Below are 57671 nucleotides of genomic sequence, written 5' to 3'. Positions count from 1 at the left end.
AATAATCATACCCGTGTAGGGAACTGCAATTCTGATAATTGCGACTATTTTTGCAAAGGTTTCATCGTCAATTCCGTTGTCAAAATCATCGGGATTTATATCGTCTGCCGCCTTGATTCGGGGAACGCTGATTGTGTGCGGACCGACACCGTGAACAGCCTCAAGATGTTCTGCGTGCATAAGAAGTCCTGCAAGTTCATAGCGGTAGAGCTCAAGCCCGAAAAGCACACCGATTCCCACATCATCAATACCGCCCTGCATGGCTCTGTCCATTGCCTCGGTGTGGTAATTGTAGTTGTGCTTGGGACCTGTTGGGTGGAGCTGTTCATAACTCTTTTTATTGTATGTTTCCTGAAAAAGAATGTATGTGCCGATTCCGGCTTCCCTGAGCTTTTTATAATTTTCAACGGTTGTTGCGGCAATGTTCACATTAACCCGTCTGATTGCACCGTTCCTGTGATTGACCGAATAAATGGTCTTTATGCAGTCGAGAATGTACTCAATCGGGTTGTTTACGGGATCTTCGCCTGCCTCAATCGCAAGACGCTTGTGTCCCATATCCTGAAGTGCGATAACTTCTTTTCTGACCTCATCCTGTGTGAGCTTTTTACGGCAGATGTGCTTGTTCTTTGCATGATACGGGCAATAGACACAGCCGTTTACGCAGTAGTTTGAAAGATAGAGAGGGGCGAACATAACAATTCTGTCACCGTAAAAATCCTTCTTAATCTGACGGGCAAGGTTGTAGATTTCTTTGATTCTCTCTTTATCTTCACAAGCTAAAAGAACGCTTGCCTCACGGTGATTGATACCCTTTTTGAGCATTGCTTTTTCGATTATTTTATCGACAAGTTCAAGGTTATTTTTATTTTCATCGGCAAATTTCAGGGAATCAAGAATCTCCCCGTCATTGATAAACTCCTCCGCTTTGAGTGAATTTTTATCGTATCTAATCATAATAATCATCATAGCCTTTCAGGCAACAAACAGTTTATTAAAAATCACCTAATTAACCTGCGTTGCCTGAACAGGCGTAAATGATGATTTCAGCCATCTCAAAATTATGCCAAAGGCAAATTTTGAGGGCAATATATTATAATAGTGTAATAGTGTGATTTTTCACACTATTACTCTGTATAATCTCCTCTGTCAGTTACGATTTCGTAGCCGATTTTTTTCATTCTGTCTGCAAGACAGCCGATACACTGCGCCGCTTCGTCTCCCGTACAGATTTTGTTATCGTAGAGCGAGTAATCCTTTCTGTGCTTAACAGGGGAAAGGTTGGGCATTACAACATTTGCACCGTGAAGAATGCCCTTTTCCCGACCAAGCGGATCGACCGTACCTAAGGCGGTTGTTGCCGGCAAAAGAATATTCGGTTTTAAAAGCCTTATTATTGAAAGCAACATAAGCACAAGGCTTACATCGCCATGATTTTCGTTTTTAAATTTTGTGTCTTTGTGCGGTACAAACGGACCTATTCCGCACATTTCGGGACTTAATTTTTCAATAAATTTTAAATCCTTGACAAGCATTTCGGGAGTTTGGAACGGTGAGCCAACCATAAATCCTGCGCCTGTCTGATAACCTATTCTCTTTAAATTATACAGGCATTGCATTCGGTTTTCAAGTGACATTTCGGGCGGATGCAACATGGAATAGTGCTTTTTGTCGGCTGTTTCGTGACGGAGAAGATATCTGTCCGCACCGCTGTCAAAAAGTCTTTGATAGCTTTCATACGACCTTTCGCCAAGCGAGAGCGTTACGGCACAATCGGGAAATCTATTTTTTATTTCCGACACAATGTCGCACATCACATCATCTGTAAAAAATCCGTCCTCACCGCCCTGCAACACAAATGTGCGGAATCCGAGTTCGTGTCCGTTTTGGCAACATGAGAGAATTTCATCCTTTGAAAGTCGGTAACGCACGGCATTGCCGTTTGAACGGCGAAGTCCGCAGTAAAAGCAATCATTTTTGCATATACTTGAAAATTCAATCAAGCCACGAATATAGATTTTGTTGCCAAAAATTCTGTCGGCAGTATCTCTTGCACATTTGCGAAGATATTCAAAATCTTTTTCGTCGTAAGTTGTAATCAGCTGTAAAAGTTCGCTTTCACAGGCTGTGTGCATGGTATTCAGTTTTTGAATAATTTCAATATTCCTCATAATTTTTCACATTAAAAGAGGACGGCATTTCTGCCGCCCCCAAACAGAGAATACAGCATTCTCCGTAAAATTCAAATAGTTTTCAGCATTAAAAGCTTCTGCTTCCGCCGCCCGATGAACCGCCGCCACCGGAGGAGCTGCTTGATGAACCACCCGAGCTGTCGGAATCACTCCGGATTCTCGTAACGGAAACATGCTTTGTCAGGAAGATATCCTTTTTGTCGGTAAGCATAGTCTTGCTGTTTTTCTTGAGGTCATAAGTTCCTGCTTTGCCGTTGTGCTTGTAACGGTTTTTCACTACAATAACAACAATAACGGCAACAATGATTGAACCGCCTGCAATGACAATGCCGTAATGCTTTACGACATAGAGGAATTTGTTATCCTCTTTTTCCTGCAAATCAATATTTTTATTTGACTTGTCATCGTCAATACCCTCGTCATAGTAGTGGTCAACATAATAGAGGAATTGTTCGGCAGCACTGTAATAGTTGCCTTGCTTCATATCACGCTGAACATCATCAAGAAGAGTATTAACACGGCCATCGCCGAAATAATACATCGCATCGCCTTTTGTTCTGAAGTCGATTGCTCTGCCTTTCATATCAATCGTGAGTATAACGCCCGCCGTAGTTTTGCCGTATTTGTCGGCATAATAACGGTTTGCAAACGGTTTGATATCATCCTCGGTTTTGCCCTCGTTGTTAGTATAGATAACCGCAACCCAGCCTGTTTTTTGAGCAAAAGCGTCAAGTTCCGCCTGAAGCTGTGTTTCTTCCTCCGAGGTAAACAGTTCGGCATCATCACGGAGTTCTGTTTGTCCCGCCGCAAAAACAAAGAGCGGAGTGCAGAAAACCATAATCATTGCCGCAAGCATTGCGGAAAGTCTTTTTGTAACATTCATCATAAGAACAACAGACCTCCCAACAAGCCGAGTGCCATAAGCGCTGCGGCAATAATTGCAGCGAAAGCAAGAAGCTTTCCTGCGGAGGTAGGAAGCTCACCGTAGGTTTTGCCCGTCTGACCGTTAACTGCAAACGGCAGAATTTTACCCCTGTATTTATAGGTTACAACCCAAACGGGCAAGAGGGTATAGTTCCAATTTTCAAGGTCGATTTTATCATTGTAGTTCTGAATCTGAACGGCACTGTATCCGCTTGCCGTGTCTTTCATAAGCTGTTGACAGTAGCCGTTGATTCTTGTTTGAACTGCCTGTGCAACCTCATTTTGCTCAATATCACGCTTTTCTGCCTGAAAACCCGAAAGATAGGACATTGCAAACGGGTGAGCCTCGCCCAAATCGTAAGGGTGTACGCATTGGAGCATATCTCTGTCCTGACCTTTTAACGCTCTTTCAAAAACATTATTTACAATCAGATTGCCTGCTCTGTGGAGCTCAAAAACCTTTGTTTCCGTGTAACGGTCATCTCCGACAGTCCACGAACGAACCTTTTCGCCCTTTGCAACCATCTGTGCGCTACGCTGTTCGTCAACATACCAATACGGAAAATACACACCCGTGAGTTTGTCAAAATGCTTTTCGCTGACAAAATTCTTCGGCAAAAACCATTTCCTTTTGCACATTTCAAGAAACTTGTCAATTGCCTTCTGCTTTGAAAGCTTGAACGGAATCACACGGTCGGGTTTAAATTCACCCGAAAGTCTGCCGCCGAGAACAACAGGATTCTGACAATAGAAGCAGGTTGTTGCCGCAGTTGATGCTGTTGTAACAACCTGAGCACCGCAGCTTGGGCAGTTGTAGATAACAGCCTCTTCCTCAGTTTTGTTTTCTGCCTGTGCGCTGTCATTGCTCTGCGCCTGCTTGGCGGCATTCTCTTTAGCCTTTTCCTGTTCCTTTTTCTCCTGCTTTTCTGCGCTGTTCTCTTTTTGCTCCTTCTTGGCAAAAAAATCCTGAACATACTTTTCCGTAAAATCGGACATACAGTATTCACAACTGAACATCTGCTTATCGGGATTGAATTTCAGCGGAGCGGCGCAGTTCGGACAGGTGTAGTTTACAGTTGCCATAACTTACCCCTTATAATTAAATTCTGAAACATCCCCCTCCGTTTGAGAAGAGGGATTGTTTGTACTTAAAATTCAGATTATTCTGTCTTTGTACCGCACTCGGGACAGAACTTTGCATTTGCAGAAAGCTCATATCCGCAGTTTGTGCAGAAACGCTTTTTGGGAGCCTCGGGCTTCTTTGAACCGCACTCCGAGCAGAACTTGCCTGTGTTTACCGCACCGCATGAGCAAGTCCATGAGCCTGCGGCTGCACCGCCTGCCTGCGGAGCGGGAGTCTGCTGCGGCTGAGCCTGTTGCTGCGGCTGAGCCTGTTGCTGCGGCTGAGCCTGTTGCTGTGGCTGAGTCGGCTGCTGCTGACGGTACTGCGGATTCTGCTGATAACCGCCCATGATATTTCCGCCGGCATTCATACCTATGCCCATGCCCATAAAGCCTGCCATTGCACCGTTTGCATTTGAGCCGGCATCTTTAAGGCCCTCTGAAATATTGGCTGCAACATAGCCTTGCTGAACTGCTGCATCCGAGAGCATTGCGCCCTTGTTGCGCATATTGATGAGCTCCTGACTGTCCTCTGTGTAGGAAACATCCATACCAACGGCAAAGACTTCCATACCACGAGCCTGTGTCCATTCCTCATCAAGCGTCTGTGCCATATACTGACCGATAAGACGCTGTTTTGACTTGATAAAGCTGATTCTCTCACCGTCGGCGGAATACTGGTTGATTGCAGAACCGAGAGCGCCGACGAACTCCTCGTTATACTGCGCTCTTACATCTGCGAAATCAACAGACTTGTTTTCCGTAACAGCCTCTCTCGGAATAACCTCCTGATAGAACTTGAACGGCTCAACAACCTTGATTGAATATGTACCGTGAGCACGGAGCATAAGCTCTGAATTGTAAAAATTGTCAAAGTAGTTTACGGGAGTTGATGTTCCGAAAGGAATACCCTTGATTTCCTGAAGATTTATATAGAAAACTCTCTGAGCCTGTGAGGGGATTCCGCCGTACTTAATACGGTTAAATGTTTCCTTGATCGAATCACCGAACTGACCGCAGAAAAGTGACGGCATTGAGCTGTTATTTACCTTAAAATAACCCGGCTCTGCAGTAAAGTCAACAATCTTACCGCCGTCAATAAGAATCATCATCTGGTTATCGTAAACATGAATTACAGAACCGTTTGATACGATGTTTTCAGAACCCTTTTTGTTCTGACTTTTGCCGTTCTGCGAAACAAGCTGACCGGGACAGATGAGGGTGTTGTCGCCCATAGGGGACGGTTCAATGACCTCGAGCCATGAATCTGCGAGTCCGCCTCCGACTGCATTTATCGCTGCTTTAATAATACCCATAATTTAACTCCTTAATTTTTGTAGCTTATAGCTGATTTTTCAGATGTTGCTGTTACACTAATAATAATATGTTTGAAGAAAAATTTCAATACTATTATTAAAAAACAGGCTGAATGGCATATGTTTTTTTATTGTTCCAAAGTTTTGCCATCATAAATAATGCAAAAAGACGGTCGGGAAGAGGGCATTTGGCTCTGACAACCCGACCGTCAAACTTTCAGAATTTTCTCTGTTGAAGTGTCTGTTCGTTTACGGAATTAAACTTCCACGAACGAATGTTAATTTCTTTTATTGCAGTTCCGCAGAACTGACAAAATTTTTCTCCCAGCGTTTTTACGGGAGCGCCGCAGTTGGGGCAATTCACTCCGAGAGCGGTTGCTCTGTTATGAAGCCGGTCAGCGTCCTGAACATACATCAACCCAACCTCATATATTGTCTGCATTCTGTTCTCTCTGCTGCCAAAGGTCACCTCATTGTTCATATCGGTAACATACGAAAAGTAACCGACGGACGCCTCAAAAAGTATCGTTACCGTTGCACCGTTTTTTATATAGCGGGCAATCTGAACATCGTAAATATTGACATCCTCATAGTGCTGTGTATTTGCAACAGATGAAAGCTGGTCGATAATTCCCTGAACATAGTTTGTAAAATTCGGAGTGACCTCCTCCGCGATAACGCCGAGCCTTTTTGACTCAACCGCCGAAAAGTAGTTTCGCAAAAGTGAACGGGTTTTGTTCATATACTGCTCAACATCAAGCTCGGGAAAATCCTTTTTTATCATTGGCATATAAACCGAGGTCATTCCGTGAAGCGAACGGGGAGTTTCACGCATTTGCTCCTGATCCTCTTTAACGCCCTGAATGCCCTCTATAAGGGAGCTTGTACCGAACAATGTTCTTGAAAGATGTCTTATCTTACTGACAATTACCGTAACTATAATTGCTATTGCAAGTACGACTATCGACACAGAGATGATTGTTGCAATTGTATCCGGACTCATATGATTGTACCCTTAATCAGTCTTCTTTGTTGACAACCTTGATTCCGAGAACTTCAAGGCTTTCGTCGTCAACCTCTGCCGGACACGCAGACATAAGCTCGCTTGCATTCTGAACCTTCGGGAATGCCGTTACATCACGGAGGCTGTCAGCCTTGCACATCAGCATTGTAACACGGTCAAGACCGATACCCATACCACCGTGCGGCGGTGCGCCGTATTTGTAGGCTTCAACAAGGAATCCGAACTTTGCTTCGATTTCTTCATCGGTGAGCTTCAAAGCCTTGAACATCTTCTGCTGGAGTTCATAGTCTGTGATACGCATTGAACCGCTTGAAAGCTCAACACCGTTGAGTGTGAGGTCATAAGCCTTTGCAATAACCTTTGACGGATCTGTGTCAAGGTACTGCAGGCACTCTTCCTTAGGCATTGTGAACGGATGGTGCATTGCAAGCCATTCACCGCTTTCCTCATCATATTCAAAGAACGGGAAGTCAACAATCCAAAGGAACTTGAATACATCGGGGATAATGTCAAGACGCTTTGCAACAACAAGACGGAGTGCGCCGAGTGTTGAAAGAACCGTGCTGTTCTTGTCGGCAACGATGAGGATAACATCGCCCTTTTCCGCACCGAGTCTTTCGTAGATTGCCGAAAGCTCTTCTTCACTCATAAACTTCTTGAATGATGCGTTAGGCTCATCAACCCATCTTACATAAGCAAGTCCCTTTGCACCGATGCCCTTTGCATATTCTGTGAGCTTGTCAATTTCTTTTCTTGTGTAAACCGACGACGCATTCTTGGCAACAATTGCTCTTACAGAACCGCCGTTCTCAACTGCACTTGTAAATACGCTGAAACCGCAGTCCTTAACAAGATCCGAAATGTCCTGAATCTTCATGTCAAAACGGATATCTGGCTTGTCCGAACCGTAGCTTTCCATAGCCTCTTTGTAGGTCATTCTCTGGAAATGCTCCTCAAGGTCAATGTTTAAAACCTCTTTAAAAAGCTTTTTGAAAAAGCCTTCGTTGATTTCGAGGATTTCATCAACATCAACAAATGAAAGCTCCATATCAATCTGTGTAAATTCAGGCTGACGGTCTGCACGAAGATCCTCGTCACGGAAACATCTTGCAAGCTGAATGTAACGGTCAAAGCCCGAAAGCATAAGGAGCTGTTTGTAAATCTGCGGTGACTGAGGGAGAGCATAAAACTTGCCGTTGTGGATTCTTGACGGAACAAGGTAATCTCTTGCGCCCTCGGGAGTTGACTTGATCATCATAGGAGTTTCAATTTCAACAAAGCCGTTGTCGTGGAAATAATCTCTTGCAACCTTTGCAATCTTACTTCTCATCATAAGATTGTTGAGAAGAGGACGGCGGCGAAGGTCAAGATAACGATATTTAAGTCTTAACTCCTCGTTTGTGTTTGTATCGTCAACAATTTCAAAAGGCGGCGTCTGTGCCTTTGAAAGCACACGCATATTGCTTACAACAACCTCGATATCGCCTGTGGGGATTTCGCTGTTTTTTGAACTTCTTTCGCAAACAACACCCTTTGCGGCAAGAACAAATTCACTTCTGCATGAAAATGCCTTATCAAAAATTTCTTTGTCTGTTTTGTCATTGAATGCAAGCTGAACAATACCTGTGCGGTCACGCAGGTCGATAAAAATAAGCTGACCAAGGTCACGGCAACGCTGTACCCAACCGCAGACAGTTACCTCTCTGCCAACATCACCGATACGCAAATCTCCGCAATAATCGGTACGCTTCATTCCTGTCATAAATTCTGCCATTGTATATGCTCCTTTATATGAATCGGTCGGCATTTTTAATGTGCCTGACCAACCGAAAATTTTCTTTTATTACTTGTTTTTCTGTTCGTCTGAAAGCTGGATTTCAACAAATCTCTCCATAAAATGCCCGTCAAGAGTAACCTCGGCTGTTTCGCCTGTTTCCATATTCTTGACCTTGGCTGTGTTCTGCTCGATTTCGTTGTCGCCCAAAACGATTGAATATCTTGCGTCAATCTTGTCGGCATACTTCATCTGAGCACGAAGTCCTCTGCCGATAACATCGGTTTCGGCAATCATTCCGCAGCTGCGAACCTGTTTGATAAGCTCAAAAGCCTTAACCTTTGCGGCATCACCCATTGTTGCAATGTAGAGCATACACTCGTCATTGTCGGGAATCTCAATGCCCTGCTTATCCATTACCATAAGAAGTCTTTCCATACCCATTGCGAAACCGAGGGAGGGGAGGTGCTTACCGCCGAGCTCCTCGATAAGACCGTCATAACGACCGCCGCCGCAAACAGTACCCTGAGCGCCGATACAATCGGTTACAAACTCAAATACTGTCTTTGTATAGTAATCAAGACCTCTTACAATTGTGGGATCAACCGTGTATTCAATGCCTGCGGCATCAAGATATTTCTGAACTGCGTCAAAGTGGTTTCTGCACTCGTCACAAAGATAGTCTGTAATCTTAGGTGCGTCCTTTGCAATCTCGGAACAGATAGGACTTTTGCAGTCGAGAATTCTCATCGGGTTTTTGTCAAGACGGGAAAGACAGGTGTCGCACAGCTTGTCCTTGTAACCCTCAAAGTACGACTTCAAAGCCTTGTGATATTCCGCACGGCAGGTCGGACAGCCGATAGAATTAATCTGAAGATGAACGCTGTCAAGCTGAAGTCTGTTGATTACGGAGCTTGCAAGGCTGATAAGCTCTACATCGGCGGCAGGGTCCTGTGTGCCGTACTCCTCAACACCGAACTGGTGGAACTCACGAAGTCTGCCTGCCTGTGGCTTTTCATATCGGTAGCATGAAACAAAGTAGCTTGCCTTAATCGGAAGTCCTTCGTTTTCAAGAGCGTGTTCAAGAACGGCTCTTGCCGCACCGGCTGTACCCTCGGGGCGAAGTGTTACGCTTTCGCCGCCCTTTGTGTCAAATGTGTACATTTCTTTCTGAACAACATCGGTTGTCTGACCGACACCACGGGCAAAAAGCTCTGTGTGTTCAAACACGGGAGTTCTGATTTCTCTGAACCCGTAGGAGCGAGCCTCCTCACGCATAATCTTTTCAACAAACTGCCATTTGTAGCTTTCCTTCGGAAGAACATCTTCCGTGCCCTTGATTTTCTTGGTTATAAGTGCCATTTTTTCCTCCGAAAATTACAATCTTTTATAGAAAAGGGAAACGAAAAAATTTCCCTAAAAAACACAACAATCGGGCAGTATTACACCACCCGATATGTAAAGCGAAAATAATTAAATTATTTGAGAATATTTCTCCAGTCAAGGTCGCCTCTTTCAAGACCGTGGATAAGCACCTCGGCAGTTGCAATGTTTGTTGCAACCGGAATGTTGTGCATATCGCAAAGACGGAGCATATTCATATCGTTAGGCTCGTTCGGCTTTGGATTGAGCGGATCTCTGAAAAAGAGAAGCATATCAATCTCATTGCACGCAATTCTTGCCGCAATCTGCTGACTTCCGCCCTGAGAGCCTGCAAGGAATTTCTGAATTGTAAGACCTGTTGCCTCTGACACCATTTTGCCTGTTGTGCCGGTGGCGCAAAGGTTGTTGCGGCTGAGAACACCGCAGTAAGCAATGCAGAACTGCACCATCAGTTCCTTTTTTTCATCATGAGCTATAAGGGCTATATTCATATACATTTCCTCCAGACATTTATTTCATATCAAATTAGTTTCAAAACTTTAACTCAAAATACCCCGCACAAACTACCCCTTGAAGGCAAGCGGAACATGCTTTCCCTCAAGTCTTTGTGCAAGACAGTCAAAAACAGACGCCGCCGCGCTCCAGTTAAGTCCGGCAACACCTCGCTGAACAATTACTGAAATACGGATATCAAACGGCACAAGAGCAATAAGCTGTGTCTGTGTTGCGTCAATAACGCTGTCGAGGTCTTCATAAAAACCGAGCTGTGTAAAAAGCTTTCGGTCAAAGCGGTTGATGACAAGTCGTATGTTTTTCTTTCCCATTGATTCAAGCTTTCTTCTCACCTTAACCGCACCGCGCACACCCGTCGGCTCCGCATTGGTAACAATCAAGGCTCTGTCGGCAGGCGCTGCCGCAGTTTCAAAGCCTGAGCCGATTCCCGCAGGGGAATCAATAAGAACAAAATCAAAGCTGTCTTTAACAGAATCGACAAGCTGAGTAAACACCGAGGGACTGAGTTCGTTTTCGGTGTCAAAGGGAGCCGCCATAAGGTACAGGTTCTCGTTATTTTTACTTTTGTAAATTGCCTCACCGAATGTACAGTTACCGCAAACGGCATCCGACGCATCAAAAATTATGTCCTGCTCCATATCGAGCATAATGTCAAGACCGCGCATGCCGCAGTCACAATCAATAAGCAAGACTCTTTTGCCCTGCTTTACAAGAGCAACGGAAAGACAGATACACACAGTTGACTTGCCTGTGCCGCCTTTTCCCGACGCTACAACTATAACATTATCCATAATAAATTCTACCTCTGCTATATTCTATCACAAAATCCGTCAAAGAGCAATAAACGAACAGTAATTTTATCAGCCAAAATTTTTGTTGATATTTTAGTGATAGTTAATAAAATTATTCTTCATTTTTAACGGTTTGCACAATAATTTCATTGATTTTTAATGCTAAAAGCAAAAATAAGTTTTTTATTGTTTAGGCACTCAGCCATATTATGCGGTCAAAAATTCTTGGTTTTGTTTTAACACAGTGTATTTACAACCGTAATTTCAACTTTTATTTAAAATATGCGTCCAGTAAATCCTTTGCAACCTGCATTGAATATCTGCCCTTTGCACCGTGTTCGATTACAACGGCAATTGCGACCTCGGGCTTTTCATACGGAGCATAGCAAATGAAGGTTGTATGGTCGGAACCCGAGTTTTCAGCCGTACCTGTTTTGGCGGCAACCTTAACTTTATAATCACCGAACATATAGTTTGCCGTGCCGTTTTCGTCCTGAGTAACGCCGAGCATCGCCTTGCGAACAATATCAAGATTCTTCTTTGAAATTCCGCATTCACCGTAACTTTCAACCTCTGTCGATTTTACGGTTTTCGTCCGCTCATAATTTGTAACCTTATCAACAAGGTGTGTTTTGAGCCTCTCGCCGTTGTTGGCGATTGTCGCAACATAGGTTGCAAGCTGAACGGGAGTAAATGCGTTGTCGGACTGACCGATTGCGGCTGAAACTGTGTTGCCGACCTGCCAATCTGTGCTGTCTCTGCCTGCAAGAGTTCCCTTTGATTCCTCAATTTCAACGCCTGTGTATTCGCCGAGTCCGAACTTCTGCGCATACAGATACATCGGTTCAATTCCGAGCCTTCTGCCCGTGTCGGCAAAAAAGTAGTTGCACGATTGTTCAATTGCGCCCGTAACATCAAGACTGCCGTGATAGTGCATACATCTTACCACATTGGTGGGGTAAAAATCATAGTCCTGTTTGCAGTAGATTTTCGTTTTATCGGTTATGATTTTCTCCTCAAGAGCCGCACCCGCAACACACGGCTTAAACACCGAACCGCAGGCGAATGTTCCGACTGTTGCACGGTTATACATCGGAGAATTTTTGTTTTCGGAAAGCTTGACATAGTACGAACCGTATTCGCTGTACCTGTTCAAATCGTATGTAGGATAGCTTGCCGCCGCAAGTACCGAAAAATCCTTGACCGACAACATTACAACTGCACCTGTTTCACAGTCCTCACCGTTATTTTTCTGCCCTGATTCCTTGCCTGCCTGTTTTGCCGCTTTGACATTTTCTTCAAGCGACTTTGCGGCGGTTTTCTGCAATTTTGAATCAATTGTAAGGTAGACCGTGTTACCCGGTTTTGCACTCTCGGTTTCAATGCTTTCAACAAGAGTTCCGTCGGCATTTCGTTGAATAACCCTTGTTCCGCCCTTGCCCTTGAGGTCATCTTCACAGGCAAGTTCAATTCCGAATTTGCCTATCTTATCATTATAGGAGTAGTCCTTACCATCTTTTTTCAGCTCATTGTATTCATCTTCCGACAACGAACCGAGTGCACCGAGGATGTGCGGTGCAAGGTCGGGAACAGATGCACCTCGTGTGAGGTAGGTCTGAATTTCAACACCGCTCACACCCTGAGTATTTTCGCTGACGGCATTCACGGCACTTCGGCTGATATTTTCGGCAAAAACATACGGGTTTGAATTTGAATAATTTTCAAGTTCCATATTGTAATGAATTGAAACGAGCGTTGTTTTTTGACTTAGACTTAACCTGTCGGAAATTTTGTAGCGTTTTAAAAGTGCGTCAAAGCAATCATCGGCACTTGTGTTCCTGTCCATATCAAGAAAATCCGATGACAGAAGTTTTTCCGCATCTTCTTCACGGCTTGTTTTATAAACGCAACTGCCGTCCGAGCCGACCGAAATCGGCAATGAATCTGTTCTTGCATCTCCCGTTTTTGTGAGAATATCAGCGAGTTCAAGTAAAATTCCGTCAAGCCTGTCCTCCTCAATATAAAGCTTATTGAGAACTATTTTATACTTTGTGGTGTTTACAACAAGACCTACACCGTTGCGGTCAACGATTTCGCCCCTTGTTGCGTCGGTTTTTTCGGTATATCCCGTTGATTTTGCGGCAAGGCTCTTGTAGCTTTTTCCCTGTACAAGCTGCCAATCGGCAAGCCTGACTGCAAAGCCTGCAAAAATTGCGGCTGTTATTATTATGCAGACGGTTGTTCTGCTCTTTTTACTTTTTTTGCCGTTTTTTCTGCTTTTGCCGAATCTCATACCGAACCTCCCTTTCACAAAGATTAAAGATTTTTGTTTAAAAATGCCGTAAGAAAATACAGCGGAATTGTCACGGCGAATGTGTAAAGTATTCTTGAAATGTAGTGCCGTACAAACAACACGCAACCGCTGTCAAGCCCTGCAATCAAGACGAACAGCAGATAATAAATCAGCATTACCGTCATCACCGCCGCAAACGAAAACACGATAACGGTAACAAATGACGGTACAAAATATTTGCTGAATACAAAGTTTTCCGCATAGCAGACAATCGTAAGTGCAAAGGCAAAATAGCCGATACTGCCGTCAAATGAAATATCCGTCAGCACACCGCACAACGCACCGAAAATTACCGACGGCAAAGTGTTTTCAAAAGAGGCAATGCAGAGTGCAAGTGAAATCAACATAAGCGGTCTGCCGCCGAAAATTTCGGGAATTATAAAACCCGAACCCTGAAAAACATACAAAATTATTAACAGCAGGGAATAGCCGAAAAATCGAAAAAAAGTTCTTGAAGCTCTCATCATTTTTTAACCTCGCCCTTGCCGTCAAAATCGGTAATAATTGCGGCAGAAGTCACGGTGCGGATGTCCTCATACGGCTCAACAACAGCATAGCGTGTTGTGTCATAGGAATTGAACTTCAGTTCTTTAACCTTGCCGATTATGAGATTTTTCGGATAAACTCCGCCTGTTCCCGAAGTTACAACAATGTCGCCTACTTTGATTTTGTTGTTCTCTGCAATCTTCGTCAGACAGGTGAGATTATCGTCACAATATTCAGCGTTTCCGCTTATGATTCCGTTGTCGGAAGTCTTTTTATCAATTGCAGACGCTTTGGTGTCGGGCGAAAGAATTGTTCTTACCCGACAGGTTGTGAGTTCAACATCACTCACCCAGCCGATAAGACCGTTTTCCGTGATTACGGGATCATTTTTTTCCACATTGTCTGTTGACCCCTTGTCAAGAGTGAACGAGTAGAAATCATCGTTTGCATCCCTTCTCAGCACACCGGCAGGAAGAATATCGTAGGACGGATTTTCCTTTTTCAGCTCATAATATTTCCACAGCTTTGCATTTTCTTCCTTGGCGTCAAGGTAGTCAACAAGCTGTTCACGGAGTTCGGCATTTTCCTTTTTAAGCTGTTCGTTTTCTTTTTCAAGTTCTTCCTTTGATTTGTCGGAAGACGCCGCACCTGCGGTCAGGGTTGAAAGCCCTTTTGTAACCGTGTTTACCGCACCCGAAAAAAGGTTGCTGCCGTTATGAGAGAAAACACTCATCACAGTTAGTATGACGAGTGTAATTATCAGAATTTTTGAGTTTTTATTATGTAAAAAATTTCTCATATCTCATATTTATATTACAAATACGGTCGGGCGGTAATTTTAAAAATCTGCCCGACCTTGCTTTGTCAATCTTTATTATCTGTCGTGCTTGTACTGCACGCCGAGCGGCTTGCCGAGTCTTTTGCCTGCACCGTCAACAACACAGTCAAGCGGTCTTTCGGCAATGTGAACGGGCATACCCGTCTGCTGCATAACAAGCATATCAAGTCCCTTGAGCAACGCACCGCCACCCGTGAGCATAATACCGTGGTCGATTATGTCGGCAGAAAGCTCAGGCGGAGTTTTTTCAAGAGTTGTCCTTATTGCTTCAATAATTGTTGCAAGCGGATCGGCAAGAGCCTCTCTGACCTCGGCTGAGGAAATTGTAATATCCTTCGGAAGTCCGTCAACAAGGTTTCTGCCCTTGACAACAAGGTTTTTTTCTTCCTCACCCGGATATGCGGAGCCGATTTTAATTTTGATGTCTTCGGCAGTTCTTTCACCGATGAGAAGATTATATTTTCTTTTGACATAGGTTGAAATCGCCTCGTCAAACTTATCTCCGGCAACCCTTACGGAACAGGCTGTAACAATGTCACCGAGAGAAATTACGGCAACCTCGCTTGTGCCTCCGCCGATGTCAACAACCATACTTCCGCACGGCTCGTCAACAGGCATACCTGCACCTATTGCGGCAGCCATCGGTTCTTCGATAAGAACAACCGGAGGCTTTGCACCTGCCTGATATGCGGCGTCCTCAACAGCCTTTCTTTCAACCTCGGTAACACCCGAAGGCATACAGATTATAACCCTCGGCTTGCTGAAAATTCCGGGCTTTACCGCCTTTTTGATAAAGTGCTGAAGCATTTTTGCGGTTATTTTAAAATCGGCAATAACTCCGTCCTTGAGCGGACGAACCGCAACTATGGAACCGGGAGTTCTGCCAATCATTTCTTTTGCCTGTGAGCCGACTGCAAGAACCTCGTCGGTACGCATATCAACTGCGACAACGCTCGGTTCACGCAAAATTATTCCCTTTCCTTTAAGACAAACAAGAGTGTTTGCAGTTCCGAGGTCAATTCCTATATCCTTTGAAAATGAAAACATCCCACAGCCTCCTTCTATGCTGTAATACCCAAATGTATTTTACTTAGACAGTATATACTTATCATATATCTTTTCGCAATTAAGGGCAATGATAAATTGTCGAAATTTTTTTATTTTTTACCCGTTGAGCCAAAACCGCCCTCACCGCGCTCTGTGTCGCCAAGTTCCGTAACTTCTTCAACATCACACGGAACAACGGGAGCAATGACCATCTGACAGATTCTTTCAAACGGCTCAATCTCATAGGGCTTGTCCGAAACATTGCAAAGACCTGCGCAGATTTCTCCGCGGTAGTCGCTGTCAACAACACCCACACCGTTTGAAAGGCAGATGCCGTGCTTGATTCCCAGACCGCTTCTTGCATAGAGAAATGCGGCAACGCTGTTGTCGGGAAGTTCAATTGCTATGCCTGTCGGCACAAGCACAAGCTGACCCGGATTGATTGTAATTTTTTCGTCAATGCAGGCATATAAATCCATACCCGCAGAGCCGTTTGTGGCTCTTTTTGGAATTTTTGCATTGTCTTTTACTTTTTTTATTTTGATTGTCATAGTTATCATCCTTCATTTCCTGCATTTTTTTGCAGGAATTATTCATTTGTAATTTTATTTTTCTATTATAAAATTATTTCACGGAAAATAAGATTTTTTTATTTTCGGGAAAGGAAAATTCAGCTTTTCAACAAAACAATAATGATTATTTTAACATTTTCAACATCTTAATTAACACCCCTGCGATATAATCCGTATGTTAATTTCTCTTTCAACATTGAAATAAGGCTTGATTCGTTAAGACTTTCAACGGTTTCAACATAGTTTTCAACAGTAAATCTAAAAATGTTAAAAGATGTTGAAAATGTTAGCAATTGTTTATCCGAAACAAAAAGCAAGTCGCAATTCAAAACTTCGGTACAGTTTCCGTCACATTTCAGTAAAAATTGTTTGCCTATTCTGTCCTTCATTTTTGACTGATTTTTGCAGGATTTACATTCTATGCCTGCGCCCCTGACAGGGCAGCTTCTGCAAAGCATAAGAGGGAGATAGCCGTAGCTGATAATTCCCCTCGGGATGTTGCCTCCGAGTGCGTTAATACGCTTAAAATTGAGTTCAAAACTGAGTTCTGCATCCTTGATTCCGTATTCCTCCGCCCACAAAAGGTCGAGAGTATTTACAAAATTCATTCCGAAACCCGAATGAAGTGTGAAACCGAGATTTTTGGCAATGTATAATGCTCCGAGATTGTTGCAAAGCACATCGGATATGCCGATTTCTTTCATCTCGGAAAGCTTTTTTGCAATCGTATCTTCCCGTCCGAACATTCCTCTCGGAATTTCAACACCGATGCTAAAGCCCTCGTTTTTGAGCCTAACAAGCTCCCTTTTGTCGGCAAAAAGCGGAACAAAAACAAGCTCGCATTTCTTAAAAGCATCGGAAAGCTTTGTCTGAGGCACTCTTGCACGGGTGGATTTTTCCACAGGCGGTGTGAATTTAGGAAAAGTTATTTCGTAATCACGGTTGATTTTGTAGTTGTGAACAACACTTCTCGCTGTGTCGAGTTCATTAAGAACATCTCTTCGCAAGGAATTGAGAACCGACAGCGGAATTGAAATGTTATCATCAATATTTATGTTCACATCGGTGGGATTATATGCCGTTGAGCCTGTTTTTTTAAGCTGTTTTTCGCATTTTTCTTTGTCAAGAGGTCTGTTGATTGCTTTTTCGGTTACGGTATCTGAAATCTTTTTAACGGTGTGAACTCCGTCAGAAGCGACTAAGACGGGATTTTCGCCGAGTTTTGCCGTAAAATCAAAGGTTATTTCAACATTTCCGATTTCGTCCTTGTAGGAAGAACGGATTGCCGAAAACAGCTTTTCATCGGCAGAAACAACATCCGATTTTGTTCTTGTGCCGAACATATGACTTCCCGTTTTGCCGATGTAATAAGCGTCTGTAAAGCCTGTTCGTGAAAAAACTCCTCTGAGCATTTCCTGAGTTTTGTCGCTGATAAAGCCGAAATCACGCTGTTCAACACACGCCCTTACTGCGGCTGAAACATACTCGGGGCGTTTCATTCTGCCCTCAATTTTAGCCGAGGCAACTCCCATATTTTGAAGCTCGCCGAGGTAATTTACAATGCTGTTGTCTTTAAGACTTAAAGCGTGACCGCCCTCTTGATTGTTTACGGAAAACGGAAGTCGGCACGGCTGTGCGCAGGCGCCGCGGTTTCCGCTTCTTGAGCCTATCATTGCGCTGAGGTAGCATTGTCCCGAAACGCACATACACAATGCACCGTGAACAAAAACTTCGAGTTCAACCGGAATTTCACAGCATTTTTCAATTTCTTTTTTGCTCATTTCACGGGCAAGGACAACACGCTTGAAGCCCATTTCATAAAGTGCCTTTACACCCGATGCAGTGTGAATACTCATCTGGGTTGACGCGTGAAGCGCAAGCTCGGGAACAAGCTCGTGTGCAAGCCTTGCTACGCCAATATTCTGAACAATGAGTGCGTCAACATCAGCCTCTGCGGCTGAAATTATGGCTTTTTTCAGCTTTTCAAGCTCGTCGTCAAACACAATCGTGTTGATTGTGACATACACCTTTACACCGTGAATGTGACAGTATGCCGTCGCTTTCTTTAGTTCTTCATCATCAAAATTTTTCGCTGATGAGCGGGCGGAAAATGACTTTTCACCGAGATAAACCGCATCCGCTCCGCTCCTTACGGCGGCAATAACGCTGTCAAAGCTGCCTGCCGGAGCAAGTATTTCTATCTTTTTCATTTCTTATCTTCATCAAACAGAGAGAACTGCGTCATAGGAACATAACCGAGAAGCTCCTCGTTACGCAATTCCTGTTCTGTTTTTTTAGCCTCGTTTGACAGAACATTTACAGGTATATTATCTGACTGCTCTGTTATGTTATTTTTAGCGCTTGAAATCTTTTTTCCCTTTGGAACTGAATTTGTTTCAGGCTCAGATTTTTTCGACTCGGCTTTTTCTTCGCTTTTCTCAACACTTCCGAGCTTTTCTTTAAGCTGAGAAACCTCATGTCTGAGAACCGCAATTCTCTTTTCAAGTTCTCTGTTATTCATAGTAAGTCTTGTATTATCATTCATCGACTCGGTAAGCTTATCCCTGTATTCCTTGCAAAGTCTGTTGAGTTCATTTGTCTGCTGAATAATTTTGTCAGCCTTTTCAACATAGTCCTTGTTCTTCTTAACAGCCTTGTTGCGGTCGTCACAAAAGTTAAGTGCCGCAAGAATTGCACAGTCGCGGGTATCAAGCTGTTTTGTGCTTTGCGCAACCTTTCTGATGTGGGATACAACCTCATTTGCAACCTTATGAACATACTTTTCATCATCTGTTGTTATAAGCGAATAGTTTCTGCCCTCAATCTGAACGCTTATCTTCTTTTTTTCCATAGGAATACATCTCCCTTAAATAGCTTTTTCGTACTCAATCGACTTTTTTACACAAGTAATCATCATATATTATAATATAAAACAAAAGATAATAAAAGAGCAAAGAGAAGATTGTTTGAATATTTTTTTAATTGCACGGCTTTTAGCGATTTTATTCCAATTTCGACCTATTTTGGTTGAATTATTTATTCTTTTGTGATAAAATGAAAATCGCGTCATTTTGGCGGATTTGTCTTAATTTCCGAATAACAGGGCATAACCGCCAAAACAAAATCTATATTTCGGAATATATTATTATGGGAAGTGATTATATGCCCGTACCGTTTGATTCACGAAAAATTTACTACCGTTCGCCGTTTGGTGCGGTTGAACAGGGTACCGAGATTCATTTCAGAATTCTTTTGCCAAAGACAGAGCATACACAAAAAGCACAGCTGTGCGTAAAATACGATTACGATTACAACTGGGAATTTACCGAGCTTATCTGGTGCGGTAAATTTGACGAGGATACCGAAATTTGGGAGTGTGACTTTACTCCCGAGAAAATCGGTCTTTACTGGTACAATTTCAAGCTCACCGGCATTGATAAAACAAGATATGTTATTCCGTCCGAACCGTACAAGGTCAGCACAATTGAAGACTATATGGGCAGAAGCTGGCAGATTACATGCTACAAAAAAGGCTTTAAAACTCCCGACTGGCTTGTCGGCGGAATTATGTATCAGATTTTTCCCGACCGTTTTTATTTCAGCGGTGAAGAAAAGAATATAAAGCGCACTGACTTCAAACGCAACAAGGATTGGTATGCTCTTCCTGAATGGAAACCCGATGAAAACGGAATAATTAAGAACAATGATTTCTTTATGGGCGACCTCAAGGGAATTACAATGAAGCTTGATTACCTTGAAAGCCTCGGTGTAAGCTGTATTTACCTTAATCCTATCAGTGAGGCATACTCAAACCACCGTTATGATACGGGCGACTATTCAAAGGTTGATTCGATTCTCGGAACAGAGGAAGATTTTAAGCACCTTTGCGCAGAGGCTAAAAAGAGGGGAATACACATTATAAATGACGGTGTATTTTCTCATACCGGAAGCGACAGCGTTTACTTCAACCGTTCGGGCAGATACGGCAAGGGCGGTGCGTATAACGACAAAAATTCGCCGTATTTCAGCTGGTACAAATTCAACGAATGGCCGAACAATTACCAAAGCTGGTGGGGCTTTGACACTTTACCCGAGGTTATTGAGGAAACTCCGTCATTCAACGAATATATCAACGGCAAAGACGGCATAGTCAGAAAATGGATGAAATGCGGCAACTCGGGTTGGCGGCTTGATGTTGCAGATGAACTTCCCGATGTATTCATTGAAAATCTTCGCAAATCCGTTAAGGACGAAAATCCGGACGCATTTCTCGTCGGTGAAGTGTGGGAGGACGCAAGCAACAAGGAAAGCTACGGCGCAAGAAGAAAGTTCTTGCTCGGCGAACAGTTTGACTCCGTTATGAACTATGTGTTCAGAGATGCAATTCTTAACTTCTGCAAAGGTCAGCACGGCAAATACACAATGGATCAGATTATGAGCGTAATCGAAAACTATCCCCGTCCTGTTCTCAGAGTGCTGATGAATTCACTTTCGACTCACGATACCGAAAGAGCAATCACAGTTATGGCAGGCGAACCGCTTGACGGCAAGGACAGAGAATGGCAGGCTAACACTAAGCTTGATGACGAGCATAAAAAACTCGGTGTAAAGCTGCTCAAGGTTGCAAGTGCAATGCAGTTTACTCTCCCGGGATTTCCGTGTATTTATTACGGTGACGAGGCAGGAATGGAAGGATACCGTGACCCGTTCAACCGCTGCTGTTATCCGTGGGGCAAGGAAAATAAGGAACTCATTGAGTGGCACAAAAAGCTTGCAAATGTAAGAAAAAGCTGTTCGGCATTGTGGGACGGTGATTTTATAAATGTTCTTTCGGAGGAAAGAAGAATTTCATATATCCGCCACGACAAAGATTCCGCTGTTTTCTGCACATTCAATCTCTATGATTATGAAGTCGAGGCAAAAATGCCGCCCGGATATGCAGACGGCAAACCTGTTTTCGGTTCAAAGCTTGAGAACGGTATACTCACAATTCCGCCTATGTCCGCAGAATTTGTAGTTATTGAACTCGATACATGATATATGTAATGTAAAACAGAATAAAGTATAATTACAAGCGACAGAAATTAAACTGTCGCTTGTTTTGTTGCGGTATTTATATGCTTGTTATTATTTAATTTACCGACTTACTCATCTTCCGTTATCGGCGGAATAAAGCATTCTATCGCACTGCGAAGCTTGGGATGACGAATGACAAAATGGATTGCAGGCGTTTTTCCTTTGGACACCATCACCCATTGTCCCTCGTGAATTATAATTTTCAGATTATTAAATGCGTGCGCCGTACTGCACTTTAATGTGTAATTCGGGTTCTGCTCTGCAAAGGCCATTGATTCTTTCAAATGGGCAGTATATTCCTCTTCGTTATACGGAATATCCTCTTCACAAAATATACCTGAAAGTTCCAGCATGGGAGGACTTTTCGTAAAATTTTCCTGTACAAAATCAGGTATCTCATCTTCAATTCTTTCGGTTTCAAGAATTTTTTTCATTCGCTTTCTTTGTGTTTTTGCGTACTCTTTTATCTTTTCTTTTAGCTCTGCATTAATATTGTTCCGTGTAAGAATACGGTTGAGAAGTTCATCGCTTATTGTGTATAACGGCAGAGAGGACAGAATACTGCGGCGTTTGCCTGCTGTTTTTATATCGGCAAGAAGAAAGGCATTCAGCTCATTTTTTCGTTCACTGCGGTAAATTTCCATTAAAGGATAGGCATTTTTCAGCATTTCCTCGGCTCTTTTTCGGTAATATTCCACCTCACGCTTTACCTTTGTCAGATAGTATTTACCGTCGGAATGGTATCCGGCAACAGCTTCGCCCGAAAGTGCGGCGATTCCCGACACCTTCAAAAAATGCAGAAAGACATCATTCGGAGCATTCTTGAAATAGTAGGGAGAAATCTGCCCTGTCATATACATCGGTATCCAGCTTTCAAGGCCAAGCATCATCTCATCAAAAGAGCGGTCAAGATTATGTATTTGATGAAGATGCAGTCCTTTTTTTAGCATCATCGCCATACCGAACATCCATTTTTTGGGGAACTCCGGATCCTTTGCCATTTCTTTCATCGGCATATCGCTGTACATTATCACAGGGGCTGATGATTTTGAAAGCACGGTTGATTTCAAAAAATCAAGCTCGCTCTCCATCATTTCTTTAATACCGAAATATGTCTTGGAGGACGGAATCTGAAACGGTACGGACGGAACTTTCAGCTCATCAAACTTGATAACCTTGATATATTCGTTCAAATCAAAGTCATCCAGCTTGCTTAAAAATTTTGAAACGCTGTTGCTTTCGGCTTTTTGCACGGGCTGTTTCAAAAGCCAGCTTTTTATTTTTGCGTATCGAACCGACAAATCATAAATTTCATCAATATCACAGCCAATCAATTCTGCAACGGCGGCAATTTCGGACGGCATCTGCATTGTTCTTGTTACAAACGAAGCAACCGCAGATGCAAAACGCTCGGCATCTCCGGGCTTTCTTGAGCCGTTACGAATGCGAAAAATAGCAGACGCGTCATAGTTAGTGTACTGACACAACTGCGTCAGATTGACATTGAGTGCAGAGAGAAGTGTGTTGAAATTTTTCCGCAGTAACTCCTTGTCTGTAGATACAAAATCATCGCAGCTTACAAACGCTTTTTTCACAGCGTCAGCGGTGATTTGTAACTTTCCTTTTTGTGCGGAAATCTGTGCCAGCGCACAACATAAATCCTCAAAAGACTTTGTTCCAAGCTCCGGTACTCGTTCGCCGTTTCTGTATCGGCTGAAAGATGCCGCAGAAATGCCGGATAAATTACAGATATCTTTTCCCGTACAGGACAACTGCTCGATATAATCGTTTAATTTTTCAGAAAATTTCATAGATATCACTCCAATCGAGTTTGTTTATCAATAATGTTATAAGAGTATATTACAGAATAATTCCAAAATAGTCAATTGACTTTTTTGGAATTATGGTAAAATTGTGCGTAAAATATGCTAAAATAATGGTGAAATCTTTGACAGGTATACGGGGTTGTTTTTCACAGCCAACCTGCCAATATGGCGGTAACGGACGGTAATAATACCAAACGGATACAGCCAAAAAACATTTTATGCGGCATTAGCCGTTGAAAGGAGAAGATGAATATGAAAAAAACAAAACCAAAAAAGCTGTTGACTGTTCTGCTGACCTTGTACCTGGCACTATCCATTGTGCCGATTACGGCATATGCCGGTGTAACAGATGTGATCGGAGACAATACCACTAAACCCTATAGCCATTTCTATCACACAAAGGTTGAAACAACTGCGCAGGTCACCATTAAAGATGCAGACGGCAATGTGGCAGAAACAACAGAAGTGACCAAATCAGGGGATTTCGTTGAAGGCAATTTTAACAGTGATGCGGTGCAGGCAGAAATCAAAAGAATTGATGATGAAATCATTGCACAATTTTCTTCGCGAGGAAATATTACCACTGAAAACCGTAATAGCACATTTATTCTTGATCATTTTGAGAGTAGTAATATTATTACACCAGATGGCGATATACTCGTCGGCGATCAGGATGCTCTCGAAAACGCAGCTTCCGGAAGTGTGAATAAGAATATTGTTGTTCATCAATATCAAGTGTATCAAACAACCTATGACCTGATTGTGCAGGAAAACAATCAGCCGGCAAGCACCATCACCTCTGCCGTTGTCAAGAATGTGAAATTCAACTATCAGCCGGGTGATGCCCCACAGGCAACCGCCGAGGTATATAATGCCGATGCCGATAAATATGAAATCGCTTATGAATGCTGGCAGGAATTCGAAAACAACGAACCCGTTGCCGCCTGGTATTCCGACAACGGCTCACACGGCTCTCTGCCGACCATCACAGAATTTGAAAGCGGCAAGCGTTATGTGTATTCCCTTATGCTGAAGCCGAAGGATGGATATTCCTTCAGCAACGAAACCGCCGTTACAGTGAATGGGGAAAGCGTAAAATCGAGTCTGAGTGGGGAATACCTGTATGTCCCTGCTGTTAAAACGATTACACCGACAAAACAGAATACTGTCATTACCTCCGCCGCCGTGGAAAATGTGAAGTTGGACTATAAGGACGGCGAAACCCCACGCACCACAGCCACGGCAGCAACCGCAGACCGAGATAAATACGATATTCTCTATGAATGTTGGGGTAAGCTGGAAAAAACCGATGAGTACACAACCAAATCCGTGGCATACTGGTATTCAGACGAGGACTATTGTCCCTCAGGTTATGCAGATCTTACCTCCTTTGATAAGGATGGCAAGTATGAATATTCCGTACGATTGGAAGCCAAAGACGGCTACATCTTTAGTGACAGCATTTCAGCCGATGATATTACCCTCAACGGCAAAAGTCTGCCCGAAGGCTCATTTGCTATGACGCTGGATGACAACAGAACCTGTGTTGTGACCTACGGTATGAATATGCGCCCCGGTCAGGCTGTAGAGAAAATTGACTTTATTGCTCGTACCAACTTTAATGCCGGCGACAAACCGAGCTTTATGACCAGCGCCGTGGATCCGTTTATTGATCTCGACCATGAGCGGTGGGACGCCAATGATGGCAGTGGCTATGGCATTACCTCCAGCGACTACTGGAACGAGCGTTACAACGGCAAGCTCATTACGGAATTTGAAGCCGGAAAGAGTTACACCTATGGCGTATATTTCAAGATTTCCGACTTGGGCATGGAAGAGGGCTACCGCTTTGATAAGAACACAAAACTCTATATCAACGGTGAAGAAATCACCCTGACACCCGATCAGATCAGTATAGACGATAGCGGCGAAACCATTTGGTTCATGAATGTATTGACCATGACGCCGACCACCGTGAAAGTTATTGATGTGGTGGAGATCAATGACGCCACTGTCAGCTTTAAAGATGGTGATAAGCCTGTATTCACAGGAACGGTGCCTAACGACGCTCCGTATGCATTCCGTTGTGAGTGGTGGAGCTTAGACGAGAATACCGGCATAGTTTCTACAGAGCCGGAGTGGGGCAGCGACATTTATACTAACAAGATCACCGCTTTTGAAGCCGGAAAGACCTATCATTACGGTGTATATGTGGTGGCTGTGGGCTATGTTGAAAGCGAAAATACCACTTATGTATTCGGACCCAACACCAAGCTGAAGATCAACGGCGAATTTGTGAATTATAAGCGCTATGAAGGCGATACCAGCGATGGTTCTGACGGTACTATGTGGGTTCTCACTGATCTGACAATGACTCCTGCCGCAGACGGACATACACACAAGTACGGTACGGAATGGAAGTATGATGAAACAAATCATTGGCACGAATGTGAGTGCGGCAACAAGGCTGATATAACAGCTCACAACTTTAAATGGATTGTTGACAGGAAAGCCACTACTACCGAAAAAGGCTCAAAGCATGAGGAATGCACCGTCTGCGGTTACAAAAAGACTGCCGTTGACATTCCGAAAATTGATTCTCACAATCACAACTACGGCACGGAGTGGAAATATGACAGCACAAATCATTGGCACGAATGTGAAGACGGCGAAAAGGCTGACATAACCGCTCACAACTTTAAATGGATTATTGACACGGAAGCCACTACTACCGAAAAAGGCTCAAAGCATGAGGAATGCACCGTCTGCGGTTACAAAAAAGCTGCCGTTGATATTCCGAAAATTGATTCTCACAACCACGACTACGGCACGGAGTGGAAATATGACAGCACAAATCATTGGCACGAATGTGAAGACGGCGAAAAGGCTGACATAACCGCTCACAACTTTAAATGGATTATTGACAAGGAAGCCACTACTGCAGAAAAAGGCTCAAAGCATGAGGAATGCACCATCTGCGGTTACAAAAAGACTACCGTTGATATTCCTGCAATCGGTTTTGGTAGCAGTTCGGATGACAAAGCAAATAAGCCGACAAACACCGTTTCTTCCGAAAGCAGTTCTGCTGACCAACTAAACAACACGGCGAATACTGCCTCACCGAAAACCGGCAATAGCGGTAATATAATTTTATGGATTGCTTTGCTGTTTGTCAGCGGTGGCGTGTTTATTACTGCAACGGCTGTTGACAGAAAGAAAACGAAAAACAAATAACAGAACAGATTAAACTATAAGGCGGCTATCGTTTTCGATAGTCGCCTTGTCTTTTTGCAAAATTCACTTTTAATTTGCGTTTGTTGTTATCTGGGTTGCATTTGCCACATAGCTTTCATACTCGTCAATGCCCCAGTTTTCCTTTACATCTTCCGAAATTGGAAAAGTGCGGAACAGCATTGTACTGCGTTCGCTGTCCCCTTTATCCTCATTCATACTCAAAGCGTACACATTGCCGTTGTACCATAGTTCATTTGTATTTTCAAAGGTTGTGCGATAAAAAATATCCTGAATTGTATCGACCTCGTCAATGCCCATTCCGCTCACGGCAACAGCCATAACAGCACTCTTCATTAAGATTGTGTCGCTGTTATTTTTCTCGTTTTCAATCGAAACAAAGTTGCTCATTGTTGTGCCAAGACCGATATTCATAATATAATTTGTCTTTGTTTCAACCGAGGCTGTAAGATTGATTTTGTCGGCATCATAGTAATAGTACTGATATTCCGTACCGTTAGCGTCATCCTGCGGACTGCCAAGCATTTTCCATCCCTTTGGATTTATCATATCCAGACTGCCCGTTTCTTTGAGCATCTCATTATAGTTATGAGTAAACTCCTCAAGTGTGATTGCATAACACATTCCGTTTACATTTTCGCTCTTTTGGCGAATGTTCGGGTTCTTGCTTATTTTTGCCTCATCAAGAGTAGAAATTTTATCGGGTGCATCTACAACACCCGAAACATCAGCCTTTGACTTGTCAGAACAGCCAAAAAGTGACAGCAAAAGCATAACGGCAACAATCAAAGCTAAAGATTTTTTCATCAAATCACCAGATTTTCATATGTGTCAAAAACTCCACTTAAAAAAGTGGAGTTTTCTTATTTTTGCTAATTATTCTTTCGTATTTTCTTCGGTTGATTCAGAAGTTTCACCCTCGTTATTTTCGGAAGCTTCTTCTGCAACCGTTTCTGACGATTCACCATTTTCTGCGTTATCTTCGCTCTCGGCTGATTCATCGTCTTCACCGTCAATATGGGGAACACGGGCGATTGTTACAACCTTGTCGTTACCGTTCACCTTCATCACGGTTACACCCTTTGACGGGCGGGCGCAAACACGGATTGATTCGGCTGCAATTCTGATAATAATGCCTTCTTCCGAGATGATAATAATATCATCGTCAAGGTTTACCACCTTGATAGCGGCAACATCGCCGTATTTTTCAGTGTGGTAGTTGGTAAGACCCTTACCGCCACGGCTCTGAACACGGTAATCATCTGGACTTGAAAGTCTGCCGTAGCCTGTTTCGGAAACTGTGAGAACAAGACCGCCGTCACGGACAACGCTCATTCCGACTACGCAGTCGCCCTCTTTGAGAGCCATTGCCTTAACTCCTCGAGCCTGTCTGCCCATTGCACGGATGTCGGTTTCGTTAAAGCGGATAGCCATACCCTTCTTAGTGGCGATAATAACCTGACTGTTGCCGTCAGTCATTCTTACCCACGCAAGCTTGTCACCCTCGTTGAGTTCAAGAGCAATAAGGCCGCCCTTTCTTGAGGTGTTGTATGCATTGAGTTCAATACGCTTGATAATGCCCTGACGGGTGACCATAACAAGGTATTTTTCCTCGTCAAATTCAGGCACTCTTATCATCGAAGTTACCTTTTCATCGGGCGAAATCGGCAACAGGTTTGCAATGTTCACACCCTTTGACTGACGGCTTCCCTCGGGAACTTCATAGCATTTAAGGCGATAAACTCTGCCCCTGTCGGTAAAGAACAGAACATAGTCGTGTGAATTGATTACGAACATTTCAGCCGCAACATCCTCCTCACGGCGTGACATACCCGATACGCCACGGCCTCCTCTGCGCTGAATTTTGTAGGTATCGGCAGAAAGACGCTTTACATATCCAAACTGTGTAAGTGTAAGAACGCACTCCTCCTGCGGAATAAGATCCTCAATATCAACCTCACCGCTTACAGCACAAATTTCTGTTCTTCTCGGATCGGCATATTTATTACGAATCTGCATAATTTCTTCTTTTACGATTTCAAGCTGTCTTGACTCACTTGCAAGAATTTCGAGATATTCTTCAATCTTTGCGTGGAGGGCTGCAATCTCGTCCTCAATCTTAGTCTGCTCCATATTTGTGAGCTGTCCGAGACGCATCTGAACAATAGCCTGAGCCTGAACATCATCAAGACCGAAACGCTCCATAAGACCTGCTTTTGCACTTGCAGTATCCTTGCTGTTTCTGATGATTTTGATTACCTCGTCAATAAAATCAAGCGCAATCTTCAAGCCCTCAAGAATATGAGCTCTGTCACGGGCTTTTTTGAGGTCAAAATCAGTACGGCGGCGAATAACCTCAGCCTGAAATTCAATGTAGCATTGGAGCATTTCCTTGAGTGAAAGAATTTTAGGCTCGCCGTCAACGATAGAGAGCATAATTGCACCGAAGGTTGTCTGCAACTGTGTGTATGAGAACAGCTGGTTAAGGACAATCTGCGGTGACGCATCTCTCTTGATGTCAATTTCTATGTGCATACCCTTACGGTCGGAGTGGTCTTCAATATTTGAAATACCCTCAATTCTCTTGTCCTTTACGAGGTCGGCAATGTTTTCAATAAGTCTTGCCTTGTTGACCTTGTACGGAAGCTCCGTAACGACAATTTTATATCTGCCGTTTTTAGCTTCGATAATTTCAGTCCTGGCTCTTACGGTGATTTTTCCGCGGCCTGTTGCATAGGCGGCACGAATACCGCTTCTGCCCATAATTATACCGCCTGTCGGAAAGTCGGGACCGGGCATACACTCCATAATCTCGGCAAGTTCAGCGTCGGGATTATCAATGAGAGTGCAGACTGCGTCAATTGTTTCACCGAGGTTATGCGGCGGAATTTCGGTTGCCATACCAACGGCAATACCGCTTGAACCGTTTACAAGAAGATTTGGAAAACGGCTTGGAAGAACAGTCGGCTCTTTAAGACGGTCGTCGTAGTTTGACATAAAGTCAACCGTGTTTTTCTCGATATCCGTGAGCATTTCAAGAGAAATTTTGCTCATTCTCGCCTCTGTATAACGGTATGCGGCAGGCGGATCACCGTCAACCGAACCGAAGTTACCGTGACCGTCAACAAGCATATATCTCATGGAAAAATCCTGTGCAAGACGAACCATTGCATCATAAACCGAGGCATCACCGTGCGGATGATACGAACCAAGCACCTGACCTACAGTATCGGCACACTTGTGGTACGGCTTTGACGGGTCAAGACCGATTTGATTCATTGTGTAGAGTATTCTTCTGTGAACAGGCTTAAGACCGTCCCTGACATCGGGCAATGCACGGGAAACGATAACGCTCATGGAGTAGTCCAAAAAGCTTTTTCTCATTTCATTTTGCAGATCGACATCAATAATTCTTGCATCCTTGTTCTGATTCTGTTCGTTATCCATATTCTTTCCTCGCTTTTTAAGCTCTTGTTACTGTCTGTTCAATAATTTATAATAATGTTATTTTGCGTTTTTTGATTAGTTTAGCGTGTAATTTTGTTTCAGTAGGGGCGTTCATTGGACGCCCGCCTTGATGAAACGATTTGTTTTACACATATTTTTTGATGTGATGAAAAGTGTGTATGAATTTGGTCGGGAAAATTTATTTTTTAATTTCACAAACTATATTCTCGAATTGGGTGCAGCGACACGCTGTTAGAAGTGTTTTACTGCAGCTGAAATGCCTTCATAGAGTTTTGGAAAGCGTTTTTTTATACTTGTGGGGCGAAATGTTTTGGAGTCTACAAAACCGTGTTCGGTTGTACCGTAGCCTAGCTCGGTTTCCGAGCCGTCCTTTTCAATACGCTTTACCGTGTATGTAAAAATAATTCTTGCGGCTGTGATAGTCTGCACCCAAGTGCGGATAATCAGCTCGTCCTCATAAAGGGCAGGGATTCCGTAATGACAGCTCAGGTTCAAGAGCGGAGTCATTACACCTGCGTTTTCCATATCCGTATAGCTGATTCCGAACATTTTGATATAGTCGTTTCTTGCTATTTCGTACCAAATCGGATAATTTGAGTGGTGTACAATTCCCATTTTATCCGTTTCTGCGTAACGAACCGTAATTTTTGTTCTTGCGTGCATAAAATCACCCCGTTTTTTTATATTTTGATTAACCGTAATGTATCAGACATCGAGATTCTGTACATACTTTGCATTTTTCTCAATGAAATCTCTTCTCGGCTCAACCTTGTCACCCATAAGGATTGTGAAGGTTTCGTCTGCCTGTTCTGCATCGCTGAGATCAACACGGAGCATAAGTCTTGTTTCGGGATTCATTGTTGTTTCCCAAAGCTGCTCGGAGTCCATCTCACCAAGACCTTTGTATCGCTGAACCTCGGTTTTGCCCTCAATCTGTGCCAAAATTTGGTCACGCTCAAGGTCCGAATACGCATATTTATGCTCTTTGCCCTTTGTAACTCTAAAGAGCGGTGGCTGTGCAATATATACATGACCTTCTTCAATGAGCGGACGCATATATCTGAAAAAGAAAGTTAGAAGAAGAGTTCTGATATGCGAACCGTCAACATCGGCATCCGCCATAATAATAACCTTGTCATATCTGAGCTTTGAAATATCGAACTCATCGCCTATGCCTGTTCCGAGTGCCGTAATAACCGGCATCAGCTTGTCGTTTCCGTAAACCTTGTCGATTCTTGCCTTTTCTACATTGAGCATTTTACCCCAAAGAGGGAGGATAGCCTGGATTCTTCTGTCACGGCCGCCCTTTGCGGAACCGCCTGCAGAGTCACCCTCGACTATGAAGATTTCTGTTTCGCTGCTGTCTTTTGACTGACAGTCGGCAAGCTTACCCGGAAGCTGTGCGGAGTCAAGAGGAGATTTTCTTCTTGCATTTTCTCTTGCTTTTCTTGCAGCCTCTCTTGCTCTTGACGATGCAAGCGCCTTTTCAAAAATTACCTTTGCAACGGCAGGATTCTCTTCGAGATAAACCGAAAGCTTATCCCTCATAAGGCGGTCAACCATTGCTCTTACCTCGGTATTACCGAGTTTTGCCTTGGTCTGTCCCTCAAACTGAGCCTCTTTGAGCTTTACGCTGACAATTGCGGTAAGTCCTTCACGAACATCTTCACCGCTGAGATTCTTATCATTATCCTTCAGTTTTCCGAACTTTCTTGCATAGTCATTCATAACATAGGTGAGTGCTCTTTTGAAGCCTTCTTCATGAGTACCGCCGTCGGTTGTATGAATGTTATTTGCAAAAGTGAGCAGATTTTCGTTATAGCTTTCATTGTACTGCATTGCAATTTCAACTGCAATTGTATCATCTGCATTCCTTGACGCAAAGTAAATTACATCGGGATGAATAACTTCAAGAGAACGCTTTTTGTGAATGTACTCAACAAAGCTCCTGATACCGCCCTCATAGACAAAGTTATTCTGAATAATATTTTCAAGATCACGCTCGTCACGAAGTTCAATGTGAACGCCTGCATTAAGAAATGCCTGCTCACGAAGTCTTCTTTCCAAAACGCTGTAATCGTAAACCGTGGTTTCTCTAAAAATTTCGGGGTCGGCTTTAAAGCGTACTTCCGTACCCTTAACATCAGACTTGCCGATTTTTTGAAGGTCGGTTACAATTTTTCCTCTTTCATAACGCTGAAAGTAAACATCCTCGCCGTCACAAACCTTGACTTCGAGCCACTCGGAAAGTGCGTTTACAACAGATGCACCTACGCCGTGCAAACCGCCCGAAACCTTGTAACCGCCGCCGCCGAATTTACCGCCGGCGTGGAGAACGGTGAATACAACCGTTACGGCAGGGAGTCCGGTTTTGCTGTTCACGCCGACAGGAATACCACGACCGTTATCGGTTACCCTGATTATGTCGCCGTCTTCGATGACAACATCAATTTTTGTACAATAACCTGCAAGTGCTTCGTCGATTGAGTTATCTACAATTTCGTAAACAAGGTGATGAAGTCCTCTCGGACCTGTTGAACCGATGTACATACCGGGGCGCTTTCTGACTGCTTCAAGTCCCTCAAGAACCTGAATTTCATCAGCTCCGTATTCCTGTTCAACCTTTGACAGCTCCATACCCTCGGATTCGCCGTCAAATTCAACCAATTCTTCAGCCTCAAGCTCTTTTTCATAGTCTTCGTCAACGGCTTCATTATTTACATTTTCGCTGATTTCTTCAATATTCTCATTCATATTTTCGTTATTTTCAAGATTATCCAAAACACTTACCTCCGTTTATTCGATTTACGAACAGTGCTTGTGTTCGTTTGTTTTTTCTGCTGTTTTTTTGATGCTGTTATATTTTTATCTTTTTGCATATCTTCTCCGAATTTTCTGAATTTTGTAAAAAACGGCACAAAAAGCAGAAAAAACAGTACAAGTATAATGTTTGTAACCAAAAGTGCTGTCACATTTGTTCTTGCAAAAACTGATATTTCAATCAGATTTACAATAATTCCGATTGCAATAATAATCAAAAGCAAAATCCATAAGCCCGAAAATGAGGTTTTGAATTGCTTTTTGCAGTGATAGCAGGTGTGAATTTTGGTATTGAGATTTTTTCTTACATCGCCGTAACGGTAAATTGTTCGGCAATGCGGACATATGGGAAGCTTGAACACTTTATCACCGATTAAAATTTTCTGTTGACCGAATAACGGTTGCCGTCATCGGATTTTTTGTTTTCTGCGGTTTCATCGGAATTTATGTAATGCCTGTTTCTGCTGACTGTGTGACGGGCAGGAGCTTCGGAGTGTATTTTTTTGAGTGACGCTCCGCTTGAGGCATGATTTTCACTTGTATTGTTGATTATGGGAACATATTCCTGCTTTGCAAAGGATGAAGAATCCGAAGAAATTTCGTTTGAATCCAGTCTTTGTCTTGCGGCATTTCTTTCAGCCCTGATTTTATTGAACACATCCGTGTTAATTTCAAAATTATCGTCGCCTTCATTCTGCTGAGTATTTATACTCGGGAAGGTGTAGTTATCGTCTTTGTCAAGCTCCGAGGTGAGAAGATTGTCGGAATAGGCAATGCCTGCCTTTTTTGCCTCCATTGATTTTTTATATTTTTTGAACGGCTCATAGTGAACAAAGCTCGGTGTTAAAGCCGCAAAAATAATCAGAGGAATTGCAACAAGCAAAATTCCGAGCGGATTGCTTGAAAGTCCTGCCATTATCCAGCCTGACATAATTGCAAGTGAAATTACGACAGCAAGAATAAAAATCAAAATCACCTTTTTATTGACTGCAACCTTGCTCTCCTTACCGCACTTTTGGCAGACAAATTCGGCTTTTCTTCTGCTTGCAAAGGCAGAAGTGTATGAAATTCTTCTTCCGCAGTAGGGGCATTTTCTCATTTTCATATGCAGAACTCCTTTTTATTATACGACTTCAACGGCACATAAGCTCTTTATACGGTGCCTGACTTCTTTTAATGAGCGTTTTTGATGAAAGCTGACTGATGTAAACCGTTATTTTACCTTTTTTTTCGCAGACAACAAAGGATTTTGGCAATTCATAAGAAACATTGACAACATTGCCGTTTTTTTCGGCGGCAGTAAGATAGTCCCTTGTTTTTTTTGAAACTGTACATTCGTCTATATCGAAAATTCCGATTACCGTTTCAACGGTGACAACGGTATCCTGTCCGAGATGAAGATACATCAGCTAACCACTCCGTTATTCAGCAGAAAAATTTTTCCGTTTCTGAGCTGTTCTTTATTCGATTTTTCACAGCAGGTGATGAATACCTGACAGCCGTGAAGTTCGTTGAGTAAAAAATCCTGTCTTTTGGCGTCAAGCTCAGAAAGTACATCATCAAGTAAAATTACCGGTTCTTCACCCATTCTTTCACGCAAAACAGACGCCTCGGCAAGCTTCAGCGACAGAACAGCGCTTCGCTGCTGTCCCTGAGATGCAAAAGCTTTGGCATTTTTGCCGTTTATTATAATTTCTATATCGTCACGATGAGGACCGTAATTTGTAAAACCTGTCCGTATATCGTCACTTTTATGTGTTTCAAGCTTTGTTTTCAGCTTTTCGTATATCTCATCGGTACTGTCATCCTCTGTAATATCACAGCCCGACACATATCGGATTTTCAATTTTTCCTTACCCTTTGAAATTCCGTCATGGTACTTAACAGCACGGTCGGAGAGCATTTTTACATAGTCGATTCTTTTTTTTACAAGCACAGCACCGTTTTTTAAAAGAGGTTCATCCCACACCGAAAGAGTATCTTCAAGTGAAGGCCTCCTGTAAATATCTTTTAAAAGTGAATTTCTCTGGTTAAGAATTCTGTTGTACTTTGAAAGAACAACGGCATTTTTCAGTTTTTCGCGACAAATTGCACTGTCAATAAACTTTCTGCGTTCACCCGGTCCTCTTTTTATAAGACTGAGATGTTCGGGAGAAAATACAACGGCACAAAAGCGTTCTATAAGCGCTGCTGCGGAATTTTTTTGTACGCCGTTGATTTCAACGGTCTTTTTTCCGCCCTTGAATAGGATTTTTGCAGTCTGCTCACGGTCCTGACCGAAAAAACGCATTTCAATTTTTGCAAAATTCCTGTCCCAGTTAATTACCTCGCTGTCCTTTGAGCCTCTAAAGCTGTGACCTCCGCAAAAAAACCAGAGTGATTCGAGTAAATTTGTCTTGCCCTGAGCATTGTCGCCGTAAATTATATTTACTCCGTCACACGGAGAAATTATATTGTCCTTTAAATTTCTGTAATTTTCAAATTTAAGAGCAATTACCTTCACTTACTTCATCAATCCCAAAGTTATTCAACGATTATTTCAAGGCCGTCAAACACAGCCGTGTCGCCGACACGCATTTTTTTGCCTCTCATTGTGCAGATCTCACCGTTTACGGTAACATCTCCGTTCTGAATTACAACTTTTGCCTGTCCGCCGGTTTCAACCGCACCGCCGAGTTTAAGTAAATCCTGCAATTTTATATATTCGCTGTCTATCTTAATTTTCTCAGTTTTCATTTGCCAACCTCATAGGAACAACAACGCTTAGATAACTGTCGCTTTTGACGGGCTTTACAATCATGCCCATAAGGGGACCGTTGAGAATAAGTTTTATTTCGTCCGTATCTGCATTTTTCAATGCGTCAAGCAGATATTTGTTGTTAAAACCGATTTCAACCGATTCACCGACAATCGGAACAGAGATTACATCGTCCGCTCTGCCGATAGACGAAATACACGAAAGCTTGATTTCGTCATCGGAGAAAGTACATCTTACGGGACTCTGCATTCTGTCGTTGTTAATCGGCGACATTCTTTCAACTGCGTTGATTATTGTTCTTGTGTTAATAACTACCTCCGTTTTTGTGTCTTTCGGGATTGCGGACTTGTAGTCTATAAATGTACCCTCTATAAGACGGGAGATAACTTTATAATTTTTAATTTTAAATGCAATATGTCTTTGACCGATAATGATTTCTGTTGTTTCTTCATCATCAATAAGGAGCTTAAGTACCTCGTGCTGAGTTTTTCCGGGAACAACAAAAGCATTTTTGCTGTCGCTGTCGATATTTTCACTGCGAATAGCCATTCTGTAGCCGTCAATTGCAATAATTTTGAATATACCGTTTTCAATTTCAAAGAGAGAACCTGTATAAATCGGCATTGCGGTGTTTTCACTTACGGCATAAACAGTCTGTCTGATCATTTCACGCAAGACCTTTGCATTGAGGAAGATTCCGTCAGTCTGCTCAAACGACGGAAGATCCGGATATTCAACCGATGACATTCCGACAATCTGATAATTTGCATTACCGCAGGCTATGTATGTTACCATACGCTCATCTGTTTCGATAAACACAACCTCTTCCGGAAGCTGGCGTACAATATCAAGAAAAAGCTTCGCACTTACTACGATTTCACCTTCCTCTTTGATTGTTGCCTCAATGTCGGTTGTTATACCGATTTCAAGATTATATCCCGAAATATTAAGAGTACTTCCGTATGCTTTTATTAAAACGCCTTCAAGTGCGGGAATTGATGCCTTTGTTGACACGGCTCTTGACACATTTGAAATGGCTAATCCCAAATCTGTTCGTGAACATGAAATTTTCATCGTGTGTATTTTCTCCTGTCTATTTATTATATTTTTATTGTAGTTATAGTAGGGGATGTCAAAATGTCAAAAAACGGTGAGAATCCGCATTGGCACTGAATAAAAGCATAAACAAAAGAAGTTTTTTGATTTGTTAGCTTTTGTTGACAAATTTTTTCTCAGGTAAAACATTCAACACAATGTGGAAAAATGTGTGTGGAATGTTGAATAAACAGTTAAATAAAATCGGGCTTTCAGCCTCGGATATTTTTGATTGTATCGTCGATGAGTTCCTTAACTTTTCTGTCCTTAGCCATCATCTCGTCAACCTTGCGAAGTGTATATATAATGGTGGAATAATGGCGGTTGCCGAACTTTTCACCTATTGCAACCATTGAGAGAGTTGTAAGCTCTCTTGTAAGGTAGATTGCAATATGTCTTGCATTGCTTATATTTGCACTGCGGTTTTTCTGAGAACGGATTTCATCGGCAGTAACGCCGTAGGTTCTTGCAACCTCGTCAATAATCCTGTCAACGGTAACCTCGGGCGGGGCTTCATTGTTGAGAATATCGGAAATAATGCCCTGAACTGAGCTGACAGTCGGTTTTTCGCTGTTAAGGTAGTATTTTGCTTTGATTTTCTTTACAGTACCCTCAAGCTGACGGATATTTGATTTGATTTTTGAAGCAATGTAGTTGCAAAGCTCATCCGAAAGCTCAATACCGTCAAGCTCCGCTTTTCTTTTTATAATAGCGATTCTTGTTTCAAGATCCGGAGGCTGAATATCCGCAATGAGATCCTGCTCAAATCTTGAACGCAGACGATCCTCAAGCGTTTTTATTTCCTTTGGAGGACGGTCCGATGTTAGTACAATCTGTTTTCTTGCTTCATAAAGTGTGTTAAAGGTATGGAAGAACTCCTCCTGAGTACGTTCCTTACCACCGATGAACTGAACATCATCTACAAGAAGAATATCAGCCTGTCTGAATTTCTGTCTGAACTCGTTCATTTTTGCAAGCTGAATTGATTCGATAAGTTCAACGGTGAAGTCATCGCCTTTTATGTAGCAAATCACTTTTGACGGATCATTCTTTTTAATTTCATTGCCGATAGCATACAGAAGGTGAGTTTTTCCGAGTCCTGAATTTCCGTAAAGAAAAAGAGGATTGTATGCGTATGACGGATTTGACGCAACAGCAAGACACGCTGCGTGAGCAAACTTGTTTGACGCGCCGACAATAAATGTGTCAAAGGTGTATTCATATGAAATGTTTTCAGGACTCTGCAAAAGAGGGGCAGTTGATGCCGATGTTGTAATTGTTGCCGCGGCAGGCGGCTTTGGATTGTTTGTTACATTTGCAGGGGTTCTAAATTCAATATTAAATTCTGTTCCGAAAATTTCACGGAATCCCTCGTTGAGAAGCTTCATATAACATCTTCTCAGTGTTTGAGCATGAAAATCGTTCGGAACAAGCAGGTATGCGGTTCCGTTCTCAAAGTCAAGGTCAATAGGCTGGATTCTGCTGATCCATGTATTATAGGCAATGTCCGTAATTTTTGACTTGCAGTAACCGTCTATGACTTTCCATGCGTCTTCAAAAGAGTCCATTATTTAATCTTTCCCTTCCGGTGGTGCCTAACCTTGCACCTGTTTTCCATAATTATCCCATTTTGATAAAATACCATTCTGCTTTATTATAACGCAACAAAATTAAAATTGCAATTATAAAAAGCTATTTGTAATTTATTGTAATAGATACCTTATATTATTAAAGAGCCTGAATTTTGCAGAAAATCGGATATATAGTGTGTGAAGATTTTTATGTTGCAATATATTGTATTTACCAATAAAGAAAAATAAATTTGTGAAAGAGCGTCTGTTCTCTTATTTATTTTAAATTCATTTTTGAAAATAAAAAATAAAAATTTTTGTTGACTACGGGCTGAAATTAAGATATAATGCTATATTGCAAGGTTATATTTTGAAGGGAGGGTTTTCATTATGTTGAGAACTTATCAGCCTAAGAAGCTCCACAGAAAAAAGGAGCACGGCTTCAGAAAGAGAATGTCTACATCTAACGGCAAGAAAGTTTTAGCCAGAAGGAGAGCTAAAGGTAGAAAAAGGTTGTCTTATTAAAGAGAAGACCACTTTTAACCGGTGGTCTTTCTTTTTTAATGCACCTGTTTGCAAGGTGGTAAATTATGGGTGAATATATCACTTTGAAGGATAACAGGGATTTTTCCAGACTTTACAGACGGGGAAAATCCTTTGTTGGTCCTGTTTTGGTAACCTATGTGTTAAAAAACAAATCCGATAACCTGCGTTTTGGAATAACCACCGGCAAGAAAATTGGAAAAGCCGTAAGGCGTACAAGGTCGAGAAGGGTAATAAGAGAGGCTTATTACGAGCTTTATCCTGACATTAAAAAGGGATACGACTTTGTTTTTGTTGCCAGAGGTAAAACACCGTATGTGAAAAGCACTGTTGTTTGTAAAGAAATGAAAAGGCAGCTTTTGCTTGCAGGTGTTTTAAAAGAGGGATAGTTTTATGAAACGCATTCTTCTGGCAATCATCAGGTTTTACCGAACCTCAATTTCTCCGCTGACAGCGAGTCATTGCAAATATATTCCGACTTGTTCGCAGTATGGTATCGAGGCAATTGAAAGGTTTGGAGCACTCAAAGGCACAGCGCTTACCGTTTGGCGTATTCTGCGCTGTAATCCGTTTTCAAAGGGCGGTTACGACCCGGTACCGGAAAAAAAGCCAAGGAGTAAGAATTTAAAGTGAGGTAACTGTATGCAAATCTTTGGTTTTCTCGGAAGTTTGCTCGGCTATGTGCTGTGGGGAGCTTTCTATATACTTAAAGATTTCGGACTGTCAATTATTGTCTTTACAATTATTGTAAGACTTTGTATGTTTCCTTTTACAATCAAACAGCAAAAATCAATGGCAGGTACCGCAAGACTTTCAAAAAAGCAAAAGGAAATTCAGGAAAAATATAAAAACAACAGACAAAAGGCTCAGGAAGAGATATCTAAGCTCTACGAAAAAGAGGGAGTTAAGCCGACAGGCGGCTGCCTTACGATGATTGTTCCGTTTTTGGTTCTCTTCGGCGTATTCTATGCTGTCGCATATCCTCTTACAAACACACTTCACATAGACAGTGCAAAGGTAACGGAAGCTCTTAACTATGTAAACACAATTCCGGGTTATACAGCAGCGTCGGGTGCAACCAATGCTACATATCAGGAAATTTATTTTTTGAAGGATTTCAGCTGTTTTCAAAATATTGACGCTATTCAGCAGATTTTTAATGCAGATCAAATCAATACAATCAATATGTTTGAAAAAGGCTTTAACACCTTTGGCATGAATCTTTTTGCAATTCCTCAGGACTACGGTATTTGGAGTCCGATGATTCTTTTCCCTGTAATCTGTTTTGCGTCAAATGTGCTTACACAGTTTATTACAATGAGAATCAACGTAAAAAACAATCCTATGCAGCAACAGCAGGGCTGTATGAAGGTTATGATGTACGCAATGCCGCTTTTCTCGGCATATATCGCATATATCGTTCCGTCAGCCGTTGCATTCTACTGGATTGTATCTTCACTCGTAAGCCTTGTTCAGTCGGTTGTTGTCGGCAAGCTTTTCAGTCCGCAGAGAATGACAGCAACATCCGAGGCAAGACACGCTGCTCTTATGCTTGAGCAGGAGGCTCTTGTTAAGTATAACTATGTTCCGCACGGTCTTTCTGAAGGTGCGGAAGAAAATACAAAATCAAAAAAGAAAAAGAAGTAGAAGTTTGAAATCAGGTGATATTGTGATTAAAGAAGCTATCGGCGTTGGTGATAACGAAGTTGACGCATTGAACGATGCCAAAAAACAGCTTGGCCTTGATGAAACCGCTGAGGTTGAATTTGAGGTTATTCAGAGAGCCGAAAAGAAAAAATTCGGTCTTTTTGGCGGTCAGCCTGCAAAGGTTAAAATCACTCTCAAAGAAACTCCCGCTGAAAAGGCAGAGAAGTTTTTAAGAGATGTCCTCGATAATATGAAGCTTGAAAGCGTTCAGATAGAGAAAAATGAGATTGAGGGCGGTATTGAATTTAATCTTACAGGTGATGATGTCGGTTTTGTAATCGGCAGAAGAGGTGAAACTCTTGATTCTCTTCAGTACCTTACAAGCCTTGTTGCAAACCACACAGACAACAGCTATTTTAAGGTAACTATCGACACAGGCAACTACAGAGAAAAGAGAGAAAAAACTCTTGAAATTCTCGGCAGAAAGCTTGCTTTCAAGGCTGTTAAAACAGGCAGAAAGACAAATCTTGAACCTATGAATCCTTATGAAAGAAGAATTATCCATACTTCTGTTCAAAAGATAAACGGTGCTATTTCATGGAGCGAAGGCGAGAATGCAAACCGCCATGTTGTTATCGGTCCGGATCCAAAGGTGGCAAAGCCCGTTCGCAGAAACGGCGGCTATAACAACAGAGGCAGAGGCGGCAGACGCCCATACAGCGCAAACCGTTCAGAGCATAATACTCCCGCAAATCCTGACAGAAAGCCACTCAATGAGGGCGGAACAACAGGTCTTTACGGAAGAATAGACAAATAATAATCGGGCGGTTTTTAACCGCCCTTTTTTTCTTGGTGATTTTATGAATTACGATACAGTTGCCGCTATAAGCACCGCTCAGGGCGAGGGCGGCATAGGCGTTATTAGAATTTCGGGTGACAATGCACTTCAAATTGCGGATAAAATTTTTAATTCAATTTCAGGTAAAAAGGTTACTGAGATGAAAGGCTATACAGCGTCGTTCGGAAAAATTTTCGATAACGGTGAAGATATTGACGAGGCGGTCGCTCTTGTTTTTAAAGCACCGCACAGTTATACCGGTGAAGATGTTGTAGAGTTTTCGTGTCACGGAGGACTTTACATTACAAAAAGAGTTCTGCGTGCCGTTCTTAACGCAGGTGCAGCACCTGCACAGGCAGGCGAGTTTACAAAGCGTGCGTTTCTTAACGGTAAAATTGACCTAACTGAAGCTGAGGCTGTTATTGATATTATCAGTGCAAAAAGCAGAGGTGCGGCAAGGGCTGCTCTTTGTGTAAAAGAGGGTGCCTTGCGCAAAAAAATTGACGGCGTAAAAAATGATCTTCTCTCACAGGCTGCCCATCTTTCTGCATGGGCTGATTATCCTGAGGAGGATATTGCCGAGGTAACGGTTGATTCCGTAATTGAAACCTGTGACAGTGCAATCAAGTGTTTGCAGTCATTGCTCGACAGCTACGATTGCGGTCAGACGGTGAAAAAAGGAATTGACACCGTAATTGCCGGCAGACCGAATGTTGGTAAAAGTACAATTATGAACCTGCTTTCGGGTTATGAAAAAAGTATTGTTACAGACATTCCCGGAACTACAAGAGATATTGTAGAGGATACAGTAACGGTCGGTGATGTGGTTTTGAATCTAAGCGATACGGCGGGGCTTCGTGATACTGATGACGCTGTTGAAAAAATCGGTGTTGACAGGGCGAGAAAAAGACTTGAGCAATGCGGTCTTCTGCTTGCTGTTTTTGACAACAGCAGAGAGCTTGACGAGGATGATTATAATCTTATTGAGTCCGCTAAGTCTGTACCGTCAATTGCTGTAATTAATAAGACTGATCTTGATAATAAGCTTGATATTAAATATATCAGTAAAAATATAAAACATATAGTATATATATCTGCAATTAACGGTGACGGCAGAGATGATCTCACAAAAGCTGTTGAAAAAATTGCGGGTACACAGAATTTTAATCCGAGCGAAGGTGTTCTTTCAAATGAAAGACAGAGAATAGCCGTTAAAAATGCCCTTGATTCTGTTATTGAGGCAAAAAATGCGCTTGAATTTGGAATGACATTTGACGCGGTAACTGTTTCAATCGAGGATGCAATTTCGCAATTACTCGAATTGACAGGCGAAAGAACAAGCGATGAAGTTGTAGACAGGGTGTTCCACAATTTTTGCGTAGGAAAATAGGTGATGTTATGAATTATTTAGCCGGTGAATATGATGTTGCGGTAGTGGGCGCAGGTCACGCAGGAATCGAGGCGGCTCTTGCGGCGGCAAGGCTCGGCTGTAAAACTGCAATATTTACCATAAATATGGACGCAGTCGGAAACTGTCCATGCAACCCGTCAATCGGCGGAACTGCAAAAGGACATCTCGTCCGTGAAATTGACGCACTCGGCGGCGAAATGGGTAAGACTGCCGACGAATGCTTTTTGCAATCCAGAATGCTTAACAGGGGAAAAGGTCCTGCTGTTCATTCTTTGAGAGCACAGATTGACAGAAGAAAATATTCTACCGTTATGAAGCATAAGCTTGAACTGCAAAATAACCTTGATCTCCGTCAGGCTGAAATTACTGACATTGAAAAGGTTGACGGCGGTTATAATCTTACCACAAGAATGCTTGCCGTGTTTAAATGTAAGACTGTTATTATTGCAACCGGTACATATCTCGGCGGCAGAATTTTTGTAGGCGAGGTTTCATATGAGAGCGGTCCCGACGGAATTTTTCCTGCCGCATTTCTCGGTGCAAGCCTTAAAAAACTCGGTCTGCCGTTGAGAAGATTTAAGACAGGTACTCCTGCAAGAGTTCTCAGAAGTTCAATTGATTTTTCTGAGCTTGAAGTTCAAAAAGGCGATGAACCGCCTCAGCCGTTTTCTTATGAAACGGAAAATCTCGGTGAGAATAAGGTTGAATGTCATATAAGCTGGACAAATGACGAAACAAAGCAGATTATTCTTGAAAATATTCACCGTTCACCGCTATATGCAGGCAAAATTGAGGGGGTGGGTCCCCGTTATTGTCCGAGCTTTGAAGATAAGATTATGCGTTTTAAGGATAAGCCAAGACATCAGCTTTTTATTGAGCCGTGCGGACTTGATACCGAGGAAATGTATCTTCAGGGAATGAGTTCGTCACTTCCCGAAGAGGTTCAGCTGAAATTTTATCACACAATCAAAGGTCTTGAACATTGTCTTGTTATGCGGCCTGCTTATGCGATTGAATACGATTGCGTTGATCCGCTTGCCATGAATCCCACACTCGAATTTAAAGATTTTGGCGGACTGTTTGGCGCAGGTCAGTTCAACGGTTCATCGGGTTATGAGGAAGCGGCGGCTCAGGGACTTGTTGCCGGAATCAATGCCGCAATGAAGGTTCTCGGCAGAGAACCTGTTATATTTGACCGTTCGGAAAGCTATATCGGCACTCTTGTTGACGATCTCGTTACGAAGGGTGCGAATGAGCCGTACAGAATGATGACTTCAAGAAGTGAGTACAGACTTGTGCTTCGTCAGGATAATGCCGATGAAAGACTTACCCCTCTCGGTCATAAAATTGGACTTATAAGCGATGAAAGATACGCAAAGTATCTTAAAAAGCAGGAGCTTAAAAAAGAAGAGCTTAAAAGACTTAAAAATACGGTCATTTCGCCTGATGATGAGGTAAACAAGATACTTGTTTCACGTGAAACATCTGAAATTACTACAGGCGTAAGACTTATTGAACTTATGAAAAGACCTCAGCTCGGTTATGACGCACTCAAGAGTATAGACAAAACAAGACCCGAACTTGACCCGAATATCTTTGAACAGGTTGAAATTGAAATTAAGTACGAGGGATATATTCAAAAACAGCTTAAACAGGTTGAGCAGATGAAAAAGCTTGAGGTTAAGCAGCTGCCAAATGACTTTGATTACAATGAAATTGAAGGTCTTCGACTTGAGGCAAGGGAAAAGCTTAATAAGATTAAACCGCTTAATATCGGACAGGCATCAAGAATTTCGGGTGTTTCTCCTGCGGATATCAGTGTACTTCTTATCTGGCTTGCTCAGAACAACAGGAGGCAGTAATGGCAATTAAAGATACTCTTACTACCGTTACCGATGGTTTTAAAACTCAGCTTGACTGTGAAATGCTGCAAAGGTTTGATACATATTTCAAATTGCTTGTTGAGTGGAACGAAAAGATGAATCTTACTGCAATAACCGATGAACAGGGTGTTGCGGTCAAGCATTTTGCCGACAGCCTTACACTTTTCAACTTTGTTGATGTTAAGAAGAATGCAAGCATTATTGATGTGGGAACAGGTGCAGGTTTTCCGGGTGTTGTGCTGAAAATTGCAAGACCTGACATAAAGCTGACACTTTTAGACAGCCTTAACAAAAGACTCACATTTCTTGACACGGTTCTTAATAATACAGGACTTGATGCGGAACTTGTCCACAGCAGGGCAGAGGAGGGCGGCAAAAACAGTCACTACCGTGATAAATTTGATTTTGCCGTTTCAAGAGCTGTTGCAAGGCTGAATGTTCTCTGCGAATACTGCTTGCCGTATGTTAAAGTTGGCGGTTTGTTTGTAGCAATGAAAGGGCCGAATGCCGATGAAGAACTTGACGGAGCAGAAAATGCTTTGAAATTACTCGGTGGTAAAGTTGAAAAGGTTCACAAGTTTAATCTTCCGTGTGACGAGGGCGAGCGTACAATTATTGTGATTAAAAAGATTAAACCAACTCCAAAACAATACCCGAGAATTTCGGGCAAAATAAAGTCACAACCGTTGTGATAAATTTCGACAGCTTTTTTGATAAATTACCATTTTATGGTAAAATATTTTAAAAAAGTTGCTCACAAAGCGACAACAACCGCACCGTGCTTATGTTATTATAATAGCACAGGGACAACCCCTGATGCTAACGGACATTGAGGCGATGCGGTTGAATTTTATGCTCAAAAACGATAATAAAGTTTTAGAGATTCCGATTGTTAAAATCAGACCGAACAAAGCACAACCTCGCAAAACCTTTGATGAAACCGAACTTGCCGCTCTTTCCGCATCAATCAGCGAAAACGGTATCTTGCAGCCGCTTTCGGTGAGAAAAATCTCGGCTGCGGAGTATGAGCTTGTGGCAGGTGAACGCCGCCTTAGGGCTTCGGTTTTGGCAGGACTGCGAAAGGTGCCATGCATCGTTTTAAAGTGTTCAGAAAAAGAGTCAGCCATTTATGCTCTCCTTGAAAATCTCCAGCGCAGCGACCTCGGTATATTCGAGGAAGCTCGCGGGATTTCAAAGCTGATCAGGCGTTACGGTCTTACCCAAGAGGAAGCAGCGAACCGACTGGGGAAGAGTCAATCTACTATTGCAAATAAATTAAGACTTCTTCGTCTTACATATGAGGAACAGGAGTGGATTGTAAACGCCGGATTAACCGAAAGGCACGCAAGGGCTCTTTTGCGAATTGAAGATGACGCTTTAAGACATGAGGCTTTGTCAAAAATAATTTCGGAAAATCTCAACACAAGTCAGACTGATGAGCTCGTCGGCATTTTAATCAATTCTGTACCGAAAACAATAAAATCCAAAGGTACAAGCAAAGCGGTGATAAAAGACCTACGAATTTTTCTTAACACAATTAACAAGGCTATTGATACTATGCGTCTTGCAGGAATCGACGCACAATCAAACAAAAAAGACACAGACAATTTTATTGAATACACAATACGGATTCCCAAAAGACATCAAAAGCCAGACGCAGAAAAAACTGCTTAATTCACTTTCCGGAGGATGCGAAAGCATCCGTTCCACTCATACCCATTTCCTTATCTAAACCCCTTGCAAAGAGTCGCACAGAAATGTGCGGCTTTTTGCGTTATATAGTTTTTATTTTTTCGGTTACACAGGAAATGTTTCACGTGAAACATTTGTGTTTTGATTAGGAAAAAAAGTTGCCGCAAATCCCAAAAAATCTTTAAAATAGCTTTAAAAATGGTGTGCAGTATGATATAATTTTAGAGTAAAAGATATAAAAGTCATAAAAACAAAAGACAAGGTGATTTTTTGGCAAAAATAATTGCAGTATCAAACCAAAAGGGAGGTGTGGGGAAGACCACAACCTCCGTTAATCTTGCGGCTTGTCTGGGAAAAATGGGCAAGAAAACACTCCTTGTTGACGCTGATCCGCAGGGAAATGCCACAAGCGGTGTCGCCATTGATAAGAGCAAAGTAAAGTATTCAACCTATTCGATTCTTGTTGACGGTGCAAAGGCTGAGCAATGTGTTCTTACAACTCCGTATGACAATCTGCATATTCTTCCGTCAAGTCTTGATCTGGCTGCCGCAGAGCTTGAAATTGCGGAAAAACCGCACAGAGAGGCACTTCTAAAGAATGCCTTGCTCCCGATAAAGCAGTACTACGATTACATAATCATAGACTGTCCTCCGTCACTCGGACTTATTACGGCAAATGCATTGACGGTTGCCGACACATTCCTTGTGCCGATTCAATGCGAATATTATGCACTTGAGGGATTGTCACAGCTTATCAATACGGTACGAAGAATAAAAAGGCAGTACAACGAATCAATAGAGATTGAAGGCGTTTTGCTTACAATGTATGACGGACGACTTAATCTTACACAGCAGGTAGTAGATGAAGTGAAAAAATTCTTCCCACGAAAGGTTTTTAAAACCGTAATTCCGAGGGGAGTCAGGCTCTCCGAAGCACCAAGCTTTGGCATGCCCGTTATTTACTATGACAAATCCTGCAAGGGCAGTCAGGCATATATGACCCTTGCCGAAGAAATAGTCGGAAAGGAGAGAGGCTGATTTGGCAAAAAAACTCGGTGGCCTTGGAAAAGGTCTTAACGCAATATTTATAGAAAACGATTCCGAAACAGACGGCGGAACAGTAACACTCAAAATTTCGGAGATTGAACCGAACCGTACTCAGCCGAGAAAAGAATTTGACGAACAGGCTTTGTCGGAGCTTGCAGAGAGTATTTCACAGCACGGACTGTTACAGCCATTGCTTGTTCGTCCGCTCACACTCGGCGGTTATCAGATTGTGGCAGGCGAGAGAAGATACAGAGCAAGCCGTATGGCAGGTCTTACCGAAGTCCCTGTTATAATCAAGGAGCTTACCGATACCGAAACAATGGAGATTGCTCTTATTGAAAATCTTCAGCGTGAGGATTTAAGCCCCATTGAAGAAGCTCTCGGATACAAGGCACTTATTGATGAACACGGTTTTTCGCAGGAAGAGGTTGCAAAGTCGGTCGGAAAATCCCGTCCCGCAGTTGCAAACGCATTAAGACTCCTTAAACTTCCCGATAACATAATGGAATATCTGAAAGACGGCAAAATCTCGGCAGGTCATGCAAGAGCATTGCTTACGCTTGAGAACGAAGAGCTTATGACGGAGCTTGCAGATGAAATTGTGGCAAAAGACCTTTCGGTAAGACAGGTTGAAAAAATCTGCAAAAAAAAGCCGACAGTTCAGAAGGAAGAAAAGCCTGAGAAAAAGCCTTCGTTCTACAGTATGGTTGAGCTTGCACTGTCCGAAAGCCTTGGACGAAAAATCAGCGTTTCAAAGAGCAAGGGTAAACAGGGCGGCGTACTTCAAATTGAATTTTACTCTGATGAAGAACTCACAGAGCTTTCAAACAAACTTAAATAACATTACATAAAGAGGTATTTTAAAATGATAGATATTAAATTTTTAAGAGAAAATCCCGACGCAGTAAAAGAAAATATCAAAAAGAAGTTTCAAGACCACAAACTTCCGCTTGTTGATCAGGTAATTGAGCTTGATGAGCAGAGCAGAGCCGTTAAAAAACAGGCGGACGAGCTTCGTTCAAACAGAAACAAAATCTCAAAGCAGATTGGCGCTCTTATGGCTCAGGGCAAAAAAGAAGAGGGAATGGCTCTTAAAGAAGAGGTTACAAAGCAGGCAGAGCAGCTTGCAGAGCTTGAAAAGCAGGAGGCAGACCTTTCTGCAAAGGTAACAGAAATTATGATGCAGATTCCAAACATTATTGATCCGTCTGTTCCGATTGGTAAGGATGACAGTCAGAATGTTGAAATTGAGAAATTCGGCGATCCGTTTGTACCTGATTTTGAAATTCCTTATCACACAGAGATTATGGAAAAATTCAACGGCATCGACCTTGACTCTGCAAGAAAGGTTGCAGGTAACGGTTTCTATTATCTTATGGGCGACATTGCAAGACTTCACAGTGCAGTAATCGCATATGCCCGTGATTTTATGATTAACAGAGGCTTCACATACTGTGTACCTCCTTTTATGATCAGAAGTAATGTTGTAACAGGTGTTATGAGCTTTGCCGAGATGGATTCAATGATGTACAAGATTGAGGGCGAGGACCTTTATCTTATCGGCACAAGCGAACATTCAATGATTGGTAAGTTCATTGACACAATCAACAAGGAAGAAAATCTTCCTTACACTCTCACAAGTTATTCGCCTTGTTTCAGAAAAGAAAAGGGTGCTCACGGCATTGAGGAGAGAGGCGTTTACAGAATTCATCAGTTTGAAAAGCAGGAAATGATTGTTGTTTGTAAGCCTGAGGACAGCAAAATGTGGTTTGACAAGCTTTGGCAGAACACAGTTGACCTTTTCCGTTCAATGGATATTCCTGTTCGTACACTCGAATGTTGTTCGGGCGACCTTGCAGACCTCAAGGTTCGTTCACTTGATGTTGAAGCATGGTCACCCCGTCAGAAAAAATATTTTGAGGTTGGTTCATGTTCAAACCTCGGTGACGCACAGGCTCGCCGCCTTAAAATCAGGGTTGCAGGCGAGGATGGCAGGAAATACTTTGCACATACTCTTAACAACACGGTTGTTGCTCCTCCGAGAATGCTCATCGCATTCCTTGAGAACAACCTTAACGAGGACGGCACAATCAGGATTCCTGAGGTTCTTCGTCCTTATATGGGCGGTATGGAGGTTATTAAATAATCTTATGCAGCATCTGCCCAAAGTTCAGCAAACCATAGCAAATATTAAAACAAAATTATATTGACATTGTACCGTACAAATGGTATAATTTACCTTGCTAAAATCCCTTGAAAAAGGTAAACGGAGGTACTTATTATGAAACAGAGAAGTGTAGGTATTGCAATCCTTCTTTCAATCATCACTTGCGGTATTTACGGAATTTACTGGCTCATTATGCTCAATGACGAAACAAACTATGTTTCAGGTCATCAGCAGGACGGCACATCAGGCGGAGTCGTATTTCTGCTTACACTTGTAACTTGCGGTATTTACGGTTATTACTGGTGCTACAAGCAGGGCGAAAAGCTCAATGAAGCAAAGATGCAGAGAGGTATTATGGTTGATTCAAGTGCTTCGGTACTTTATCTTATACTTTCAATCGTTGGTCTTAGCATTGTTTCTTATGCTCTTATGCAGAGTGAGCTTAACAAGATGCTTCCTCCACAGTAATCAATGAAAAAAAGACTATTAAAATTTTCAACGGCTGCGATTATTTTGGTCGCAGCCGGTGTTTTATATTATTTAATTGTTTCGTTTACAGGCTTTGCAATTCCTTGTGTTTTTCGCAAAATAACGGGATTTTATTGCCCCGGCTGCGGTGTAACCGGTATGCTTACACATATTCTGCGGCTTGATTTTAAAGGTGCTTTTGAGTGCAATCAGGTTTTGTTTGTAATCTCACCGTTCATTCTCTATCTGCTCGGAAAAATGCTTTACGGCTACATAAGATACGGCAGGCTTACTCTGAAAAAATTTGACACGGTTCTCACATTTGTACTGATAGGAATACTGCTCGTTTTCGGAGTTGTGAGAAATCTCCCTCCCTTTGATTTTTTAAGACCGTACGGATAAGATGTTAATAACTTTCTGAAAATAAGAAATCCCCGAACATTTTTTGTGTTCGGGGATTGTTGTTATGATGTTACGAAAATACGAAAAATTTTCAACATTGAATCAACGGTGATTTATCACTTTAAATCACTGAAAGAAATTCTTGAGTATGTATCATTGTTGAGTGTAAGAGTGTCGCCGTCAACAGAGTATGTGTATTTATCTGTTGTTTTTTTGTCGGAGGTTGTGTATGTTGAAACAATTTTACCGTCTTTTGCCGTGTAGTTTGAAAACGCAAACATATAGTCAAAAAGGTTCTGATACATAATTCCGCTTTTGTCAAAGCAGAGATATTCGCCGCTGTCTGACATCCAGCAGCCGACAAGGTTTTCGTCAATTGATGCGTCTTTGTCGGGGGTGGGAATAAAGTCGGGATCGTCTGTTTTCTTGAGCGTTGAAACCGCCTTTGTATCCGTATTTGTCAGCTCGGCAGTTTTTTTGTCATCTGAAAGCTTATAGGTGTAAGTTCCGTTAAGACCGAAAACAAGCTTTGTGGTGAATGTCGGATTGTTGTCATCGTCGGTATCGTAGCTGTATTTGCCGAAATATCCCGAAGTTCCGCTTATAAGAACAGACTTGCCTTCTCCGTTGAACATATAGTAAAAATCCTTATACTGCGAACCCTCGCCTGCCGTAATCTGCCATATGCCAACAAGGTCGTCATCGGTATTTTCTTTGCATACATGAAGTGACCTTAAATCAAATGATTCATTTGAAGCGTTAGCTTTTGTCGGTTGTTTCGTTGTCTGTTCGGCTGTTGTCTGTACACTTGCAGTATCGGCAGTTGCGGAAGAACCTGCCGCGTCTGAACACGCTGTTGTAAATACGGCAATCGTGAGAGCCAAAAGACCCGATGAAATAATCTTTTTGAAATTCTGTTTTGTTATGTTCATTTTATACCTCTGTCATCACATAATAAGCCTGTTGTATAGAGCAAAATCAAATATGCATCAAAACAAGCGATACAATACTATTGTATAATTTACAGACAATATTGTCAATACAGAAAAATATACTAAAATCTGTCTGCAAAATTATACACCGGAATAAATTGACATATTAAAAGTGATGTTAGCAAATAGACAGTAAAACGGTTTTGGTTGTTTCAGGTATAGGAGAATTTTATTAAAAAAACAGGAAGGCACATAACCGTCATCGCTTTCGGTTGTGTGCCTTCTTCTTTTTTGTTAGGCTGTTTTTTCGCAGCCTATTATTCTTATACCTTGTGATTTTCTCTTAAATCCGTTCTCTTAATTTTTCCGCTTATTGTTTTTGGAAATTCATCTACAATTTCAAGGTGCTGAATCCACTTGTAGCTTGCCATACGCTTGTTGCAGAAGGTTTTGATTTCGTTTTCAAGCTCCTTGTTATGCGTCGTTCCGTCTGCCATCTTGACAATCGCCTTAATTGCCTGACCTCTGTCCTTATCAGGAACTCCTATAACAGCACATTCAAGCACATTCGGGTACTGCATAATAACATTTTCAACTTCAAACGGACCTACTCTGAAGCCTCTTGTTTTGATGAGATCATCGGCTCTGCCGACATACCAGAAATATCCGTTCTCATCCTTATATGCGGTGTCACCCGTGTGATAAACACCGTGCCGCCACACCTTTTCGTACAATTCTTCATTGTTATAGTATGTGATGAAAATTCCGTGCTGTTTTCTGTCCTTTGGAGGAAATACAACAACCTCGCCGACCTTTCCTTGCTTAACCTCGTTGCACTCATCGTCAACAATGCGGACATCATACAGCGGAGTAGGCTTGCCCATTGAGCCTGCAACAGCCTTATCGCCCTTGAGGTTTGCAAGCATAAGAACAGATTCTGTCTGACCGAAGCCCTCACAAAGTTCAATTCCTGTTTGCTCATGCACCTTTTCAAAAACTTCATTGTTAAGTGCCTCGCCTGCTGTCGTAAGGTGAGAAAGTGCAGAAAGGTCGTACTTGTCCATACCTCTTTTGATGAAGTATCTGTAAACTGTCGGCGGTGCGCAGAAGGTTGTAACCTTGTATTTTTCCATTATACGCAAAAGCTTGCCCGGAGAGAATTTGTCAAAGTCATAGACCATAACGGCAGAACCGCAGAGCCATTGACCGTAGATTTTGCCCCATGACGCTTTTGCCCAGCCTGTTTCGGCAACGGTGAGGTGAAGTCCGCCGTCTTTTACACATTGCCAGTATTTTGCCGTGATGATGTGTCCGAGTGTGTAGATATGATTGTGTTCAACAGCCTTAGGATAGCCTGTTGTGCCTGAGGTAAAGTAAATTACCATAGGCTCTTCTGCTTTTGTTTCAACTCTTTCAAGGGTATCGGGAGCGTTTTCAACCTCTTCGGTAAAATCAATCGCACCGAAAATCTGCTTTCTCGGAACAAAAACGGTTTCAAGCGTGTTCGGCTGAGATGCAACCGCAAGAATATCTTCGGCGGTAGTTTCATCGGGAGTGCAGACAGCTGCCTTTATCCCTGCCGTGTTTACGCGATATGAAATGTCGCTTTGAGTCAGAAGATTTGTTGCGGGAATAATAACCGCACCCAGCTTGTGGAGTGCAGGGGCAACATACCAGTATTCGTAGTTTCGTTTCAGAATAACAAGAACCTTGTCGCCTTTTTTAATGCCGTGATTTCTGAAAACATTTGCAGCCTTGTTGCTCAGTCTGCTGATGTCGGAGTATGTGAAAATCTTTTCCTCTTTTTCGGGATTTGTCCACACAACTGCCGTGTCATTCGGCACAAGTTCTGCCATTTTGTCAACAACATCATAGCCAAAATTATAGTTTTCGGGAAACACAAGTTCAAAACTTGTCAGTTTTCCGTTTTCGTCGGTAGTTTCTTTACAGAAATTTTTGTATAACTGCATTTTTTACATCCTTATTTAAGTCGTTTTTTTGGTTTGCTTTTTCAATTAATATTGTATAACACAAACCCTTTTCTATACAATACCGCCCATTATGAAAAAACACGGACTAAAATTTATAATTATTCATCCACGGAATGTAGCTATCCAAATTTGCATAACACTATCCGCATATCAGTATATTGTGGATAACAGGAGCAAATTATTAACATTTTCAACACATTTATTCACATATCGTTTCACGGAGTTGAAAGCCGTAAATCTGAATATTATACAGTTTTTGAACGGCAGAACGGTGTGATGATACCCTGTTCTACAAATTTGCTTTTTTGCTTGCAATCGGATAAATAAAATATTATAATATAGGTTACAGTCTTGTTTCAAAAAGGTAACAGACTGACAGAGTTAAAGAGAATAAAGAAATAAAAATATAAAACAAAACATTTCAGAGGGAGAAATATATATGAGAATAGTTGTTCTTGCAGGCGGACTGAGCACAGAGCGTGAAGTTTCAATTTCATCAGGCACACTTGTTGCCGAGGCTCTCAGAAGCAAGGGACACGAGGTTGTTTTGCTTGATGTATTTATGGGCTATGAGGAAAACATCTGTGACATTGACGCACTTTTCAAGCAGAACTACAGCTTTACCGACGGAAATTCAATCGGTGACGATGTTGAAAATACAATCACAAATATCAAAGAGGCAAAGGAAAATCGCCTTGACAAAACATCACGCTATATCGGCAGAAATGTAATTGAAATCTGCGCCGAGGCAGACATCACCTTTCTTGCACTTCACGGCGGTGAGGGTGAAAACGGTCAGTTACAGGCAACGCTTGATTTGTTCGGAATCAAGTACACAGGTTCGGGATATCTCGGTTCTGCGCTTGCAATGAACAAAGGTCTTACAAAGAGCGTGTTTATGCAGAAGAATATCAACACTCCGTCAGGTGAACTTTACAAGAACGAAAAGGACGCTCTTGCATGGAATATGTTCCCGTGCATCGTTAAGCCCTGCTCGGGCGGTTCAAGCGTAGGCGTTTCAAAGGTTGAGAATGCAGATCAGTATAAAAAGGCTGTTAAAGAGGCTCTCAAATATGAGGACGAAATTGTTGTTGAGCAGTTCGTAACAGGCAGAGAATTTTCCGTCGGTCTTATCGGCGGCAAGGCACTTCCGCCGATTGAGATTGCTCCTAAGTCGGGAATGTACGATTATGCCGCAAAATATCAGGCAGGCGCAACAGTTGAAACCTGTCCGGCAGACATTGATGAAGAAACCGACAAAAAGCTCCGTGATGCCGCAACAGAGGCATACGAGGCACTTCACCTTGAAAGCTATGCACGAATCGACTTCCTTCTTGACAAGGGCGGTTTTACATACTGCCTCGAGGCAAACACTCTTCCGGGTATGACTCCCACAAGTCTTCTTCCTCAGGAGGCGGCTGTTGAGGGTATAAGCTATCCCGATTTGTGCGAAAAGATTATTGAAATTTCACTTGCAAAATATCCCGAAGAAAAATCTGATTTTTAATAAGAGGTTAGTATGAAAGACTTTACTCTTGCCAAAATTGCAAAGGCTTGCAACGGCGAATATGTCGGCGACGAATCGCTTAAAAACACAAAAATAACCTCTGTTGAGCGTGACAGCCGACAGGTGAAGAACGGAAGTCTGTTTCTTGCCATAAAGGGCGAGCGTGTTGACGGTCACGATTTTATCGAAAAATGCTTTGCACAGGGTGCTGTGTGTGCATTGTGCGAGAAAGCTCCCGAAAATGCGACAAAGCCTTGCATTGTCGTTTCATCAACACTTGATGCCGTTAAGAAAATCGGCAGGGTATACAGAGAAAAATTCGACATTCCCGTTATCGGAATTTCGGGCAGCGTCGGAAAAACATCTACAAAAGAAATGCTCTATGCAGTTCTTTCACAGAGGTTCAAGACCCACAAAACACAAGGCAATCTCAATAACGAGCTTGGTGTTCCGCTGACACTTCTTTCAATGCCCGAGGATACCGAGGCGGCTGTTATCGAAATGGGTATTTCCGATTTCGGTGAAATGACAAGACTTTCCGAAATGGTTCAGCCCACAATCTGCGTGCTTACAATTATCGGCGAATGTCATCTTGAAAATCTCGGCGACCGTGACGGTGTTCTCAAGGCTAAAACAGAAATGTTCAAAAATGCCCGTGAAAATGCAGATTTCATTCTTAACGGCGATGATGATAAGCTTTCAACCGTTAAGACGGTAAACGGCAAAAAGCCTGTTTTCTTCGGACTTGACGCAAAGAACGATTTTTACGCAAAGAATATAAAAAACAGCGGTGACGGCAAGGTTCTTGCAACACTCTGTTTTGACAATAATAATATTGATGTTGAAATTCCTGCAATCGGCACATATATGGTGACGAATGCTCTTGCGGCTGCTGCCGCAGGCAAGCTTCTCGGACTTACCGATGAAGAAATTGCAAACGGTGTTGCCTCGTACAAAACAGTAGGCAGTCGTGCCAATGTTATCAATACAGGCAAAATCAAAATCATTGACGATTGCTACAACGCAAATCCGACATCTGTCAGGGCATCTCTTGACACACTTTCAAACCTTGACGGCAGAAAGGTTGCAATCCTCGGCGATATGAAGGAGCTCGGAAGTGAGGAGTTGAAACTCCACTTTGACACGGGTGTTTATGCAAAATCAAAGGATATCGGTAAGGTCATAACCATAGGCGAGCTTGCAAAGGAGCTTGCAAAGGGTGCAGACGGCAAAGCGTTTGACACAATCGAAGATGCAAAACCCGAAATTCTTAAAACAATTAAAAGCGGAGATGTTGTGCTTGTTAAGGCATCACATTCAATGCAGTTTGAAAACATTGTTGAGTTTCTCAAACAGAATTTTTGATTTACCGCAAAAAAATGTTGACAAATCAAAAATACAGTCATATAATTGTCTTATAAAGAAAAAACCTGTGAGCAAGAATAGTAGGTTTTTCCAAAGCTTTCAGAGAGTCAGCGGTTGGTGTAAGCTGACAGCAGAGGATTTGCCGAATGGACTTGTGAGGGCGGGCCGAAAGCCTTTTGGCAAGTAGTTTCCGACGGAGCTCAACCGTTAAAGTGAGAGGCATATGTTAGTATGCTGTTAAAGCGGGCGTTTATCGTCAATTTGGGTGGTACCGCAGAAGTTGATTTTTCAAGACTTTTGTCCCTTGAGGGGACAGAAGTCTTTTTTGTTTATGTTTAAAACTTTTACCAAAGAAAGGTTGGTGTACGATGATTAAACCGTCTTATGATGAGGTGTTGAACCTCAAGGACAATTACAGCGTTATTCCGATTTATAAGGAAATCTACGCTGACGCATTTACCCCGATTAACCTGCTCAGAAAAATTGCAGGAAAATCCGACAAATTCTTTCTTCTTGAAAGTATCGAGGGCGGTGAAAAGTGGGCAAGGTATTCATTCATCGGATTCAACCCCAAGGCAAGGCTTTCGTACAAAAACGGAACTCTCACGGTTACGGGCGAGGGTGCAAGAGTTGTTAAAACAGCAAAGCCGTATGACGCTCTCCGTAAGTATCTTGCCGATTACAAAACTCCGCATTTCAAAGACATTCCGCCGTTCACAGGCGGTCTTGTCGGCTATTTCGGTTACGCAATGATTTCTGTTGCAGAGCCTGTTTTAAAGCTCAAAAGAGGAGATACAAACGATTTTGATATGATGCTTTTCGACAAGATTATAGCCTACGATCATCTTAAAGAAAAAATCATTATCATTGTTAATATGAAAACAAACGACACCAAGGCGCAGTATGAACTTGCCAAAAAGGATATTGCAGAGATAATTTCGACAATCACATCTTCCGAACCCCTTCCAAAGCTTGAGAGTGACGGGAATGTTGAATTTACAAGCACATATTCAAAAGAAGAATTCTGCAAAATGGTTGAGAAAACCAAGGAGTACATCTTTGACGGCGACATCTTCCAATGTGTTGTTTCAAGAAGATTTGAGGCGGATTACAAAAATTCCCTCATCAATGCATACAGAGTGCTGAGAAGTACGAACCCGTCACCTTATATGGTTTATATGTCAATTGACGGTGACGAGATTATAAGCACCTCTCCCGAAACACTTGTAAAGCTTCAGAACGGAGTACTTAACACATTCCCGATTGCAGGTTCTCGTCCGAGAGGTAAAACAGATACAGAGGACAATGCCCTTGCAGACGAGCTTATCCACGATGAAAAGGAGCTTGCAGAGCATAATATGCTCGTTGACCTCGGACGAAACGACATCGGAAAAATCTCCGAATTCAATTCGGTTAAGGTTACAAAATATCAGGAGGTTCTCCGCTATTCAAAGATAATGCACATTTGCAGTGAGGTTGAGGGCAAGCTCAAGGACGGTCTTGACGCTTTTGATGCAATCGAATCCCTCCTCCCTGCCGGCACACTTTCGGGCGCTCCGAAAATCAGAGCCTGTGAA

General features: G+C 42.4%; 50 protein-coding genes and 1 other annotated feature (2 of these 51 only partly in view). Of the genes, 19 read left to right on the top strand and 31 right to left on the bottom strand.

The annotated features are described in order from the left end of the window. The 17 genes from hydG to QDI94_RS07960 form a co-directional block, all read right to left on the bottom strand. Positions 1-957, bottom strand: the 5' portion of a protein-coding gene (hydG, locus tag QDI94_RS08040; protein ID WP_278868223.1) for a [FeFe] hydrogenase H-cluster radical SAM maturase HydG. The gene continues 471 nt to the left of window position 1, outside the view; 957 of the gene's 1428 nt are visible here — the first part of the coding sequence; the start codon lies at positions 955-957; its stop codon lies off the left edge, out of view. A gap of 170 nt (positions 958-1127) precedes the next feature. Continuing rightward, positions 1128-2171 carry a [FeFe] hydrogenase H-cluster radical SAM maturase HydE gene (gene hydE / locus QDI94_RS08035; protein WP_278868221.1) on the bottom strand — a complete coding sequence of 348 codons (1044 nt, stop codon included), beginning with the start codon at positions 2169-2171 and terminating at the stop codon, positions 1128-1130. An 88-nt stretch (positions 2172-2259) separates the two neighbouring features. After that, positions 2260-3078, bottom strand: coding sequence for a TPM domain-containing protein (locus QDI94_RS08030; protein WP_278868220.1), 819 nt, complete (start codon positions 3076-3078; stop codon positions 2260-2262). Next, the gene (locus QDI94_RS08025) at positions 3075-4199 is read right to left on the bottom strand and encodes a hypothetical protein (protein ID WP_046431065.1); all 1125 of its coding nucleotides are present in this window, start codon (positions 4197-4199) and stop codon (positions 3075-3077) included. The genes QDI94_RS08030 and QDI94_RS08025 overlap by 4 nt, the downstream gene beginning before the upstream one ends. A 77-nt stretch (positions 4200-4276) precedes the next feature. Then, positions 4277-5554, bottom strand: coding sequence for an SPFH domain-containing protein (locus tag QDI94_RS08020; RefSeq protein ID WP_278868218.1), 1278 nt, complete (start codon positions 5552-5554; stop codon positions 4277-4279). A gap of 217 nt (positions 5555-5771) precedes the next feature. After that, entirely contained in the window at positions 5772-6557 is a 786-nt protein-coding gene (locus QDI94_RS08015; protein WP_101070672.1) for a zinc ribbon domain-containing protein, read from the bottom strand. A gap of 16 nt (positions 6558-6573) precedes the next feature. Beyond that, complete coding sequence (gene aspS, locus QDI94_RS08010; RefSeq protein WP_278868216.1) at positions 6574-8352, bottom strand: aspartate--tRNA ligase; 1779 nt, start codon at positions 8350-8352, stop codon at positions 6574-6576. Between the two features lie 69 nt (positions 8353-8421). Beyond that, positions 8422-9714, bottom strand: coding sequence for a histidine--tRNA ligase (gene hisS / locus QDI94_RS08005; RefSeq protein WP_278868214.1), 1293 nt, complete (start codon positions 9712-9714; stop codon positions 8422-8424). A 116-nt stretch (positions 9715-9830) separates the two neighbouring features. Continuing rightward, on the bottom strand, positions 9831-10226 hold the full coding sequence (gene mgsA, locus QDI94_RS08000; RefSeq protein ID WP_015523032.1) for a methylglyoxal synthase: 396 nt from the start codon (positions 10224-10226) through the stop codon (positions 9831-9833). Between the two features lie 72 nt (positions 10227-10298). After that, positions 10299-11039, bottom strand: a complete 741-nt coding sequence (locus QDI94_RS07995) for a septum site-determining protein MinD (RefSeq protein ID WP_101028327.1) — start codon at positions 11037-11039, stop codon at positions 10299-10301. Positions 11040-11310: 271 nt separating this feature from the next. Further along, positions 11311-13332 (bottom strand): peptidoglycan D,D-transpeptidase FtsI family protein, encoded by a 2022-nt coding sequence (locus QDI94_RS07990; RefSeq protein ID WP_278868213.1) that lies wholly within the window; start codon positions 13330-13332, stop codon positions 11311-11313. A gap of 23 nt (positions 13333-13355) precedes the next feature. Beyond that, positions 13356-13859 carry a hypothetical protein gene (locus QDI94_RS07985; protein ID WP_021883872.1) on the bottom strand — a complete coding sequence of 168 codons (504 nt, stop codon included), beginning with the start codon at positions 13857-13859 and terminating at the stop codon, positions 13356-13358. Further along, a complete protein-coding gene (gene mreC, locus QDI94_RS07980; protein WP_278868211.1) occupies positions 13856-14677 on the bottom strand; it encodes a rod shape-determining protein MreC in 822 nt (273 codons plus the stop codon). Before mreC ends, QDI94_RS07985 begins: the two co-directional genes overlap by 4 nt. Before the next feature lie 75 nt (positions 14678-14752). Beyond that, on the bottom strand, positions 14753-15763 hold the full coding sequence (locus tag QDI94_RS07975; protein WP_176789927.1) for a rod shape-determining protein: 1011 nt from the start codon (positions 15761-15763) through the stop codon (positions 14753-14755). A 110-nt stretch (positions 15764-15873) separates the two neighbouring features. Then, positions 15874-16314, bottom strand: coding sequence for a dUTP diphosphatase (dut, locus tag QDI94_RS07970; protein ID WP_101028322.1), 441 nt, complete (start codon positions 16312-16314; stop codon positions 15874-15876). A 167-nt stretch (positions 16315-16481) separates the two neighbouring features. Next, positions 16482-18545, bottom strand: a complete 2064-nt coding sequence (locus QDI94_RS07965) for a U32 family peptidase (RefSeq protein WP_278868208.1) — start codon at positions 18543-18545, stop codon at positions 16482-16484. Continuing rightward, the gene (locus tag QDI94_RS07960; protein ID WP_101028320.1) at positions 18542-19186 is read right to left on the bottom strand and encodes a cell division protein ZapA; all 645 of its coding nucleotides are present in this window, start codon (positions 19184-19186) and stop codon (positions 18542-18544) included. Before QDI94_RS07960 ends, QDI94_RS07965 begins: the two co-directional genes overlap by 4 nt. 296 nt (positions 19187-19482) lie before the next feature. Between QDI94_RS07960 and QDI94_RS07955 the strand changes: the two genes are divergently transcribed. Then, positions 19483-21372 (top strand): glycoside hydrolase family 13 protein, encoded by a 1890-nt coding sequence (locus tag QDI94_RS07955; protein WP_278868205.1) that lies wholly within the window; start codon positions 19483-19485, stop codon positions 21370-21372. Between the two features lie 107 nt (positions 21373-21479). On the opposite strand, the gene QDI94_RS07950 is transcribed toward QDI94_RS07955, so the two are convergent. After that, positions 21480-23222, bottom strand: coding sequence for a hypothetical protein (locus QDI94_RS07950; RefSeq protein WP_278868203.1), 1743 nt, complete (start codon positions 23220-23222; stop codon positions 21480-21482). A gap of 267 nt (positions 23223-23489) precedes the next feature. Here QDI94_RS07950 and QDI94_RS07945 point away from each other — a divergent pair, with 267 nt between their 5' ends. Continuing rightward, on the top strand, positions 23490-26471 hold the full coding sequence (locus QDI94_RS07945) for a hypothetical protein (RefSeq protein ID WP_278868201.1): 2982 nt from the start codon (positions 23490-23492) through the stop codon (positions 26469-26471). Between the two features lie 69 nt (positions 26472-26540). Here the strand turns inward: QDI94_RS07945 and QDI94_RS07940 are convergent, their stop codons facing one another. From QDI94_RS07940 to dnaA, 11 genes are all read right to left on the bottom strand, one after another. Beyond that, positions 26541-27296, bottom strand: a complete 756-nt coding sequence (locus QDI94_RS07940) for a hypothetical protein (RefSeq protein WP_278868200.1) — start codon at positions 27294-27296, stop codon at positions 26541-26543. A gap of 69 nt (positions 27297-27365) precedes the next feature. Next, positions 27366-29936 (bottom strand): DNA gyrase subunit A, encoded by a 2571-nt coding sequence (gene gyrA / locus QDI94_RS07935; protein WP_278868199.1) that lies wholly within the window; start codon positions 29934-29936, stop codon positions 27366-27368. A gap of 252 nt (positions 29937-30188) precedes the next feature. Further along, entirely contained in the window at positions 30189-30620 is a 432-nt protein-coding gene (locus QDI94_RS07930) for an acyl-CoA thioesterase (protein WP_278419477.1), read from the bottom strand. Positions 30621-30662: 42 nt separating this feature from the next. Next, a complete protein-coding gene (gyrB, locus tag QDI94_RS07925) occupies positions 30663-32594 on the bottom strand; it encodes a DNA topoisomerase (ATP-hydrolyzing) subunit B (protein ID WP_278868724.1) in 1932 nt (643 codons plus the stop codon). A 149-nt stretch (positions 32595-32743) separates the two neighbouring features. After that, the gene (locus tag QDI94_RS07920) at positions 32744-33139 is read right to left on the bottom strand and encodes a hypothetical protein (RefSeq protein WP_278474918.1); all 396 of its coding nucleotides are present in this window, start codon (positions 33137-33139) and stop codon (positions 32744-32746) included. An 11-nt stretch (positions 33140-33150) separates the two neighbouring features. Next, on the bottom strand, positions 33151-33882 hold the full coding sequence (locus tag QDI94_RS07915) for a hypothetical protein (RefSeq protein ID WP_101028312.1): 732 nt from the start codon (positions 33880-33882) through the stop codon (positions 33151-33153). A 28-nt stretch (positions 33883-33910) separates the two neighbouring features. Then, positions 33911-34183, bottom strand: coding sequence for an extracellular matrix regulator RemB (gene remB / locus QDI94_RS07910; protein ID WP_101028311.1), 273 nt, complete (start codon positions 34181-34183; stop codon positions 33911-33913). Then, a complete protein-coding gene (gene recF / locus QDI94_RS07905) occupies positions 34183-35280 on the bottom strand; it encodes a DNA replication/repair protein RecF (protein WP_278419473.1) in 1098 nt (365 codons plus the stop codon). Before recF ends, remB begins: the two co-directional genes overlap by 1 nt. A gap of 20 nt (positions 35281-35300) precedes the next feature. Continuing rightward, positions 35301-35513: an RNA-binding S4 domain-containing protein gene (locus QDI94_RS07900; RefSeq protein ID WP_015523017.1), complete on the bottom strand. Its 213-nt coding sequence runs from the start codon at positions 35511-35513 to the stop codon at positions 35301-35303. Next, positions 35503-36609 carry a DNA polymerase III subunit beta gene (gene dnaN / locus QDI94_RS07895; protein WP_101028309.1) on the bottom strand — a complete coding sequence of 369 codons (1107 nt, stop codon included), beginning with the start codon at positions 36607-36609 and terminating at the stop codon, positions 35503-35505. Before dnaN ends, QDI94_RS07900 begins: the two co-directional genes overlap by 11 nt. Before the next feature lie 233 nt (positions 36610-36842). Then, complete coding sequence (gene dnaA / locus QDI94_RS07890) at positions 36843-38198, bottom strand: chromosomal replication initiator protein DnaA (RefSeq protein WP_101028308.1); 1356 nt, start codon at positions 38196-38198, stop codon at positions 36843-36845. A gap of 393 nt (positions 38199-38591) precedes the next feature. Here dnaA and rpmH point away from each other — a divergent pair, with 393 nt between their 5' ends. The 14 genes from rpmH to QDI94_RS07820 all read left to right on the top strand — a co-directional run bounded on the left by rpmH (position 38592) and on the right by QDI94_RS07820 (position 50299). After that, positions 38592-38726 (top strand): 50S ribosomal protein L34, encoded by a 135-nt coding sequence (gene rpmH, locus QDI94_RS07885; RefSeq protein WP_015523014.1) that lies wholly within the window; start codon positions 38592-38594, stop codon positions 38724-38726. Between the two features lie 65 nt (positions 38727-38791). Next, positions 38792-39133, top strand: coding sequence for a ribonuclease P protein component (gene rnpA / locus QDI94_RS07880; RefSeq protein WP_101028307.1), 342 nt, complete (start codon positions 38792-38794; stop codon positions 39131-39133). 4 nt (positions 39134-39137) lie between these two features. Beyond that, positions 39138-39377 carry a membrane protein insertion efficiency factor YidD gene (gene yidD / locus QDI94_RS07875; protein WP_278419467.1) on the top strand — a complete coding sequence of 80 codons (240 nt, stop codon included), beginning with the start codon at positions 39138-39140 and terminating at the stop codon, positions 39375-39377. Positions 39378-39386: 9 nt separating this feature from the next. Further along, on the top strand, positions 39387-40391 hold the full coding sequence (locus QDI94_RS07870; RefSeq protein ID WP_101028305.1) for a YidC/Oxa1 family membrane protein insertase: 1005 nt from the start codon (positions 39387-39389) through the stop codon (positions 40389-40391). 4 nt (positions 40392-40395) lie between these two features. Beyond that, the gene (jag, locus tag QDI94_RS07865; protein ID WP_278474921.1) at positions 40396-41208 is read left to right on the top strand and encodes an RNA-binding cell elongation regulator Jag/EloR; all 813 of its coding nucleotides are present in this window, start codon (positions 40396-40398) and stop codon (positions 41206-41208) included. Between the two features lie 43 nt (positions 41209-41251). Beyond that, positions 41252-42619, top strand: a complete 1368-nt coding sequence (mnmE, locus tag QDI94_RS07860) for a tRNA uridine-5-carboxymethylaminomethyl(34) synthesis GTPase MnmE (RefSeq protein ID WP_278868198.1) — start codon at positions 41252-41254, stop codon at positions 42617-42619. Between the two features lie 8 nt (positions 42620-42627). Continuing rightward, positions 42628-44502: a tRNA uridine-5-carboxymethylaminomethyl(34) synthesis enzyme MnmG gene (gene mnmG / locus QDI94_RS07855; RefSeq protein WP_101028302.1), complete on the top strand. Its 1875-nt coding sequence runs from the start codon at positions 42628-42630 to the stop codon at positions 44500-44502. Beyond that, the gene (gene rsmG / locus QDI94_RS07850) at positions 44502-45215 is read left to right on the top strand and encodes a 16S rRNA (guanine(527)-N(7))-methyltransferase RsmG (protein WP_101028301.1); all 714 of its coding nucleotides are present in this window, start codon (positions 44502-44504) and stop codon (positions 45213-45215) included. Before mnmG ends, rsmG begins: the two co-directional genes overlap by 1 nt. A gap of 160 nt (positions 45216-45375) precedes the next feature. After that, positions 45376-46197: a ParB/RepB/Spo0J family partition protein gene (locus QDI94_RS07845; RefSeq protein ID WP_278474780.1), complete on the top strand. Its 822-nt coding sequence runs from the start codon at positions 45376-45378 to the stop codon at positions 46195-46197. A 288-nt stretch (positions 46198-46485) separates the two neighbouring features. Continuing rightward, on the top strand, positions 46486-47253 hold the full coding sequence (locus tag QDI94_RS07840) for a ParA family protein (RefSeq protein ID WP_101028299.1): 768 nt from the start codon (positions 46486-46488) through the stop codon (positions 47251-47253). A gap of 1 nt (position 47254) precedes the next feature. Beyond that, complete coding sequence (locus tag QDI94_RS07835) at positions 47255-48103, top strand: ParB/RepB/Spo0J family partition protein (RefSeq protein WP_278868197.1); 849 nt, start codon at positions 47255-47257, stop codon at positions 48101-48103. Between the two features lie 24 nt (positions 48104-48127). Continuing rightward, a complete protein-coding gene (serS, locus tag QDI94_RS07830; RefSeq protein WP_101028297.1) occupies positions 48128-49408 on the top strand; it encodes a serine--tRNA ligase in 1281 nt (426 codons plus the stop codon). Positions 49409-49543: 135 nt separating this feature from the next. Next, entirely contained in the window at positions 49544-49897 is a 354-nt protein-coding gene (locus QDI94_RS07825) for a DUF4234 domain-containing protein (protein WP_101028296.1), read from the top strand. A gap of 3 nt (positions 49898-49900) precedes the next feature. Continuing rightward, positions 49901-50299 carry a DUF2752 domain-containing protein gene (locus tag QDI94_RS07820; protein WP_101028295.1) on the top strand — a complete coding sequence of 133 codons (399 nt, stop codon included), beginning with the start codon at positions 49901-49903 and terminating at the stop codon, positions 50297-50299. Between the two features lie 116 nt (positions 50300-50415). On the opposite strand, the gene QDI94_RS07815 is transcribed toward QDI94_RS07820, so the two are convergent. Continuing rightward, complete coding sequence (locus tag QDI94_RS07815) at positions 50416-51231, bottom strand: hypothetical protein (protein WP_278868195.1); 816 nt, start codon at positions 51229-51231, stop codon at positions 50416-50418. Between the two features lie 323 nt (positions 51232-51554). Beyond that, positions 51555-53201, bottom strand: a complete 1647-nt coding sequence (locus QDI94_RS07810) for an AMP-binding protein (RefSeq protein WP_278868193.1) — start codon at positions 53199-53201, stop codon at positions 51555-51557. Between the two features lie 460 nt (positions 53202-53661). Between QDI94_RS07810 and QDI94_RS07805 the strand changes: the two genes are divergently transcribed. The 3 genes from QDI94_RS07805 to trpE form a co-directional block, all read left to right on the top strand. Next, positions 53662-54729 carry a D-alanine--D-alanine ligase family protein gene (locus QDI94_RS07805; RefSeq protein WP_015523043.1) on the top strand — a complete coding sequence of 356 codons (1068 nt, stop codon included), beginning with the start codon at positions 53662-53664 and terminating at the stop codon, positions 54727-54729. 12 nt (positions 54730-54741) lie between these two features. Next, complete coding sequence (locus QDI94_RS07800; RefSeq protein WP_278868190.1) at positions 54742-56094, top strand: UDP-N-acetylmuramoyl-tripeptide--D-alanyl-D-alanine ligase; 1353 nt, start codon at positions 54742-54744, stop codon at positions 56092-56094. 58 nt (positions 56095-56152) lie between these two features. Beyond that, positions 56153-56402: a binding site (T-box leader), on the top strand. 60 nt (positions 56403-56462) lie between these two features. Further along, positions 56463-57671 carry the 5' portion of an anthranilate synthase component I gene (gene trpE, locus QDI94_RS07795; RefSeq protein ID WP_278868188.1) on the top strand. Its footprint extends 252 nt past the window's final position, so only the first 1209 of its 1461 coding nucleotides appear in the window; it begins with the start codon at positions 56463-56465; its stop codon lies beyond the right edge, outside the window.

It is taken from the genome of Ruminococcus bromii, from assembly GCF_928721825.1.
GTDB classification, from domain to species: Bacteria; Bacillota; Clostridia; order Oscillospirales; family Acutalibacteraceae; genus Ruminococcoides; species Ruminococcoides bromii.
Note: the sequence above shows the minus strand (reverse complement) of the source record. Positions and strands in the feature narration are given on the sequence as shown.

Coding starts and splice junctions, on each gene's coding strand:
- hydE (WP_278868221.1), bottom strand. CDS start 2,171: ATGAGGAATATTGAAATTATTCAAAAACTGAATACCATGCACACAGCC.
- QDI94_RS08030 (WP_278868220.1), bottom strand. CDS start 3,078: ATGATGAATGTTACAAAAAGACTTTCCGCAATGCTTGCGGCAATGATT.
- QDI94_RS08025 (WP_046431065.1), bottom strand. CDS start 4,199: ATGGCAACTGTAAACTACACCTGTCCGAACTGCGCCGCTCCGCTGAAA.
- QDI94_RS08020 (WP_278868218.1), bottom strand. CDS start 5,554: ATGGGTATTATTAAAGCAGCGATAAATGCAGTCGGAGGCGGACTCGCA.
- QDI94_RS08015 (WP_101070672.1), bottom strand. CDS start 6,557: ATGAGTCCGGATACAATTGCAACAATCATCTCTGTGTCGATAGTCGTA.
- aspS (WP_278868216.1), bottom strand. CDS start 8,352: ATGGCAGAATTTATGACAGGAATGAAGCGTACCGATTATTGCGGAGAT.
- hisS (WP_278868214.1), bottom strand. CDS start 9,714: ATGGCACTTATAACCAAGAAAATCAAGGGCACGGAAGATGTTCTTCCG.
- mgsA (WP_015523032.1), bottom strand. CDS start 10,226: ATGAATATAGCCCTTATAGCTCATGATGAAAAAAAGGAACTGATGGTG.
- QDI94_RS07995 (WP_101028327.1), bottom strand. CDS start 11,039: ATGGATAATGTTATAGTTGTAGCGTCGGGAAAAGGCGGCACAGGCAAG.
- QDI94_RS07990 (WP_278868213.1), bottom strand. CDS start 13,332: ATGAGATTCGGCAAAAGCAGAAAAAACGGCAAAAAAAGTAAAAAGAGC.
- QDI94_RS07985 (WP_021883872.1), bottom strand. CDS start 13,859: ATGATGAGAGCTTCAAGAACTTTTTTTCGATTTTTCGGCTATTCCCTG.
- mreC (WP_278868211.1), bottom strand. CDS start 14,677: ATGAGAAATTTTTTACATAATAAAAACTCAAAAATTCTGATAATTACA.
- QDI94_RS07975 (WP_176789927.1), bottom strand. CDS start 15,763: ATGTTTTCATTTTCAAAGGATATAGGAATTGACCTCGGAACTGCAAAC.
- dut (WP_101028322.1), bottom strand. CDS start 16,314: ATGACAATCAAAATAAAAAAAGTAAAAGACAATGCAAAAATTCCAAAA.
- QDI94_RS07965 (WP_278868208.1), bottom strand. CDS start 18,545: ATGAAAAAGATAGAAATACTTGCTCCGGCAGGCAGCTTTGACAGCGTT.
- QDI94_RS07960 (WP_101028320.1), bottom strand. CDS start 19,186: ATGGAAAAAAAGAAGATAAGCGTTCAGATTGAGGGCAGAAACTATTCG.
- QDI94_RS07955 (WP_278868205.1), top strand. CDS start 19,483: ATGGGAAGTGATTATATGCCCGTACCGTTTGATTCACGAAAAATTTAC.
- QDI94_RS07950 (WP_278868203.1), bottom strand. CDS start 23,222: ATGAAATTTTCTGAAAAATTAAACGATTATATCGAGCAGTTGTCCTGT.
- QDI94_RS07945 (WP_278868201.1), top strand. CDS start 23,490: ATGAAAAAAACAAAACCAAAAAAGCTGTTGACTGTTCTGCTGACCTTG.
- QDI94_RS07940 (WP_278868200.1), bottom strand. CDS start 27,296: ATGAAAAAATCTTTAGCTTTGATTGTTGCCGTTATGCTTTTGCTGTCA.
- gyrA (WP_278868199.1), bottom strand. CDS start 29,936: ATGGATAACGAACAGAATCAGAACAAGGATGCAAGAATTATTGATGTC.
- QDI94_RS07930 (WP_278419477.1), bottom strand. CDS start 30,620: ATGCACGCAAGAACAAAAATTACGGTTCGTTACGCAGAAACGGATAAA.
- gyrB (WP_278868724.1), bottom strand. CDS start 32,594: ATGGAGCTGTCAAAGGTTGAACAGGAATACGGAGCTGATGAAATTCAG.
- QDI94_RS07915 (WP_101028312.1), bottom strand. CDS start 33,882: ATGAAAATGAGAAAATGCCCCTACTGCGGAAGAAGAATTTCATACACT.
- remB (WP_101028311.1), bottom strand. CDS start 34,183: ATGTATCTTCATCTCGGACAGGATACCGTTGTCACCGTTGAAACGGTA.
- QDI94_RS07900 (WP_015523017.1), bottom strand. CDS start 35,513: ATGAAAACTGAGAAAATTAAGATAGACAGCGAATATATAAAATTGCAG.
- dnaN (WP_101028309.1), bottom strand. CDS start 36,609: ATGAAAATTTCATGTTCACGAACAGATTTGGGATTAGCCATTTCAAAT.
- dnaA (WP_101028308.1), bottom strand. CDS start 38,198: ATGGACTCTTTTGAAGACGCATGGAAAGTCATAGACGGTTACTGCAAG.
- rpmH (WP_015523014.1), top strand. CDS start 38,592: ATGTTGAGAACTTATCAGCCTAAGAAGCTCCACAGAAAAAAGGAGCAC.
- rnpA (WP_101028307.1), top strand. CDS start 38,792: ATGGGTGAATATATCACTTTGAAGGATAACAGGGATTTTTCCAGACTT.
- yidD (WP_278419467.1), top strand. CDS start 39,138: ATGAAACGCATTCTTCTGGCAATCATCAGGTTTTACCGAACCTCAATT.
- QDI94_RS07870 (WP_101028305.1), top strand. CDS start 39,387: ATGCAAATCTTTGGTTTTCTCGGAAGTTTGCTCGGCTATGTGCTGTGG.
- mnmE (WP_278868198.1), top strand. CDS start 41,252: ATGAATTACGATACAGTTGCCGCTATAAGCACCGCTCAGGGCGAGGGC.
- mnmG (WP_101028302.1), top strand. CDS start 42,628: ATGAATTATTTAGCCGGTGAATATGATGTTGCGGTAGTGGGCGCAGGT.
- rsmG (WP_101028301.1), top strand. CDS start 44,502: ATGGCAATTAAAGATACTCTTACTACCGTTACCGATGGTTTTAAAACT.
- QDI94_RS07845 (WP_278474780.1), top strand. CDS start 45,376: ATGCTCAAAAACGATAATAAAGTTTTAGAGATTCCGATTGTTAAAATC.
- serS (WP_101028297.1), top strand. CDS start 48,128: ATGATAGATATTAAATTTTTAAGAGAAAATCCCGACGCAGTAAAAGAA.
- QDI94_RS07825 (WP_101028296.1), top strand. CDS start 49,544: ATGAAACAGAGAAGTGTAGGTATTGCAATCCTTCTTTCAATCATCACT.
- QDI94_RS07820 (WP_101028295.1), top strand. CDS start 49,901: ATGAAAAAAAGACTATTAAAATTTTCAACGGCTGCGATTATTTTGGTC.
- QDI94_RS07815 (WP_278868195.1), bottom strand. CDS start 51,231: ATGAACATAACAAAACAGAATTTCAAAAAGATTATTTCATCGGGTCTT.
- QDI94_RS07810 (WP_278868193.1), bottom strand. CDS start 53,201: ATGCAGTTATACAAAAATTTCTGTAAAGAAACTACCGACGAAAACGGA.
- QDI94_RS07805 (WP_015523043.1), top strand. CDS start 53,662: ATGAGAATAGTTGTTCTTGCAGGCGGACTGAGCACAGAGCGTGAAGTT.
- QDI94_RS07800 (WP_278868190.1), top strand. CDS start 54,742: ATGAAAGACTTTACTCTTGCCAAAATTGCAAAGGCTTGCAACGGCGAA.